This window comes from Neomegalonema sp. (genome assembly GCF_028688855.1).
In the GTDB taxonomy this organism is placed as follows: Bacteria; Pseudomonadota; Alphaproteobacteria; order Rhodobacterales; family Rhodobacteraceae; genus Neomegalonema.
On the sequence record NZ_JAQTXI010000008.1, the window covers coordinates 1 to 55972 of the forward strand.

The following is a 55972-nucleotide window of genomic DNA, read 5'->3' on the forward strand; positions in this document are numbered from 1 at the left end:
GCTCGACGGCGCCCGCAGCGGCTCGCCCGGCTCCGGCCAGGACGCGGGGGGCTTCGACGCTCCCCTGTCCGCCGCGCCGCCCGCCGCTTCAGGCCCCGCCTTCGGCGACGACGAGATTCCTTTCTAGCCCTGCCGTTTTGAAAGGAGGCCTCCATGAGCCGCCGCGCGAGTCCCTGCACGCAAACCGACATCACCCGCTTGATCAAAGGCGCTCTGGCGGCCGGCGTCAGGTTGGAGCAAATCGCTGGCGTGAAGCTCACACGAGACGGCGCGACGCTTTTTCTTGGAGAGCAGACGATTCAGGCCGAAACTCCCGGAAACGAATGGGATGAGGTTCTGAAGAAATGACCCGCAGGCGGCTCCCGAAATACGTCTCCGAATTCGCGGATCGGCACGGCAAGATCCGGGTGCGGTTCCGCCGCGCAGGGCAGGCCGCCCATTACTTCCAGACCGTGCCCTGGACGCCGGAGTTCATGCAGGAATATCGAGCCTGCCTTGATCGGAAGGCGGCGCCGCTCCTCGAGGCGGGCGCCAACCGGACGAAACCGGGATCCGTCAACGCCTTGGTGGTCTCCTATTACGGCTCGCCGGAATTCAAGGGCCTGCGGAAAAGCACCAGGACGACATACCGGAGCATCATCGAGCGGTTCCGCGCCAAACATGGCGACAAGCGGGTCGCCGCCATCGAGCGCAAGCACGTCAAGGCCATTCTGGGCGACATGCACGAGACTCCGGCCGCCGCGAACAATCTGCTTGATCGGCTCAAGGCTCTGATGAACCTCGCGCTGGACTTGGGGATGCGCAAGGACGACCCGACCATGAGGATGCGCGGGTACAAACTCGCGGGAGAAGGCTTCCACACATGGAACGAAGAGGAGATCGAAGCCTTTGAAAAACGGCATCCGATCGGGGGCAAGGCGCGGCTCGCCTTGGCCTTGATGCTCTACACCGGCCAGCGTCGGTCCGACGCCGTGGCGATGGGGTGGCAGCATGTCAGCGGCAAGCGGATCAAGGTGCGTCAGCAAAAGACCGACACGCGCCTGGAGATCCCCATGCACCCGACCCTGCAAACGGTCATGGACGCCACGCCGCGCGACAATCTGGCCTTCCTCATGACCGCCTACGGCAAGCCTTTCACCTCGGCGGGCTTCGGCAACTGGTTCCGCGACCGCTGCGACGAGGCCGGATTGCCGCAATGCTCGGCTCATGGCTTGAGGAAGGCCGCCGCCCGGAGGCTCGCGGAAGCCGGATGCAGCAATCAGCAGATCAAGGCGATCACCGGGCACAAGACGGATCAGGAAGTCGCCCGCTACACCGCCGCCGCCGATCAGAAGCGCCTCGCCGATCAGGCCATGGCGGCGACCTACGGGATGGAGAAAGAACGGAATTTGTCTAACTGACAGGAAAAGTTAGACAGATTCCCCGCCAACCTGTTGAATGAAAAGGCATGTCTTCGGGGGGTGGTGGGTCCGGAGGGATTCGAACCCCCAGCCAAGCCGTTATGAGCGGCCTGCTCTGACCGTTGAGCTACGGACCCATGGCCTGCGGATAGCCGAGAGACGCAGGCGCGTCAATCTCGGAGGTTGCGTCCGCGCGGCGCCCTCAGGCCTCTTCGGGGACCACCATCGGCGTCCCGGAGACGGGATCGGGCAGAATCCGCGCCTTCAGGCCGAAGGCCTCCGCGACATGCGCCGGAGTCAGGACCTCCTCCGGCGCCCCCTGCGCCACGAGACTCCCCGGCGCCAGCAACACCAGATGATCCGCATGACGCGCCGCCAGGTTCAGGTCGTGCAGCACCGCGACCAGACTGCGCCCCGCCTCCCGCCGCAGACGCGCCAGAAGCCGCAGGATCTCGATCTGATGCGGCAGGTCGAGCCAGGTCGTCGGCTCGTCGAGGAGGAGATGCTCCGTCTCCTGCGCCAGAGCCAGAGCGATCCAGACTCTCTGGCGCTGGCCGCCGGACAGCTCCGAGAGCGGGCGCCCGGCGAATTCCGCGACGCCCGTCGCGCGCATGGCCTCGGCGCGGGCGGCTTCGTCGGCGGGGCTCCAGCTGGATAGGAGCCCTCGCCAGGGCGCCCGGCCGCGCGCCACCAGATCCGCCACCGTGATCCCCTCCGGCGCGAGGGGCGCCTGAGGCAGCAGGCCCAGCCGCCGCGCCAGAGCCTTCGGCGCGAAGCTTTGGAGATCTTCGCCGTCGAGCGTCACGCGCCCGGATTCGGGCGGGATCAGCCGCGCCAGCCCACGCAAGAGCGTCGATTTTCCGCAGCCGTTCGGCCCGAGGATCGCCGTGAAGCGCCCCGGCGGAAGGCTCAAGCTGAGATCCGAAATCACCCGCCTTCCGCGATAACCGAGGCTCAGGCCCTCGACGGATAAACCTGTCACAGCCGCCCCTCCTTCATCTCGCGGGAGATGCGCCAGAGCAGCCAGGGCCCTCCCAGAAGCCCGGTCAGGGCGCCGACGGGAAGCTGGACTCCGCCGATCCCCAGACGCGCGACCAGATCCGCCAGAACCGCGACCATCGCCCCCGCCAGAGCCGCTCCCCCAAGCCGCGCGCCCGTCCTCGCCGCGCCGAGGAAGGCTCCGGCCAGAGGCGCCGCCATCAGCGCCACGAAAGGCAGAGGCCCGGCGGCTGCGGCTCCGGCGGCGGCGGCCAGAACGCCCGTCAGAGCCAGAGCCGCGCGCGCGGACTCCACCCGCGCCCCGAGGCTCGCAGCCAGATCCTCGCCCAGCTCCAGAAGCTCGAGGGAACGCGTCAGAAGCGCCGTCATGAACGCCAGAGCCGCCAGCGAACCCCCGATCTGCGCCGCATGGCCCCAGTCGCGCCCGGCCAGAGAACCCGCCAGCCATCTTTGCGCGTCGGCGGCTTCGGTGAGGCTCATGCGGCTGATCGCCATGGCGCACAGCGCGCTCAGAGCCGCCGCCGCGCCTATGCCGACCAGCACCATGCGCAAGGGCTCGATGCGGCCTCCGCGCCGCGCCAGAAGCCCCACGGCGAGAGCCGTCGCCAGCCCTCCGAGCGCCGCGCCGAAGCTCACGCCGAGGCTCGCCGCGCCGCCCGCGCCCAGAGTCAGGATCGCTCCGAGCGCCGCCCCCGAGGTGAAGCCCATCACGTCGGGCGAGGCCAGAGGATTGCGGAGCAGAATCTGAAAGATCGCGCCCGAAAGCCCGAGCGCCGCTCCGGCTCCTGCGGCGGTCAGCGCGCGCGGCAGGCGCAATTCAAAAAGGATCAGCGAGGCCGCCCGGCTCTCGCCCCGCAGCGCCGCCAGCCAGTCGGAAAGCCCGAGCGGAACCTCGCCGAAAGCGATCCCCGCAAGCAGGCTCAAGGCCAGAAGAAGCGCAAGGCGGCTCATGAGGAGGCCCCCAGAGAAGCCCGCCGCGCCACGAGGATGAAGGCCAGTCCGCCGATCAGCGCCGTCATGGTCCCCGCCCGCACCTCGCCCGGCGGCAGGACCACCCGCCCCGCCACATCGCAGAGGATCAGGACCAGAGCCCCGATCAGCCCTGAAGCGAGGAACATGGGCCGCGTCGTCGGCCCGGCGAGCAGCCGCGCCAGATGGGGCGCCATCAGCCCCACGAAGATCAGCGGTCCCGCGACCACCGCCGCCGCGCCCGCCAGAACCGAGATCAGCGCCAGAGCCCCCAGCCGCACCGCGCCGAGCCTCAGCCCGAGGCTGCGGGCGGCTTCGTCGCCCAGAGCCATGACGTCGAAGGCCGGAGCCATGAGCAGCGCCCCGATCAGCCCCGCCCCGATCAGCCCCGCCATGAGCAGGAGCGGCCGCGCCGAGGCGTCGGCCAGAGTGCCGATGGTCCAGAACCGGAATTCGTCGAGGGCCGACAGGCTGGTCAGCACGAGGGCCGTCACCGCCGAGAGCAGGAAGGCGTTCAGCGCCATCCCCGCCAGAGCTAGGCGCGCCGGACCAAGGCCGCCCGCCCTGCCTCCCCCGAGCAGCAGCACCGCCAGAGCCGCCGCTCCTGCGCCGGGAAAGGCCAGCAGAGCGGGCGAGGCGCTCCAGCCGAGGCTCGCGCCGAGCACCACCGCCAGACCTGCTCCGGCGTTGACGCCCATCAGCCCCGGCTCCGCGAGAGGATTGCGCGTCACGGCCTGCATCAGGGCGCCCGCCACCCCGAGCGCCGCCCCCGCCGCCAGACCCGCCGCCAGACGCGGGAGCCGCATCTCCCGGACGACCACATGGACCGGATTCCCTGGCTCGGGCGCGACGAGCGCCGCCCAGACCTCCGCCAGAGACGTCGGGCGCGCGGCGATGGTCAGAGCCGCCAGACAGGCCGCCGCCAGAGCCAGAACCAGAGCCGCCCGGAGCCTCCCCCCCTTCATGGCGCGATCCCCGCCGCGACCGCCGAAGGAACTTTCGTCGCCGGATCTCCGTCCACGGCGGCCTCGATTTCGGCGGGCAGGCGCTCCAGCACGAAGGGCAACGACAACGGCGTGGCGTGGCCCAGAGCCCCCGCCATGATCTCGTCGGCCCAGATCTCGCGGCCTTCCCGCGCGGCGCGCATCCCCGGACGCAGCTTCAGCGCCGCAAGCGCCTCGCCGCCCGGAGTCCCCCCCACCCAGAGCAGAAGATCCGCATCAAGCGGCGCCAGATCCTCGGCCGAGAGCGGCAGAAAGAAGCCCTCTCCGCGATGAGCTTCGAGGGCGGGCGGCGTCTGGAAACCCATAGAGGTCAGAAGATCCGCCCGCGCGTCTCCGGGCAGGAAGACGGCGGGCTCGCCGCCGAAGATGGAGGCCGCAACGGCGGTCATCCCGGACCATTCCGGATGCGCCGCGCGGATCTCCTGCATGCGGGCGTGGATGTCGTCGGTCAGCTCCCGCGCTCTGGCCTCGCGCCCGACGGCCCGGCCGATGGTCGCGAGCTGAACCTCCCAGGGGGTGTTAAAATCGCCGTATTCCGCCTCCGAGGCGACGACCGGCGCGATGCGCGAGAGCATGCGATGATCCTGCGCGCCGATCCCCGAGGAGACCGCGAGGATCAGATCCGGCTCCAGAAGGGCGATGCGCTCGAAGGAGAGTTCGCCGCGCAGGACCACGGGCCGGGCCTCTCCGAGCAGCGGCGCGGCCCAGGGCCAGACTCCCGAGGCGTAAGGCCCATACCAGTAGCGCAGCGCGACCGGAACCACGCCCAGCGCCAGAAGATGGTCATGCCCGACATAGCCCAGCGAGACCACCCGCTCGGGCGGAGCCTCAAGGATGGTCTCGCCGTAGAGATGGGCGAAGCGCCGAGGAAAATCCTGCGCCCCGGCAGGGCCGGGCGAAGCGCCGAAGGCCAGCAGGAGCGCCAGGAGTCTTCTCATGCGGCGTTCAGCCTCGCGTAACGTCCGCCGCTGGCCGAGAGCGTGGCGTGGTCGCCCGTCTCGACGATGCGGCCTTCCTCCATGACGACGATGCGGTCGGCGTCGCGGATGGTGGCCAGTCGATGGGCGATCACCAGAGTCGTGCGGCCCTCGGCCAGAAGCTCGAGGGCGGCCTGAATCTCGCGCTCGGTTTCGGTGTCGAGCGCGGAGGTGGCTTCGTCGAGGATCAGGATGGGCGGGTTCTTGAGGAACACCCGCGCGATGGCCACGCGCTGCTTCTGGCCGCCCGAGAGGGTCACGCCGCGCTCGCCGACGATGGTGTCCAGACCCTCGGGCAGACGCTCGATCATCGAGGTCAGTTGCGCGTGGTCGGCGGCTGCGCGGATCTCGGCCTCGGTCGCGTCGAGGCGGCCATAGGCGATGTTCTCGCGGAGAGTCCCGCCGAAGAGGAAGACGTCCTGCGAAACCACCCCGATCTGACGGCGCAGGCTCTCCAGCGTGAAGCTCCGCAGGTCCTGGCCGTCCGCGAGGATGCGTCCGGAGGTCGGATCGTAAAAGCGCGGCAGCAGCGCCAGAAGCGTCGTCTTGCCCGCCCCCGAAGGCCCCACGAAAGCCAGAGTCTCGCCGGGGCGCACCTCGAAGGAGACGCCTTTCAGCACGGGGCGTTCCGGGTCATAGCCGAAGCCGATCTCCTCGAAGCGCAACGCGCCGCTGAGGGCGGGCGCAGGGCGGGCGTCGGGGGCGTCGGCGATGTCCGGCGTGATCTCCAGAAGCTCCAGATAGCGGCGGAAGCCCGCGATGCCCTTGGGATAGGTCTCCAGCACGGCGGCGATCTTCTCCAGCGGGCGGAAGAACACGCCCGAGAGCAGCAGGAAGCCCACGAAGCCCCCCGCCGTCAGGTCGCCCTTGAGCACATAGCCCGCGCCCGCCACCATGATCAGCACCTGAACGCCGCGCATCCCGATGTAGTTCAGCGCCTGGGAGGCCGCCATGATGCGATAGGCGTCGAGCTTGGTCTGACGATAGAGCGCATTGTCCTGAGCGAAGCGGGCGCGCTCATGATCTTCATTGGCGAAGGCCTGCACGACGCGGATGCCGCCCACGTTCTCCTCAAGCCGGACGTTGAAATTCGCCACCCGGCCATAGATCGCGCGCCATGTGGCGGTCATGCGCCCGCCGTAGAAGCTGACCACGCCCACCGCCACAGGCACGATCAGCGCCGTCAGGATGGCCAGAGGCGGATGAATCCAGAGCATCAGGCCGAAGGCGCCGATGAAGGTCATGACGGCGATGAAGAGGTCTTCGGGGCCGTGATGGGCCACCTCGCCGATCTCTTCGAGGTCGCGGGTCACGCGCGAGACCAGATGTCCCGTGCGCTGGCGGTCGAAATAGCTCCAGGAGAGCTTCTGCACATGGTCGAAGGCGCGGCGGCGCATCTCGGTCTCGATGTTGATGCCGAGCATGTGCCCCCAATAGGTCACGACGGCCATCAGCCCCGTATTGACCAGATAGACCGCCATGAGCCCCGCCGCCGCCAGAAGCGTCAGCGTCCAGTCGCCGCGCGGGAGCAGCACGTCGATGAAGCCCTTCACCGCCAGAGGAAAGGCCAGCTCCAGCAATCCGGAGAACACCGCGCAGCTGAAATCCAGCCAGAACAGCGCCTTCCACGGCTGATAATAGGCGAAGAACCGTTTCAGCATCTCATCTCCCCCGAAGCCCTCGAAGGGCCCCGTCCTGCGGACGGAGCCCTGTTCCGCGCGGGCTTCGCGCTCCCGGAGGCCAAGGTCAAGAGGCCTTCTGCCTGGCGTGATCGCGTTCTCGCGAGGCGAAGCCGTTCCGGCTTCGCTGCTGACGCTCCGTTCAGAAGCTCTTGCGCAGGCTGAGGCTGGCCGTGCGCCCGGCGCCGTAATAGCACCAGTAGGCGCTCTGGCAGCTGGCGACGTAATCCTCGTCGGCGACGTTCTCCACCGCGAGATTGGCCTCCCATTCGTCGCCGAAGCGGTAGGCGACCCCGAGATCCAGCAGCGTGCGGCCCTTGACCTTCAGGGTGTTCTCGTTGTCGGCCCAGCTGTCGCCGACCCAGCGCACGGCGCCGGTCAGGGTCAGGTCGGGCATGGGCTCGGGCGTCCAGCTGATCTGGAGCGAGGCGGTCTTCTCGGGGATGGAGTAGGGCGTCTTGCCGATCAGGGCCTTGTTCACGTCGTCGCTGATCTCGACGTCCATCAGCGTGACCGCGCCGCGCAGCGCCAGGCCATGGCCGAGCTTCCCCTGCGCCTCCAGCTCGATCCCGCGCGAACGGACTTCGCCCAGCTGGTTATAGACTCCGACCGTCACCGACTGGGTGATGTCCTCGCGCTTGAGGTCGTAGGCCGAGAGGGTCACGAGGAGATCGTCGTTGGGCGCCCATTTCAGGCCGCCTTCAAACTGGCGTCCGGTTTCGGGCGGGAATTCGGTGCCCGTGGCGTCGGCCTTGACCTCGGGATTGAAATAGGTCGAGGCCGAGGCGTAGGCGGTCAGGCCGCCGGGAAGCTCCTTGGCCAGACCGAGCCGCCAGCTGAATTCGCCGTCCGTGCGGTCATAGCCCGGCGCCGGGCCGCCCCAGGCGGCGTAGTTGGTTCCGACGTCGGTCTTGACCCGGTCGTAGCGCAGATTGCCTGTGCCGATCCAGCCGTCGCCGAAGCGGATCTGATCCTGAAGATAAAGCCCGACCTGAGTCTGCGACATCTTCTGGTCGATGTAGGGCGAAGCGGCGGGCTGAGCCGCGCCATAAACCGGGTTCACGAAGGTCAGCGGCGTGCCGGAGGCGCTGGACTGCACCTGATCCATGGCGAAATACTTGGCGTCGAGGCCGACCATCAGCCGGTGGTTCGTCCCGGCGAAATCGAGTTCGCGCTCCAGCCGGGCGTCGTTGAGCAGCGTCTTCGCCTCGGTGGAATGGTCGAAGACGAGGCGCGACATGGTCCCGGCGGCGTCCTGAGGCGTGGTCGAGAAGCCCGAATAGCCATAGGCGTAGACGCTGTCCTCCTCCACCTTCGACCAGGCGGCGCGGGCGGTGTTGGTGAGCTCCCAGTCGCCGATGGGGCGCTTCCAGACCAGACGCCCCGCGATCTGGTCGCGTTCATAGCGGTCATGGCCGGGCTCGCCGGTGTTGAACTCGCGGGGGATGAAGCCGAAAGGCGCCGCCACGACGGTTCCCTCATAGGGCAGCCAGGCCGAACCCGCATGGGTCTCGTCGATCTTCATCGCGTCGAGGCCCAGCGTCAGCGAGCCGCCTTCGCCCAGATCGCGCCGGATCGAGCCCGAGGCCACGCCATGGAACCCCGGATCGAAGGCGCCGTTGCCGTCGACCCGCTCCAGCTTGCCGAGCAGGCGGTATTCGGTGGTGTCCGAGAGGCGGCCCTGATGGTCGCCCGAGATCCAGGCCCGGCCCTGTTCGTCCGCGCCGATCTCCAGTTCGGTTCCCGGCTCTCCGGTGGGGGTCTTGCTGGCGTAGTTCACGAGGCCGCCCGGATTGGAGCCGCCGTAAAGCGCCGAAGAGGGGCCCTTCAGCACCTCGATCCGCTCGACCATGAAGGGATCGACGTAGAAGCCGCCGAAGCCATAGGCGAAATTCGGCAGGCCGTCCTGATAGGAGCCCGTGGCGGTGGCCGCGAAGCCGCGGATGAAGATCCAGTTAGTGTCGCTGTCGTAGCCGTAGGGCTGGCCGAGCACGCCCGCGCTGAAGGCCAGGGCTCCGTCGAGCTTGTTGACGTTGGCCCTCTTCAGATCCTGCGCGGAGATCACGCTGACCGACTGCGGGATCTCGGTGACCAGGGCGGCGGTCTTGGAGCCGGTGAGCGTCTCGGGATCGGCGCTGCGGACGGGGCCGACGGGATCGGCGCGGCCCTCCAGCAGGATCTCGTCGAGCCGGAGCGTCGCCGCTTCCTGCGCGAAGACGGGCGCGGTCAGGAGAGCCTGACAGGTCAGCAGGGCGGTGGTCATGGAAAGGCGGTGGCGGGTCATCGGCGGGTCCTGATGCGGAGCGTCGCGGCGAACGGATTTCGGGCGGTCCGCGCCATCCTTTCGCCTGGGGCGGCGAAAATCTTGACGGATTCTGTCGTGAATTGTCGGATCCTGCGGAAAAGACTCAGGCGCGGGTTTCGTCGCGGCGCCAGGCGCCGGGAGTCCGTCCGGTCTGGGCGCGGAAGGCCCGCGTCAGATGGGCCTGATCGGCGAATCCCGTCAGGGCCGCCGCCTCCGCGAGGCTGAGGGCGGGATCGCGCAGAGCCTCCTGCGCCCGCTCGACGCGCAGACGGATCCGCCATTGCAGGGGCGTTTCGCCGGTGGCCTGCTTGAAGGCGTGGGCGAACCAGCTTTCGGAGAGTCCCGCGAGTTGCGCCAGTTCGGCGGTGGGCACGCGCCGGTGGAGGTTCTGCGCCATATGCGCCCTCAGCCGCCGCAACTGGGCCGCCGTCAGGCCGCCTTGCGTCGCGGGTTCGGCGGGCGAGGCCATCAGCGCCGCGAGAATCGCCTGGACGAGGCTTTCGGGGAAAAGGTCATGCTGGGCGGGCTGGGCGACCTCCGCCGCGAGCAGCCGCGCCAGAGCCTCGACGGGCGCGGATTCGTCCTGCATGGAGGGCCGCCGCACCGCCTCGGACGCCGCCGCCGCGCCAAGGCTCCGGGAGAGGCGTCGTTCGAGGGCGCGGGCGTCGAAATGGAGGTCCAGATGGCTGAAGCGGCAATCCTCCGCCAGACGCGACCAGAGCGGCATGCCCGCCGGAACGTAGATGATGCGCGCGTGAGGCCCCGCAGCGTCGAATCCGTCGGGGCGGTCGGCGAGGCGCATGCTCCTGCTCACGTCGTCGAAGAAGACCACGAGGCGCGGATCCGGAGAGAGATAATAGCCGCCGCCGCCCGCGCGGCCCTCGGCGTGCCAGAGATCGGCCACGATTCCGTCCAGAGCCCGCCATTTCAGCGGCAGACGGGCGCTCACGCCGTCGATGATGGCGGTCATGCGGGGGCGGAAGCTCATGCGGCCCTCCGGCGCTGGGCGGCGGTCTTGGGGCAGAGCGCGCCGCAATCGGCGACGCAATCCAGGCGATAGCGCAGACAACAGGTCTTGCGGCGGCGGGTCTCCGGAGCGGGCGCCTCGCCTGCGTAATGGATGGCGCCGGCGAGGGGGTTGCGGCCTCCGTCCGGCAGAAGGGGGCGTTCGAGGAAATCCTGCGCCTGCGCGACGGCGCCAGGAGCCGCGCGGCCTTCCGACTCCATCCAGCCCACGAGCCATTCGAGATAATGCGCGGCGTTGCCCCAGAGCACCCGCTCCGCCAGAGGCCCCGCCGCCGAGAGGGCCGCGACCGCCGGGCTCAGATGGTCTTCCAGCAGGCCGTCGAGCAGCCCCCGGCCCGGCCCGGCCCAGAGATCGGCCTCGACGCGGAAGGCGGCGGGCATGCCCTCGGGGTTGGGCGCGAAGGCGCAGCAGGCCAGAGGCGCCGAGACCGGGCGTCCCGTCAGCAGGGCGCAGGCCGCCACGGTCAGACAGAGGCTCCCGAAGTAATGTTGCGACCAGAAGGACAGCCGGGCGGCCCTCAGCTCTCCGGGCGCGAGGCAGGGGGCGAAGACGGACTCGAAGCGCGCGGGGTCCAGAAGATCCGCGCAGGGAAGAAGGATTCGCGCCCCGCCCGAGGAATCTCCGGACGCGGCGACCAGCGCGCCGATCCATGCGGGCTGGTCGGCCAGGATCCGGCGCATCTCCTCGGGGAAAGTCATCTGTCGCGCCGCCAAGGTCCGGGCTCCGCATCGAGAGGGAAATCCGCATGGGCTCTGGCTGACGGGCGCGCGGGCGCGCGCGCATGGCTGGGTCCCTCAATTCCTACAGAAAGATTCGGGATTTCGCAACTCCGCTCCGGCGGGTTGACCCGGGCCGCGAAGACGGGCTCTCTCGGCGCGCGGAGAAACAGGAGAAAAGATCATGCGCGAAGAAACCCTGGGCGTGATTCTCGCGGGAGGGCTGGCGCGCCGGATGGGCGGCGGCGACAAGGGACGCCTCGATCTCGGCGGACGGACGCTGATCGCCGAGATCGTCGCGCGGATGGATCCGCAATGCGCCGCGCTGATCCTCAACGCCAACGGCGCTCCCGAGCGCTTCGAGGATCTCGGGCTGAAGGTGGCGCCGGACGGGATTCCGGGTTTCCTCGGGCCTCTGGCGGGGATTCTCGCCGGAATGGACCAGGCCGCCGAACTGGGCCTTCCGTTGATCCTGACGGCGGCCTCCGACACGCCCTTTCTCCCGCGCGATCTGGGCGCGAGGCTCGCCGAGGCCGCCGCCCGCGAGGGCCTGCCCGTCGCTCTGGCCGCCACGCGCGTCGAGGGGCGGCTTGCGCCCCATCCGACCTTCGGGCTCTGGCCGGTCGCGCTGCGCGAGGATCTGCGGGCGGCTCTGGGGGCGGGCGTGACGCGGGTGCGTTCATGGGCGGAGGGCCATGGCGCGGCTCTGGCCGAATTTCCGACGGAGCCTTTAGATCCCTTCTTCAACCTCAACCATCCGGCCGATCTGGCGCAGGCGCGCCGCCTCTGGCAGAAGCTCCGTTCGGAGTGAAGGGAGGGCCGCATGCGGGTCCATGGCGTGACGGGGCGCAAGAATTCGGGCAAGACCGGGCTCATGGAGCGCCTTGTGGCCGAGATCGTCGGGCGGGGGTTCCGGGTCTCGACGGTGAAGCACGCCCATCACGTCACGGATGTCGATCAGCCGGGGCGCGACAGCCATCGGCATCGCATGGCGGGCGCCACGGAGGTTCTGCTCGCGACGCCGCTGCGCTGGGCCCTGATGCATGAGTTGCGCGGCGCTCCGGAGCCTGCTCCGGCGGAGGTCTTCGCCAGGTTCTCGCCGGTGGATCTGCTGCTCGTCGAGGGCTTCAAGCATGGCGATCATCCCAAGATCGAATGTCTGCGCCGCGAGACCGGAACCGAGCCTCTGGCGCGGGAGATCGCGGGCGTGCGGGCCTTCGCCTCGGATTACGGCGATCCGGGCCTGGGCCTTCCCGTCTTTCATCTCGACGACACGCAGGCCATCGCGGATTTCATCCTGAGGGAGGTCGGGCTCCTCCCCCGCCCGAGCCCCGGCGCCGGGAAGCCCTTCGAGCCGGACGCCTCCGTGGCCGAGGCTCTGGCGCGGATGCGGGCGGCGATCCGGCCCATCGCGGGCGAGGTCGAGATCCCGCTCGCGGAGGCTTCGGGACGGGTTCTCGCGCGCGCCATGGCGGCGCGGCGGAGCCATCCGCCCACCGACAACTCCGCCGTGGACGGCTACGGCTTCGCCTTCGACGCCGTGGACATGGCTAGGCCCATTCCTCTGGAGCCGGGACGCTCCGCCGCCGGAGCGCCCTTCGCGGGCGTCCTGCCGCCCGGAAGGGCCCTGCGCATCCTGACCGGAGCCCTTCCGCCCGAGGGGATGGACGCCGTGGTGCCGGAGGAATCGACGCGGATCGAGGAGGGGCGGCTGATCCTGGAGCGGCCTCCGGGGCGGCGCGGCGCGAACATCCGTCCGGCGGGCGAGGACATGAAGGAGGGGGCCGAGGCTCTGGCGGCGGGCGCGGTCCTGCGTCCGGGAGATCTGGCTCTTGCGGCGGCGGTGGGGCTGGGGCGTCTGCCGGTCAGGCCGAAGCTGCGCGTGGCGATCTTCTCCACCGGCGACGAACTGGCCGATCCGGGCGAGCTCGCCGAAGGCCGGACCTATGACGCCAATCGTCCGATGCTCCGCGCCTTGCTGGAGCGTCAGGGCTATGAGGTTCTCGACCTCGGCGTGATCCCCGACGCGCGCCCGACGATCCGCGCGGCTCTGGAGGAGGCTTCCGCCCGCGCCGATGCGGTTCTCACCACGGGCGGCGCCTCTCGGGGCGACGAGGACCATGTGTCGGCTCTGCTCCGCGAGGAGGGAGAGCTTCAGGTCTGGCGCGTGGCGATCAAGCCGGGGCGGCCTCTGGCTCTGGCGCATTGGCGGAGCGTTCCGGTCTTCGGTCTGCCGGGGAACCCCGTGGCGGCGATGATCTGCGCTTTGATCTTCGCGCTTCCGGGATTGGCTCTGCGAGCGGGCGCGGCCTGGCGCGAGCCCGAGGCTTATCAGGTCGTCGCGGATTTCGCCCGCCGCAAGCAATTCGGGCGGCGGGAATATCTGCGGGCGCGGATCAATGCTCAAGGCCGCGCCGAGGCCTTCCCTTCGGAAGGCTCGGGGCGGGTCTCGGGGCTGTCATGGGCCGGGGGGCTCGTGGAGCTGCCCGAAGACCTCCGCGAGATCCGCCCCGGCGACCTCGTGCGCTATCTGCCCTTTTCGGGCTTCGGGCTTTAGTCCTTCAGGATCGAAGGCAGGTTGAGCCCATGCTCGCGGGCGCAATCGAGGGCGATGTCGTAACCCGCGTCGGCGTGGCGCATGACGCCCGTGGCGGGGTCGTTCCAGAGCACCCGTCCGATGCGCTTCGCCGCCGCCTCCGAGCCGTCGCAGCAGATGACCACGCCGGAATGCTGCGAAAAGCCCATCCCCACGCCGCCGCCATGATGCAGGCTGACCCAGGTCGCGCCCGAAGCCGTGTTCAGCAGGGCGTTGAGCAGGGGCCAGTCGGAAACCGCGTCGGATCCGTCCTTCATGGCCTCCGTCTCGCGATTGGGCGAGGCCACCGAGCCTGAATCCAGATGGTCGCGGCCGATGACGATGGGCGCCTTGAGTTCGCCTCTGGCCACCATCTCGTTGAAGGCCAGCCCGAGCCGATGGCGCTGTCCCAGACCCACCCAGCAGATCCGCGCGGGCAGGCCCTGGAAGGCGATGCGCTCGCGGGCCATGTCGAGCCAATTATGCAAGTGCGGGTCGTCGGGGATCAATTCCTTGACCTTCTCGTCGGTCTTGCGGATGTCCTCGGGATCTCCCGAGAGGGCGCACCAGCGGAAGGGCCCGATCCCCCGGCAAAACAGCGGGCGGATATAGGCGGGCACGAAGCCGGGGAAGGCGAAGGCCTCTTCAAGGCCCTCCTCTTTAGCCACCTGCCGGATGTTGTTGCCGTAATCGAAAGTCGGCACGCCGAGCTTGTGAAAGGCGACCATGGCCTCGACCTGCTTGCGCATGGAGGGGCGCGAAGCGGCCTCCACGGCCTTGGGGTCGCTGGATTGTTTGGCGCGCCATTCGGCGACCGTCCAGCCGATGGGGAGATAGCCGTGGATCGGATCATGGGCGCTGGTCTGGTCGGTGACCATATCCGGCTTCACGCCCCGGCGGACAAGCTCAGGGTAGATCTCGGCGGCGTTGCCGATCAGCGCCACGGATTTCGCTTCGCCCGCCGCCGTCCAGCGCGCGATGATCTCCAGAGCTTCGTCGAGGCTATGGGTCTTCTCATCGACATAGCGGGTGCGGATGCGGAAATCGGCGCGGGTTTCGTCGCATTCCACCGCGAGGCAGCAGGCTCCGGCCATCACCGCCGCCAGAGGCTGAGCGCCGCCCATGCCGCCGAGGCCTCCGGTGAGAATCCAGCGGCCCTTGAGGTTCCCGCCGTAATGGCGGCGCCCGGCCTCCACGAAGGTCTCGTAGGTGCCCTGCACGATGCCCTGAGAGCCGATGTAGATCCAGGACCCGGCGGTCATCTGGCCGTACATCGCGAGGCCCTTGCGGTCGAGTTCGTTGAAATGATCCCAAGTCGCCCAATGGGGCACGAGGTTGGAGTTGGCGATCAGCACGCGCGGCGCGTCGGCGTGGGTGCGGAAGACGCCCACCGGCTTGCCCGATTGCACGAGCAGGGTCTCGTCCTCTTCGAGCTTCTGAAGCGTGGCGACGATGCGGTCGAAATCCTCCCAAGTGCGGGCGGCGCGGCCTATGCCGCCGTAAACGACCAGTTCATGCGGATTCTCGGCCACGTCGGGATGCAGGTTGTTCATCAGCATCCGCAGGGGGGCTTCGGTCATCCAGCTTTTCGCGGTGATTTCGGTCCCGGTGGGCGGGAAGACGTCGCGGCGGTTGAGGCGGGGATTGGGGGCGGTCATGGCGGTCCTCCCGGATTTATCTTTGAGCCAGTTGCGGAGCGAGATCGGCGAGGCGCGCGAGGATCTCGGCGAGGATAGGGCGTAGGCGCGCGGCTTTGGCGGCGTCCAGCGCGAAGGGCGGGGCTTCCGTCGCCAGATGGGTGGATTGCGCCAGCTCCATCTGAATGGCGTGGACGCCCTCTTGCGGGCGGCCGTAATGACGGGTGGTCCAGCCGCCCTTGAAACGCCCGTTATGGATGGTCGAATATCCGGGGGCGCCGGAGCAGACCTCCAGAACGGCGGCGGAGATCTCCGGCGCGCAGGTGGTTCCTTCGGCGTCGCCGATGTTGAAATCCGGGAGGGTTCCCTCGAAGAGGAAGGGAATCTTCGACCGGATGGAATGGCAGTCGTAGAGGATCGCCACGCCATGGATCGCCTTCACCCGCGCGATCTCGGCGGCGAGCGCCTTGTGATAAGGCGCATGATGGCGCGGAATCCGGCGGGCGACTTCGGCGGCGTCTGGACGCACCATCCAGATGTCGGCGCCATCGAAATCGGTCATCGGAACGAGGCCCGTGGTGTTCTGGCCGGGATAGAGGCTTTCGTCGTCCGGCGGGCGGTTGACGTCCAGAGCATAGCGATGGGTCGTCGCCTGAACCATGGTCGCGCCGGGCAGAAGCCCCGCGTAAAGCTCATGCACATGCCAATCCGTATCGGAGAGGATGCGCCCGCGGGCGTTCAGCGCGTTCCAGACCTCCGGTGGAAGCTCCGTCCCGACATGGGGGAGGCCGAGGATCACCGGGCCTTCGCCCCGTTCGACGATCAGGCCCATGGCGTCCATCCCTTCAGCCCGGCGGCCTGGAGCAAGGCGCCTTGCTTCACCAGAGCCGAGGCCTTGGCGAGATCTCCGGCCATGAAGCGGTCCTCCTCCAGATGCGGGATTTCGGCGCGCAGGGCGTCGATCACCGCCTGAAGCTTCGGGCTGGTGGCGAGGGGCGCGCGGAACTCCACGCCCTGAGCGGCGCAAAGGGCCTCGATTCCGAGGATGGCTTGCAGATTCTCCGCCATGCGCCCGAGCCGCCGCGCGCCATGGGCGGCCATGCTGACATGGTCTTCTTGGTTCGCGGAAGTCGGCGTGCTGTCGGTGGAGCAGGGATTCGCGAGATGCTTGTTTTCGCTCATCAAAGCGGCGCTGGTGACTTCGGCGATCATGAAGCCCGAATTCAGCCCCGGATGGGCGGTCAGGAAGGGCGGCAGATCGAAGCTCAGGGTGGGGTCCACCATCAGCGCGATGCGGCGTTGCGAGATCGCGCCGATCTCGGCCATGGCGAGGGCTATCTGATCGGCGGCGAAGGCCACGGGCTCGGCGTGGAAATTGCCGCCCGAGACGATGCTGTCGCCCAGCACCAGCGGATTATCCGTCACGGCGTTGGCTTCGATCTCCAGAGTCCGCCCGGCGAAGGCCAGCAGATCCAGAGCCGCTCCCACCACCTGAGGCTGACAGCGGATGCAATAGGGATCCTGCACGCGCTTGTCGTCTTCGCGGTGGCTCTCGCGGATGACCGAGCCCTCCATGAGGCCGCGCAGGATCTCCGCCGCCGCGATCTGGCCCTTATGGCCGCGCAGGCTGTGGATCTCGGGATGCAAGGGCGCCGTCGAGCCCATCACCGCATCCGTCGAGAGCGCGCAGGTGGTCAGGGAATTCGCCGCCGCCCGCGCGGCCTCGAAGAGCCCGACCAGCGCGAGGGCGGTCGAGAATTGCGTCCCGTTGATCAGCGCGAGGCCCTCTTTGGGCCCGAGGACCACAGGCTTCAGCCCGGCGCGGCCCAGAGCCTCGGCGGAGGGCAGGCGCTCGCCCTGGAATTCGGCCTCGCCTTCGCCCATGAGCGTCGCGGCCATATGGGCCAGCGGTGCGAGGTCGCCCGAGGCGCCCACCGAGCCTTGCGCCGGAACCACGGGCGTCACGCCCTTGTCGAGCAGCCCTTCGATCAGCGCGACCACCTCCCAGCGCACGCCCGAGGCGCCGCGTCCCAGCGACAGCAGCTTGAGCGCCATCATCAGCCGCGTCGTTTCGCGCTCCAGAGGCGCGCCCACGCCGCAGCAATGCGAGAGGATGAGGTTGCGCTGAAGCTGCGCGGCGTCTTTGGCGGCGATCTTCACCGAGGCCAGCTTGCCGAAGCCGGTGTTGACGCCATAGACGGCGGCTTCGCCTTCGGCGGCGGCCTTGATGCGTTTTGCGGCGGCCTCGACGGCGGGACGCGCTGCGGGATCGAGCCGCGCGGCGAGGCCCTCGCGCCAGATGCGTTCAAGCTGCGCCAGAGTCGCGGCGCCGGGAGTGAGAACTTCAGCCATTCCAGGCTCCTCCGAAGATCCGCGCATGGAGCGGATTGAAACCCATGCGATAGGCGAGCTCCGCCGGGCGCTCGACGTTCCAGACCGCGAGATCCGCCCGCAGTCCCGGCGTCAGCGCCCCGCGATCCTTCAGCCCGAGCGCTCGCGCCGCATTGATCGTCACGCCGCGCAAGGCCTCTTCCGGCGTCAGGTCGAACAAGACGCAGCCGAAATTCAGCGTCAGCAGCAGCGAGGTCAGCGGCGAGGTGCCCGGATTGCAGTCGGTCGAGAGCGCCATGGGGACGCCATGTTTGCGGAAGGCGGCCACAGGCGGCGCCTGCTCCTCGCGGAGCATGTGGAAGGCGCCGGGCAGCAGCACGGCGATCGTCCCGGATGCGGCGAGGGCGGCGGCGTCTTCGTCGGTGGCGTATTCGACATGATCCGCCGAAAGCGCGCCGAACTCCGCCGCGAGCTTCGTTCCGCCGAGATGCGAAAGCTGCTCCGCATGGAGCTTCACCGGCAGCCCGAGCCGCCTGGCTTCTTGAAACACCCGCGCGATCTGCTCCGGCGTGAAGGCGACGCCTTCGCAAAAGCCGTCCACGGCGTCGGCGAGGCCCTCTTGGGCGGCGGCGCGCAGAGTGGGGAGGCAGATCTCTTCAAGATAGGCCTCGGGGCGGCCCTTATATTCCGCCGGAACCGCATGGGCGCCGAGGAAGCTCGTCTTCACCGTCACGGCCCGCTCGCGGCCCAGACGCCGCGCCGCGCGCAGCATCCGCAATTCCGTCTCGTGGTCGAGGCCGTAGCCGGACTTCACTTCGACCGTGGCCACGCCTTCGGCCAGCAAGGCGTCGAGCCGGGGGAGCGCCATGGCGACCAGTTCATCCTCCGAGGCGCCGCGCGTGGCCGTCACCGTCGAGACGATGCCGCCGCCCGCCGCCGCGATCTCGGCGTAGCTCGCGCCTTCGAGCCGCATTTCGAATTCCCGCGCCCGGTCGCCGCCGAAGATCAGATGCGTATGGCAGTCGATGAGCGCGGGCGTGACGAGACGGCCCTCAAGATCGCGCCGGGGCCATGGGCGGAATTCGGTGGGCAGATCCTCGGCGGGGCCGATCCAGCGGATCACGCCGTCTTCATGCGCCAGAGCCCCGGCCTCGATCAGGCCATGGGGCGCCTCGCCCAGCAGGCTGGCGAAGCGCGCTCCGGTCAGGACGTCTCCCTGGGCCATGTCTCCCCTCGCGATGCTTGATTATATCTGATTTGAAATTAATATGTCCGCACATATTCACCGCGTCAAGGGAGATTCGCCGATGGTCGCGCTTTGGGCTTCGCAGGCTTTGACTCCGGAGGGCTGGCGTTCGGGCGTCCGGCTGATCATCGGCGCGGAGGGGCGCATCGCCTCGGTAGAGGCGGGCGTCGAGCCTCAGCCGGGAGATCATCGCCTCGGCGTTCTGCTGCCTGCGCCGCTCAACGCCCATTCCCACGCCTTTCAGCGCGCCATGGCCGGTTTGACCGAACGTCGCGGCCCTGATCCGCGCGACAGCTTCTGGACCTGGCGCCGCCTGATGTTCCGTTTCCTCGACCAGCTCACGCCGGAGGACGTCGAGGATGTGGCGGCCTTCGTGCAGATGGAGATGCTGGAGGCGGGATACGCCGCTCAGGCCGAGTTCCATTATCTGCATCATGCGCCGGGCGGGGCGTCCTACGCCGATCTCGCGGAGATGTCGGGGCGGATCGCGTCGGCGGCGGCGCGGACGGGAATCGGCCTCACCTTGCTTCCCGTGCTTTATCAATATGGCGGCTGCGACAAGCGGCCCCTCGCGCCGGGCCAGAACCGCTTCGGGAATGACCTCGACCGCTTCGCGCGGCTGCATGAGGGCGCGGGGCGGGCGCTGGAGGCTCTGGGCCGGGCGGATTCGCGGTTGGGCGTCGCGCCCCACAGCCTGCGGGCCGTTGACCCTCAAAGTCTCGCCGCCGTCGAAAAACTCGCGCCGCAAGGCCCGATCCACATGCATCTCGCCGAGCAGGTCGCGGAGGTCGAGGAGGTGGAGGCGGCCTGGGGCGCGCGTCCCGTCACATGGCTGCTGGCGAACGCGGAAGTCGATCCCCGCTGGACCCTGATCCACTGCACCCAGACCACGCCGGAGGAGACTCTGGCTCTGGCGGCCTCCGGCGCGACGGCGGGTCTGTGCCCGCTCACGGAATCCAGCCTCGGGGACGGGATCTTCGACGGCGTGCGTTATCTGGGCGCGGGCGGGCGCTTCGCCATAGGCTCGGATTCGAACATCCGCATCGCGCTTTCGGAGGAGCTGCGCACGCTGGATTATTCCCAGCGTCTGCGCGACCGCAGCCGCGCGGCTCTGGCGACGCCGGAGCTGTCGACGGGCCGCGTTCTCCATGAGGGCGCGCTGAAGGGCGGCGCGGCGGCGGGTGCGCGGGAGAGCGGGGCGCTGAAGCCGGGGCTCTGGGCGGATCTCCTCGCGCTGGACGCCGAAGCCGTGGACCTCATCGGGCGTTCCGGCGACGCCGTGCTGGACACATGGATCTTCGCCGCCGATGATCGGCTCGTGCGGGATGTCTGGTCGGCGGGAAGGCATGTGGTGAGCGAAGGACGGCACAAGGATCACGCGGCGATCACGGCGCGTTACGGAGCGCTCATGCGCCGTCTCAAGAGCGATTTCTGATGGCTGAGGGGCGCTTTTCCTGGCGCGAGGCCCGGGCCGAGATCCTGCGGCGCATCCGCACCGGGATCTGGCCGCCGGGCTCGCAGATTCCCTATGAGGAGGCCCTCGCGGAGGAGTTCGGCTGCGGACGCGGCCTTGTGAATCGCGCGCTTCAGGAACTGGCGGCGGAAGGCGTCGTCGAGCGCAGGCGCAAGGGCGGCACCCGGGTGACGGATCATCCCGTGCGGCGGCCCAAGCTGGAGATCCCCATTCTGCGTCAGGAGGTGGAGGCCCGGGGCGGAGTCTACGGGCATCTGCTTCTGGCCCGCGTCCTGGAGCCTGCGCCTCTGGAGATCCGGGGGCGTCTGAAGCTCTCCGCAGCGGCGGAGCTTCTGCATCTGCGGACGCTCCATCTCGCCGACGGCGCGCCCTACGCCCATGAACGGCGCTGGATCTCGCCTGCGGGGGCGCCGGGCGTTCTGGAGGCGGATTTCACGAAGATCAGCGCCAATGAATGGCTCCTGCGCCATGCGCCTTACGACTTCGGCGAGATGTCCATCGGCGCGGAGACCGCCGATCCGGAGGCCGCCGCGATCCTCGGGGCTTCTCCCGGCGCGCCGCTCCTGAGCGTCGAGCGGACGACCTGGAGAAAGGGCGAAGGCGAGGAGCCTGCGCCCATCACCTTCGCCCGTCAGCTGCATCCGCCCGGCCACCGGCTCAAAGCGGAGCTTTGATCTCCGAGGCTTCAGGGTCCGGGCGGGACGTCGCCGCCGCCCGCCATCCGGCGTAGGCCACGCCCAGAGCCGCCAGCAGCAGAACCGCCGCCGCCGTGAGCATCACGGCGGAAAAGGCGCCGTGGAAGGCCTCGCGGGCCAGGCCGACCAGCCGCGCGGCGGCCTCGGGCGGCAGGGTCTCGGCGGCGCGCAGAGCTTCGTCCACGCCGTCGCGGACCTCCGGAGGAAAGCCCGGCGCCGCCCCGATCCGCGCCGTATAGACGCCGAGCATGATGCTCCCCAGCAGCGCCACGCCGAGAGTCCCGCCGAGTTCATAGGACACCTCCTCCATGGAGGCGGCCATGCCCGCGCGCTCCGCCGGAGCGTTCATGAGGATGGTGGCCGAGGCGGCGGTCATGGTGGCGCCGACGCCGAAGCCCAGCACCGCCTGAGAGGCCAGAGCCGCGAGGCTCGCGCCCTCCCAGGCCCAGAGATAGCCGAGGACTCCCGCCGCGCAGAGGACCAGCCCCCAGCCCATGACCTTCGGCCCGCCGAGCCTCGGCAGGAGCGAGCCCGCCAGAGGCCCCGCCACGAAGGAGGCCAGAGAGCCCGGCATCAGCGCGAGTCCGGCCTGAAGCGGGGTGAACTCCTGCACGAGCTGGAGCCTCTGGCTGATGACGAGCTGAGCCCCGATCAGCGCTCCCGCCGAGACCACCGCCGCCAGGACGCCCGCCGTGAAGACCGGATTTCTGAACAGGGCGAAATCGATCATCGGCAGAGGCGCGCGGTTCTGCCTGCGCACGAAGAGCAGGATGAACCCCGCCCCGAGCGCGCCCGCCAGAGCCGCCGCTCCGAGATCGGGCGCAGGCTTGCCGAACTCCTTGACGCCATAGACCAGCCCGATCAGGCCGAGCGTCACGAAGACCGAGGCGACGGGATCCCAAGGCAGCCTGGGGTCTCCGGGGCGGTCGGGGATGATCTTCAGCGTCAGGACCACCGCGATCAGCAGGATCGGGATGTTGATGAGGAAGACCGAGCCCCACCAGAAGAATTCGAGCAGCGCGCCGCCCATCAGCGGGCCGAAGGCCGCCCCCCCCGAGGCCACCGCCGCCCAGACTCCGATGGCGAAGGCGCGTTCGGCTTCGTCCTCGAAGAGCAGCCGGATGAGCGAGAGCGTGGCGGGCATCATCATGGCCGCGCCGAGCGCGAGCGCCACCCGCGCCGCGATCAGCACCTGAGGATTCGGCGCGAAGGCCGCCATGAGCGACGCGAGGCCGAAGACGAAGAGCCCGCCGAGGAACATCTTGCGATGGCCGATGCGGTCGCCGAGGACTCCGGCGCCGGGCAGCAGTCCGGCCACCACCAGCGCATAGGCGTTGACGATCCAGAGCTTCTCCGAGGCGCTCGCCCCGAGGTCGTGCGTGAGGCGCGGAAGAGCCGTGTAGAGCACGGTCATGTCCACGACGATGAGGAACAAGGCGCTGGAGAGGACGCCCAGCGCGACCCAGCGTTTCGGGTCTTTGTGATGGGCCGACATGCGAATTCACCCTTGCCCGGGTCTCGCCGGGCGCGTATCAATACGGTCGTATCGAAATAGAAGAACGCCCTTGGAATGTCCAGACCGAAAACCATCGACCGGGAGAAGATCCTCGACGCCGCTGAAAGATTGATGACGACCAGAGGCCCTTTCAGCCTCTCCATCGGCGCGGTGGCGAAAGAGGCGGGGATCACCAAGGGCGGCGTGCAATACAGCTTCCCGACGAAAGCCGCCCTCGTGGACGCGCTCTTCGGGCGCTGGGGCGCGGGCTATGAGGCGATCTTTCAGGCGGCGGCGGGAGAGTCTCCGGATCCGGCCGCCCGCGTCTGGGCGCATGTGCAGGCCACGGGCGAATCGGACGAGGTCTCCAACGCCCGCACAGCCAGCCTCGGCGCGGCCCTGCTCCAGACTCCGGACCAGCTCGAGTCGACCCGCGCCTGGTACGCCTCGCGGCTCCAGGGGCTGGACCCGGCCACCGAGGCGGGACGCAAGGCGCGTCTCGCCTTTTTCGCGACCGAAGGCGTCTACATGCTGCGTTTCTTCGGCCTCATGGCCGTGAGCCAGCAGGAATGGGAGGAGGTCTTCCGGGATCTTCAGGAGCTTCTGGGCGGCTCCTGAGCCTCTCCCGCGCCGAGGGCGCCCCCTGCGCAGGCGGCGGCTATGGCGAAGATCCCCGACCATTGCGCGCCGCTGAGCCTCTCGCCCAGCACGGCCCATCCCGCAAGGGCGCTGACCGCAGGCGAGGCGCTCATCAGCACGCCGAAGATCCGCGGAGGCAGGCGCTTCATGGCGTAGATGTCGAGCAGGAAGGGCAGGGCGCTCGACATCAGCGCCACCGCCGCCCCGATCATCAGGGCTTCGGGCTCCAGCAGGGCCCATCCGGCGCCTTGGATCCCGAGCGGCAGGATGAACAGCGTCGCGAGGAGCATCCCCGCCGCGACGGCGCGTCCGCCCTCCGCCGCCACCGCCGAGCCGAAGGCGACGTAAAGCCCCCAGCAGAGCGCCGCGCTCAGGGCGAAGGCCACGCCGCGCCAGTCGAGTCCGGTCTCTCCGGCGCCGAAGGGCAGCAGCGCCACGCCGAGCAGCGCCAGGGCGATCCACAGGACATCCCTGCGCCGCCTTGAGCCCAGCAAGGCCACCCCGAGCGGCCCCAGAACCTCGATGGAGATCGCGATTCCGACCGGGATATAGGCGAAGGCCCGGTAGATCAGCAGGGTCATCAGCCCGAGCGTCACGCCGTAGCCGAGCAGCGCCAGGCCGCGCCTGCGGTCGAGCCGGAGCCTCCAGGGCCGCAGGATCAGCGTCAGCCCGAGCGCCGAGATCCCGATCCGCAGAGCCGCCACGCCCTCCGGCCCGACCAGCGGAAAGAGCCCCTTGGCGAAGGCGGCCCCCACCTGCACCGAGATCAGGGCCGCCAGAGCGGCCAGCAGGGGCGCGGCCTTCGCCTGGGTCTGGCCGGAAGCGGAAGAAGGCGTCAATCGGGGCTCCTGCGCGGATGGGAGGACTCTCCCTGAGCGCCCTTGTAGAGCCTTTTCCGCTCCGGGGGGATCGCTTTGGGGAGGCGGCCCGGGGTCCTGCGGCGCGATCCGCCGGAGGGGCCGCTCCGGATCGGCGAGGAGGGCCGCGCAATCTCCCGAAAGGCGAAGACCCCCCAACCCTCTGCGACGAAAAGCAGAGACCCCGAAGGCTAGAAAACTCTTGCCAAGCGGGAGCGCGCGGCGTTTATGACCCAACGCCCCCTAGCGGGCCTCTGCGGGCCCGCCCAGGCCGGAAATCGCGGGCCTCTGCGGGCCCGCCAAGCCGATCATCCGCAGACCTCGGAATGGAGCCGCGATGACGTCCCTGCGTTCGACCCTTCTGGCCGCCGCCCTGGCGGGCCTGACCGCCTCTCCCGCCCTCGCCGACGAATGTTCGAAGGTCACGCTCGCGGATGTGGGCTGGACCGACGTGACGGTCACCACCGCCGTCGCCGCGACGCTGCTGGAGGCGCTCGGCTATGAGCCCGAAGTGAAGCTTCTGGCCCTGCCGGTGACGCTCGCCGGGCTCTCCGCCGGAGACGTGGACGTCTTCCTCGGCGTCTGGCTGCCGAGCATGGAGGCCGACATCCGGCCCTATCTCGACGACGGCCGCATCGCCGATCTGCGCCGGAACCTTGCGGGCGCGAAATACACCCTCGCCACCAACGCCCCGGGCGCGGCGCTCGGAATCGCGAGCTTCGCCGACATCGCCGCCCGGTCCAAAGCGCTCGGCGGCAAGATCTACGCCATCGAGCCCGGCAACGACGGCAACCGCCTGATCCTCGACATGGTCAAGGCCGACGCCTTCGGCCTCAAGGATTTTCAGGTCGCCGAAAGCTCCGAACAGGGCATGCTCGCCCAGGTGGACCGCGCCACCCGCCGCAAGGAGCCGGTGATCTTCCTCGGCTGGGCGCCCCATCCGATGAACGCCAAATACGACATGACCTATCTCGAAGGCGGAGACGACTGGTTCGGTCCGGACCTCGGCGGCGCCGAAGTGCGCACCGTCACGCGCAAGGGCTATGCGGAAGCATGCCCCAACCTCGGGAAGCTCTTCGGAAACCTTGAATTCTCGCTGGAGATGGAGAACGCTCTGATGGGCGCCGTCCTCGACGACAAGGCCGAGCCGCGCGACGCCGCGAAAGCCTGGATCGCCGGGAACCGCGCGACCGCCGACGCCTGGCTGGAAGGCGTCGTCGCCAGAGACGGCGGCGACGCGCTCGCGGCCTTGAACGCGGCGCTCGACTGAACGGATTCCGCAAGCGGCTTCGCCTCCGCCCGAGGCGGAGCCGCGCGGCGCGTCAGGACCGGGCCGGGGCGGGGCCGAGAAGGAGACGGACATGGATTCCGTGACGGACTGGCTCTCGGCGCACAAGATCCCGGTGGGCCGCGCCGCTCAGGATTTCTTCGACTGGCTTCAGGCCCACGCCTCCGGCGCCATGGACGCCCTCGGCGGCGCGCTGGAGAGCCTGGTGGGCGGCGCGCTCTGGCTGCTCCAGACGCCGCATCCGGCGGTGCTGATCCTGATCTTCACCGCGCTGGCGGGGCTGCTCCAGAGATCCTGGAAGGTCTGCGCGCTGGTGGCTCTGGGCTTCGCCTTCATCCTGAACCAGGGCTACTGGAAGCCCGCCATGGAGAGCCTCGCGCTGGTGCTCTGTTCGGGGGCCATCTGCATGGCTCTGGGGGTGCCTCTGGGGGTGGCGGCGGCGCATCGGCCGAAGCTCTACGCCTTCCTGCGGCCCATGCTCGACCTCATGCAGACCCTGCCGAGCTTCGTCTATCTCATTCCGGCCATCGTGTTCTTCGGGATCGGCACGGCGCCGGGGCTTCTGGCGACGGCGATCTTCGTCGCGCCGGCCCCCATCCGCATGACGCATCTTGGAGTCTCCTCCACGCCTCCCCATCTGCTGGAGGCGGCTTCGGCTTTCGGCGCCACGCCGCGTCAGAAATTCTGGAAGGTCGAATTGCCGCACGCCATGCCGCAGATCCTCGCGGGGCTCAGCCAGACGGTGATGCTCTCGCTCTCGATGGTGGTGATCGCCGCCCTCGTGGGGGCGGATGGTCTGGGCGTGCCGGTGGTACGGGCCTTGAACACGGTGAACGCGGCTCTGGGCTTCGAGGCGGGATTCGTCATCGTGGTTCTGGCCATCCTTCTTGACCGCATGCTGCGCGCGAGGCCCGCCCGATGAGCGTCGCTTACATCCCCAACTACTTCCCCGCCCCGGTCGACGAAGAGACCGCCGTCCAGATCGACCGCCTGACGGTGGTCTTCGGGCCGCGTCCGCGCAGGGCCCTGCCGCTGCTGGACGCGGGCGCGAGCCGCATCCAGCTGCGCGAGGCGACGGGCCTGACGCTCGGGGTGCATGATTGCTCGCTGACCATCCGGCGGGGCGAGATCCTCGTGCTGATGGGGCTTTCGGGCTCGGGCAAATCCACGCTGCTGCGGAGCATCAACGGCCTTGCGCCCGCCCTGCGCGGCGAGGTGCGCATCCGCGACGGTGAAGGCATGACTCCGGTCAGCGCGACCGATCCGGCGGCCTTGCGGCGTCTGCGGCTCAAGCGCGTGACCATGGTGTTCCAGCATTTCGGGCTTCTGCCCTGGCGCAGCGTGGCCGAGAACGTCGGGCTCGGGCTGGAGCTGGCGGGGCTCAAGCCCGCCGAGCGCCGCGAGCGCGTCGCGACGCAACTGGATCTCGTGGGGCTGTCGCCTCTGGCGGAGCGCCGGGTGGGCGAGCTGTCGGGCGGCCAGCAGCAGCGCGTCGGGCTGGCGCGGGCCATCGCCACCGAGGCTCCGATCCTGCTCATGGACGAACCCTTCTCGGCGCTGGATCCGCTGATCCGCTCGCGGCTTCAGGACGAGCTGCTCGAACTTCAGGCGCGGCTGAAACGGACCATCGTCTTCGTCAGCCATGATCTGGACGAGGCCTTCAAGATCGGCGACCGCATCGCCTTGCTGGAGGAGGGCCGCCTCGTGCAATGCGGCTCGGCGCGGGAGATCCTGTCCGCCCCCGCCACGCCCCATGTGGCGCAATTCGTGGCCCACGCCAATCCTCTGGAGGCGCTCACCGCCCGCGACGCCATGCGTCCGGGCGAAACGGCCTCCGACGGCTCTCTGGGCTCCGGGCGCTTCGCCGATCCCGACGCCACGCTGGGCCGGGTGATCCCGCTCTTCGGCGGCGGCGTGGACCATGTCGAGGTGCGCGAGCATGGCCGCTCCATCGGGGTGATCCGGGCCGAGGACGTGCTGGCGGTGCTCGCCGGGCGCGGGAGCTGAGGCCTCCCTCGCGCCACGAGGCGCTTGCGTCCCGGCGGGGCGCCGCTTAAGCTCCGGGCCCAACAGGAAAGCGCCGGGAAACGGCGCCCGGCTCGCGGAGGACGGGCCATGCGGCTTCCAGATCTCTTTCCCCCACGCGGAGGCTCTTTCAGCTCGAGTCCGCGCAGGCCGGAAGTCCACGGCGTCGCCCCCTCCGGAGATTTCTCTGGAAGGCGGAAGTCTGATGACGGAAAGCATTCGGAAGGAGGACTGGGAGCGATTTCGAGCCATCGGCCGCGTGCCGCCCAGCATTCGTGAAATCGTCCTGCAATCCTGGCGGCGCTCCGAGAGTCTCGGCGGCGTCTCCGGCCTGAAGCGCGCGCCCTGCGTGGGCGAGGAGGCGCTTGCGCGTCGGCGGCGGGAGAACCGCAATCTGCGCCGCGCGGCGCGTCCGGCGCTCGATCATTCCGGTTATCTGCTCAAGGACGCGGGCGCGATGCTGCTGCTCTGCGACCGCGAGGGCGTGGTCATGGACATGGCGGGCGATCCCGGCGTGCTGGAGCGCGGCCGCGAGAACCATCTCGCCGAGGGCGGGCGCTGGGATGAAGCGGCCATCGGCACCAACGCCATCGGCGCGGCGCTCCATGCGCGGCGGGCGGTCGAGATCTCCGGGGTGGAGCATTTCGCCGAGGAGATCCAGCGCTGGACCTGCGCGGCGGCGCCCATCCTGCACCCGGCCACCGGCGACGTCCTCGGCGTGATCGACGTCTCGGGGCCCGTCGAGAGCGGCCAGCCGCACGGACTGGCCTTCTCCAGCACTCTGGCGCTCCAGATGGAGGAGGCGCTCCGCCACGAGATGGAGAGCGAGCGCCGCCGTCTGCTGGAAGGGCTCCTGCGCCGCCGGAGCCTCTGGCGCGAGGACGACCTGATCCTCTTCGACCGCTTCGGCGCCGAGATCTACGCCACGGAGCGATTCGCCCGCACGGCCTCGGAGATCGGCGATTTCGAGGGCTGGCGGGCGGCCGCCGCCGGCTGGAGCGAGGGAGTTCTGAACGAGAGCTTCCGCGAAGACCTCGCGGCGGCTCTGCCGGGGGCTCAGGTGGAGGTGATCCAGGAGCGCGAAGAGGAGCCGCTCGGCCTGCTCATCGCCCTGAGGCGGACCCGGACGCGCGGCCCGGGCGCCGAGGCTCGGGCGGCGGCGGCGGGCGAGCCCGATCTCGCCTGGATCGCGGGAGGCGGCCCGGAGATGGCGGGGCTCTGCGCCGACGCGCGGCGTCTGGTCCGGAATTCGCGGGCCATCCTGATCGAGGGCGAAACGGGCGTCGGCAAGGAGACTCTCGCGCGCGCCCTGCATCGCGAGGCGGCGGGAGAAGCCGCCGGATCCTTCGAGGTGCTCGCCTGCGGGCTGCTCTCGGTGGAGCGGCTGCGCGAGGAGGCGGGGCCGCGCGGCCTCGCGGAGCGTCTGGCGCGTCAGGGCGGGGCGCTCTGCCTCGACGAGCCCGCCGAGACTCCGCCCGAGGCGCAATCGGCGCTGATGGAGCTGCTGCGCGCGGTGCGCCGGACGCCCGAGGCGCCGGTCTGGATCTACACGCTCTCGACGCGGGATCTGGCGGCGGAGGCCGAGGGAGGGCGCATCCGGCGCGAACTCTATTATCGTCTGGCGGGGGCGCGGCTGACCGCGCCGCCTCTGCGCGCGCGTCGGGAGGAGATTCCGCGCCTCGCGCTGCGCTTCGCCGAAGAGGCGGCGGCCCGCTCGGGAGACAGACCCCTGCGCTTCACGCCTGGGGCTCTGGCGCGGCTCAAGGCGCATGACTGGTTCGGGAACGTCCGCGAATTGCGCAATCTCGTGGAGAGCCTGTCGAGCGTCTCGCTGAATCGTCTGGCGGATCTGCGCGACCTGCCGCCGGAGATCGCGCCGCCGCGTCGCGAGGCCTCGGAGGAGACGCTCCGCGACCGCGAGAAGGCCGAGATCCTCGCCATGGTGGCGGCGGTGGACGGCAATCTGACCGAGGCGGCCAAACGTCTGGGGGTGGCGCGCTCGACGCTCTATCTCAAGCTGGATTCCTACGGCTTCCGGCGGGCGGGCGCGCGGCGCTGAGGGGCGCGCAGAGGTTCAGGGCGGCCTCGACCGACTCCGCCAGCCCGAGAGCGGCGGAGTCCAGCCGCAATTCCGGGGCCTCGGGAGGCTCGTAGGGGGCGTCGTATCCCGTGAGTCCGTGGATTTCGCCGCGGGCGGCCTGGGCGTAGAGGCCTTTCGGATCGCGGGCGCGGCGGATCTCCAGCGGGGCGTCGAGGTGGATCTCGAAGAAGGGGCGTCCCGCGAGGCGCGCGCGGGCGAGGCGGCGGCCCTCCGCCAGAGGCGAGACCAGCGCCAGAATCGCGATCACGCCGCAATCGCTCAGGGTCAGGGCGGCTTCGGCGGCGCGACGCATGTTCTCCAGCCGGTCGGCCTCGGAGAATCCGAGATCGCGGCAAGGCCCCCGGCGCAGGTCGTCGCCGTCGAGGATGGCGACCGCCAGCCCGAGGCCTCCCAGACGCGCCGCCAGAGCCCGCGCCAGGGTGGTCTTGCCCGAGGCGGGCGGCCCGGTCAGCCAGAAGACCGCCGCTGGAGAGCCTTTCATGGTCGCGTTTTCGCGACGCGAAGCCTTTTCGGCTTCGCTGGAAAACGCTTCAGACATAAGCCGCCCTCGCGCCCGGCGCAGGCGCCAGACGCCCGAGCGCCCAGCCGTCGGAGAACATCGGATCGATCTCCAGATCCTTCATGTGGACATAGCCGATATGGCAGGAGCAGGAGGCTCGCGAGCAGAGCCTCGGCGCAAGAATCTCCTCGATGGGCTGCGCGTAGAGATTGCCCATGGTCTCGCCGATGAAATGACAGGGCCGCACATCGCCTGCGCCGTTCACCGAAATCGCCCTGGAGCCCGCCGCGCAGGCCCGTCCGAGGCTTGGATAAGCCCGGCGGTTGAGGTCGAAGAGCGGATCGATCTCGCGCCAGCCCGCGAGGCTTTCGGCGTCGTCGTGATCGGGGCCGCCGTCCTTGTAGGCGTTGACCCAGAGATAGACGCCTTCCGGCAGATCCTCCCGCAGGCGCCGGGCCTCGGGCAGATGCGCCTTGATCCCCACGATCCCGACGCAGAAGCTCACGCCCATCTCCGCCATCGCATGGCAGGAGCGCAAGAAGCTCTCGCGCGGAGTCTCGCCGGGGTGGAAGCTGCACCAGAAGCTGGCCGTCGCACGGTTCAGATCGCCCATCCAGGCCACCGAACAGGACAGATTCGTCTGGATCGCCACCCGTTGAACCTGAGGCTCATGGCTCAGGCGGATCATGGCCTCGCGATAGGGGCGCCGGATCAGAGCCTCGCCCCAGGGGGTGAAGAGAATCCGCAGGCGGTCTTCGGCGGGCCGCGCCAGGACCCAGTCCGCGAAGCGATTCAAGGCGGCGGCGTCCCGCGCGAGGGCGGCGCGGTCGTCCCTGGTCTTGGCGAAGGGGCAATAGACGCAGCCGTAATTGCAGCTTTCCAGCGGCCCGCGCCACAGAACGTCAAGATCTAGCGCCATGCGTAGGCCTCCATGCGGGCGCGGGTCGGGGCCGAGACCAGCCAGGGCCCCACGGCGTCGGAGCGCTCCAGCCCCGCTTCGGTGAGGATCAGCCGCCCGGCCTGCTCCTCCGCAAGGCCCGTCGCCTCCAGATCCGCCAGCTCCGGCAGAGCCTCCCGCGCTTCGATCCCGAAGAGCGCCGCGCAACGCGCCAGATCCAGCCCCTCCAGATTCAGCAGCGACTTGATGACGAAACGACGAATCCGCTCCTCCTCGCCGAGGATCACGCCATGGCGCGCCCGTGAGAAATCCTGCGTCTCTTCGTAGCTCCGCAGCAGATCGAGGATCGCCGCCCGGCCCACCGCCCAGGGCTGGGCGTAATGGAGGTTGCGCGTATAGGAGCGCGCGCCGGGGCCTATGCCGACCATGCCGTCCTCCTGACAGGCGTAATCGTCGCGAGGCGCGGCGCTGGCTTCGTCGGCCCGCTCGAAGCGCCGCATGGAGGCCTGGACATAGCCCGCCGCCTTCAGCCGATCCCGGCCCAGACGATAGAGCGCGAGCCTCTGCGCATCCCAGGCGGGATCAGGCGGCGCCTCCGTCTGAGCCACGAGGCCCCGCCTTTTCCCGAGCCCCGTCAGAGGCCGCACATAAAGCGGATAGAGATAGATCTCCTCCGGCGACCATTCCAGGGCTCGCTCCAGATCGGCGAGGAATCCGGCTTCGGTCTGACCCTCGGCGCCGTAAATGAGATCGAGATTCAGCCGCGTCTCTCCCGCTTCCCGGATGAGGTCGAGGGCGCGGGGGGCTTCTTCGGCGCGGGCGGGGCGGCCCATGGCGTGGAGGGTCTTCTGATCAAAGCTCTCGATTCCGATGCTGATCCGCGTGACGCCATGGGCCTTCATGACCTCCAGCCGATCCGCCGTGGTCCGGCCCGGCGAGGTCTCGACGCCGAGGTCCTCCATCCCCGGCGCGAGCCGCTCCATCAGCGCGAAGAGGCGCTCCAACTGCGGCGCGGTCAGATGGGTCGGGGTGCCGCCGCCCACCGCCCCGAGCGCGAAACGCCGCTCGCCGAGGGCTTCGTCCAGAGCCTCCGCCTCGCGCGCCAGAGCCTTGAGCCAGCGCTCCACTGCGGAATCCTCGGCGTTGGAGACCGTGAAGAGATTGCAGAATCCGCAGCGCATCTCGCAGAAAGGCACATGGACGTAGAGGAAGAGATTGCGCCGGTCCTCCGCGCCCCAGAGATCCGCCAGCGCCGGAGGCTGCGCGAAGGGGCGATAGGCGGTCTTGTGCGGATAGGCGTAGAGATAGCTGCGATAGGGCGATCCCTGGATCAGATCGGCGAGCCTGTCCTGCATGATCCTGCCTTGATTTTGAAACATAAGATGAACAATATGCCATGAGCGGCTGGCGAAGGCCAGAGACCCTTTCAGATCAGGAGCGAAACGCCCATGACGATCAACGCGCACTTCACGGAGTTCTTCGGCAGGCCGGTCCGCGAATTCAAACCCGGCGAGAGCTTCGACCTGCGAACCTTCGTCCCGCGCCTCTCGGTGGATTACGACGGCGTGAAATGGGCGCGACGTCTGGAGGAGTTTCTGCAGCTGCCCCACGCAGGCGAAACCACGCATCTGGTCGCGGGGACTTATGAGGGCTTCGAGGGCGACATGAACGCCGCCATGGCCATCGGGCCTCTGATCGAACATCGCGCCGCCTTGCCGAAGCTGGAGGCGCTTTTCCTCGGCGACATGACCTTCGAGGAATGCGAGATCTCGTGGATCGAGCCGCAGGACGCCGAGCCGATCCTCAAGGCTTTCCCGAAGCTGCGCGTTTTCGGTCTGCGCGGGCGCGTCTCGAATTTCGGCGTCCAGAGCCTGCCGGATCTGGAGGGCCTGATTCTTCAGAACACCGGCCTGACCAAAGCCAATCTCGCCGAAATCCTCGCCTTCGAGGCGCCCGCTCTGCAAGAGATGGAGCTCTGGACCGGATCCGAAGATTACGGCGCCGAGACCTCGGTCGAAGATCTGGCCCCGCTGTTCTCGGGCGAGATCTTCCCGAGGCTCACCCGCCTGCGGCTCAAGGACAGCGAATACGCCGACGAGATCGCGAAAGCCGTGACGCAGTCGCGGCTCTTCGGCCGTCTGGAGGTTCTCGACCTGTCAATGGGAACTCTGGGCGACGAAGGCGCGGCGGCTCTGCTGGAGGCTCTGCCGCGCTCGGGTCTGAAGCTGCTGGACCTCAGCCATCACTACATGAGCGACGCCATGATGGAGAAATTCGCCGTGTTCGGTCCTCGGGTCGTCATGGCGGACCAGCAGAAGGAAGAGGATCGCGGGCGCTACGTCGCGGTCGCCGAGTGAGGGAGCCGCCGCTTCTGGCGCTTCTGGCCGAGCCGGGGCCGCGTCTGGACTCATGGCGCGCGGCCTGCCGGAGGATGGGCGCGCCCGAGCCCATCCTCGTGAGCTACGCCGAGGCGCTCCGCCATCCGGAGCGTCTGACGGAGGCCGCCGCCCGCGCCGGAGGCCTCCGCGCGGAGAGTCCCGGCGGCGGGGCGCAGATCCAGCGGCTGTTCGCCGAGATCTCTGGCCATGATCCCGGCCCGCTTCCAGAGGCCGAGGATTATGGCCGCATCGCGCCGCCCGGCCCCTTTCTGGCGGGGCTGCGGCTCGCCATGGCGCGTCTGGCTGAAGCCATGGTGGAGACGGGCCGCCCCAGCCTGACCGATCCCGAGGCGGTTCCGCTCCTTTTTGAAAAGCTGGAGAGCCAGAGCCGCTTCCAAGCGGCGGGTCTGCCGGTTCCGCCTCTGCTCGGCGCGGTCGCGGGCTGGGAGGATCTGGAGGCGAAGATGCGCGCCGCAAACCTGCGGCGGGCCTTCGTGAAGCTGCGCGGCGGCTCGGCGGCTTCGGGGGTGGCGGCGGTCGAGCTGCACGGCCCGCATGTGAGGCTCTGGACCACCGCCACGCTGGACGCCTCCGGCGCGCTCTTCAACACCCGCCAGCCGCAACGCCCTCTGGACGACGAGGCCCGCCGCTGGGTCGATGCTCTGGGGCGGCTCGGCGCCCATGCCGAGGCCTGGATTCCCAAGCTCAAGCTCGACGGGTTGAACGCCGACCTGCGGCTCGTGACTCTCGGCGGCGCGCCCGCGCATGGCCTGGTGAGGCGGGCGCGGGTTCCGCAGACCAATCTGCATCTCGGCGGCGAGCGTCTGCCTCCGGAGGCTCTGCGGGCGCGGATCGGCGCGGAGACATGGGCGCGGATTCTGGAGGTGGCGCGGCGGGCGGCGGAGCTTTTCCCGCGCCATCATGCGCTTGGGTTGGATCTGGCGGTTCATGAAGACGGCGAGCGGGTTTTTCTGCTGGAGGCCAACGCCTTCGGCGACCATCTCAAGGGCGCGCTCCATGAGGGGCTTGATCCGCATGAGGCGCAGGTGAAGCGGATGCGGGCCTGGCTGGAGGCGGAGCGCGGCCCGAAAAGTGGTTTCCGGTTTTCGGATAAGCCGCGCGACCCATAAAGGGATATGACATGATCGACGCGAAAGGGGCGCTCGGGCGCTGCGACGTGCTGTTCCTCACCTTCGACAGCCTGCGGCTCGACGTGGCTCAGGAGGCCTTCCGGCGCGGCGAGATTCCGAATTTCGCCCGTCTTCTGCCGCCCGGAGGCTGGGAGGAGCGCCATTCTCCCGGCAGCTTCACCTATGCGGCGCATCAGGCCTTCTTCGCGGGCTTCCTGCCGACTCCCGCGACGCCAGGCCGTCACGAACGGCTGTTCGCCCTGAGCTTTCCGGGGAGCCTCACCTCCGGCCCGCGGACCTGCCTCTTCGACGCGCCGGACATCGTCGGCGGCTTCGCGGCGGCGGGCTACCGGACGATCTGCATCGGCGGCGTGGGGTTCTTCAACCAGCAGACTCCCGTCGCGCGGGTCTTGCCGGGCCTGTTTCAGGAAAGCTTCTGGACTCCCGCGCTTGGCGTGGCGGATCCGCAATCGGCGCGGAATCAATTCGCCCTCGCGGCGGAACTGCTGGCGCGATCGCCGCCGGATCGGCGGGTTTTCCTCTTCATGAATCTCTCCGCGACTCATGAGCCGACTCGGATCCACCTCCCGGGCGCGACGGAGGATTCCCCCGAGACCCAGCGCGCCGCCCTGCGCGATCTCGACGCCGCCTTCGGAGATTTCTGGGCCTGCGCCCGTCTGCGTCCCTGGCTGCACATCCTCTGCGCCGATCACGGCGAGGCCTTCGGCGAAGACGGCTGGAGCGGCCATCGCATCGGGCGCCCCGAGGTCTGGACGGTCCCTTACGCCGAGGGGATCCACGAGGCCGGGATTTCCTGATCCTGACCGATATCGCCTGAAATCTTGCGGTTTGTTCCGCAGCGCCGTGCGGATATGGCGTTTTCTCTCGCGTCCGCAGCATGTCCGACGCCTTGTCCGAAAATCGGACGACCACGAGGAGCCTCCCGCCGCGATCCTCCCTCTGCGCGCCGCACCAAACGGCGCGAGGTTTGGGAGGAAAACATATGGATACGGCCAGACAAGGTCGTCGCGTGCAGGTGCTCGGCATCGACGCGGGCGGCACCATGACCGACACCTTCTTCGTGGACAGCGACGGCGATTTCGTCGTCGGCAAGGCGCAGTCCACGCCCCAGAACGAAGCCCTCGGTCTGATCGCCTCCAGCAAGGACGGCCTCGGCGCCTGGGGTATGAAGATCGAGGACGCGCTCTCCGAGATCCAGACCGGCGTCTATTCCGGCACCGCCATGCTCAACCGCGTGGTGCAGCGCAAGGGCCTGAGCGTCGGCCTGATCGTCAATGCGGGCATGGAGGACTTCCACCGCATGGGCCGGGCGATCCAGGCCTATCTCGGCTTCGCCTACGAGGACCGCATCCACCTCAACACGCATTATTACGACGAGCCTCTGGTGCCCCGGCGCCTGACGCGCGGCGTGGTCGAGCGGGTGGACATGTTCGGCGCGGTGGTGATCCCCCTCCGCGAGGAGAGCGCCCGGAAATCCGCCCGCGAGCTGATCGCCCTCGACGTCGAAGGCATCGTGATCTCGCTGCTCCACAGCTACAAGAACTCCGACCACGAGCGCCGCGTCCGCGACATCGTGCTGGAGGAGGTCAAGGCCTCGGGCAAGGAGATCCCGGTCTTCGCCTCGGTGGATTACTATCCGGTGCGCAAGGAGACCCACCGCACCAACACCACCATCCTCGAAGCCTACGCCGCCGAGCCCTCCCGCCAGACGCTGAAGAAGATCTCCAGCGCCTTCAAGGAGAACGGCTCGAAATTCGACTTCCGCGTGATGGCCACCCATGGCGGCACCATCAGCTGGAAGGCGAAGGAGCTGGCGCGCACCATCGTCTCGGGGCCCATCGGCGGCGTGATCGGCGCGAAATATCTGGGCGAGGTGCTGGGCTACTCCAACATCGCCTGTTCCGACATCGGCGGCACCTCCTTCGACGTGGCCCTGATCACCCAGAACGAACTGACCATCAAGAACGATCCGGACATGGCGCGCCTCGTGCTGTCCCTGCCGCTCGTGGCGATGGACTCGGTGGGCGCGGGCGCGGGCAGCTACATCCGCCTCGATCCCTACACCAAGGCGATCAAGCTGGGCCCCGACTCGGCGGGCTATCGGGTGGGCGTCTGCTGGGCGGATTCCGGCGTCGAGACGGTGACGATCTCCGATTGCCACGTGATCCTCGGCTATCTGAACCCGGACAACTTCCTCGGCGGACAGGTCAAGCTCGACCGTGAGCGCGCCTGGAAGGCCATGAAGGAGCAGGTCGCCGATCCGCTCGGGCTTTCGGTCGAAGAGGCCGCCGCGGGCGTCATCCAGCTTCTGGACAGCGATCTGCGCGATTACCTGCGCTCGATGATCTCGGGCAAGGGCTACAGCCCCGGCAGCTTCGTCTGCTTCTCCTACGGCGGCGCAGGCCCGGTCCACACCTACGGCTACACCGAGGGCCTCGGCTTTCAGGACGTCATCGTTCCGGCCTGGGCGGCGGGCTTCTCGGCCTTCGGCTGCGCGGCGGCGGATTTCGAATATCGCTACGACAAGTCTCTGGACATCAACATCGCCGTGGACGGCCCGGACGACCAGAAGGCCGCCTCCTCGAAGACCCTCCAGGAGGCCTGGGCCGAGCTTCAGGAGCGCGTGCTCGAAGAATTCGCGATCAACGGCTACAAGCCCGAGCAGGTCAGGCTTCAGCCCGGCTTCCGCATGCAGTATCGCGGCCAGCTGAACGATCTGGAGATCGAGAGCCCCATTCCCTCCGCCGCCACGGCCGAAGACTGGGACAAGCTCGTCGAGGCCTTCAACGACACCTATGGCCGCGTCTACGCCGCTTCGGCCCGCTCGCCGGAGCTGGGCTATTCGGTCACCGGCGCGATCATGCGCGGCATGGTGCCCATCCCCAAGCCGAAGATCCCCAAGGAGGAGCTCGGTTCCGAGACGCCCGCCGACAAGGCCAGGCTCGGCACGCGGAAATTCTACCGCAAGGGCGAGTGGGTCGACGCCCAGCTCTATCACATGGAGTCGCTGACTCCCGGCAACCGCATCACCGGCCCGGCGATCATCGAATCCGACGCCACGACCTTCGTCGTGCCGGGCGGCTTCGAGACCTGGCTCGACGGCCATCGCCTCTTCCACCTCAAGGAAGTCTGACGGGTCAGGGAGGAAAGAGAACATGAACATTCAATCGAAGACCACGACGCGCGGCCTCGTCCGCGGCGGCGAGACGCTCAAGCAGCACCGCGACCGCCTCATGGAGGCCACCAGGAAGACCAGGCATTACGCGGGTCTGACCAGGATGGAGCTGCGCGACAGCGACCCCATCCAGTACAACAAGCTCTTCTCGCGTCTGCGCGCCGGCGTGGTGGACGCCCGCGAGACCTCCAAGAAGATCGCGGCCTCGCCCATCGTGGAGCAGGAGGGCGAGCTCTGCTTCACCCTCTACAATGCGGCGGGCGACGCCATCCTGACCTCGACGGGCATCATCATCCACGTCGGGACCATGGGCGCGGCGATCAAGTACATGATCGAGAACGATTGGGAATCCAATCCGACGATCCGCGACAAGGACATCTTCTGCAACAACGACTCGCTGATCGGCAACGTCCACCCCTGCGACATCCACACCATCGTGCCCATCTTCCACGAGGGCGAACTGATCGGCTGGGTCGGCGGCGTGACCCACGTCATCGACACGGGTTCGGTGGGTCCGGGCTCGATGTCCACGGGCCAGATCCAGCGCTTCGGCGACGGCTATTCGATCACCTGCCGCAAGATCGGCGAAAACGACACGCTCTATCGCGACTGGCTGCACGAGAGCCAGCGCATGGTGCGCACGACCCGCTACTGGATGCTCGACGAGCGCACCCGCGTCGCGGGCTGCCACATGATCCGCAAGCTGGTGGAAGAGGTCATCGCCGAGGAAGGGATCGAGAATTACTGGAAATTCGCCTATGAAGCGGTGGAGCATGGCCGTCTGGGCCTTCAGAACCGCATCAAGGCGATGACCATCCCCGGCAAATATCGCCAGGTCGGCTTCGTCGACGTCCCTTACGATCATGAAGACGTGCGCGTGCCTTCGGATTTCGCGAAGGTCGACACGATCATGCATGCGCCCTCCGAGATCACCATCCGTCCGGACGGCACATGGCGCCTCGACTTCGAAGGGTCGAGCCGCTGGGGCTGGCACACCTACAACGCCCATCAGGTGAGCTTCACCTCGGGCATCTGGGTGATGATGACGCAATCGCTCATCCCCTCGGAGATGATCAACGACGGCGCCGCCTACGGCACGGAGTTCCGGCTCCCCAAGGGCACCTGGATGAACCCCGACGACCGGCGCGTCGCCTTCAGCTACTCCTGGCACTTCCTGGTCTCGGCCTGGACGGCGCTCTGGCGCGGGCTTTCGCGGTCCTATTTCGGCCGCGGCTATCTGGAGGAGGTCAACGCGGGCAACGCCAACACCTCCAACTGGCTCCAGGGCGGCGGCTTCAACCAGTATGACGAGATCCACGCCGTCAACTCCTTCGAATGCGCCGCCAACGGCGTGGGCGCCAGCGCCGTGGCCGACGGCATCAGCCATGCGGCGGCGGTCTGGAACCCCGAAGGCGACATGGGCGACATGGAGATCTGGGAGCTCGCCGAGCCCCTCGTCTATCTCGGACGCCAGATCAAGGCCTCTTCGGGCGGCGCGGGCAAATATCGCGGCGGCTGCGGCTTCGAGAGCCTGCGTCTGGTCTGGAACGCCAAGGACTGGACCATGTTCTTCATGGGCAACGGCCATATCTCCTCGGACTGGGGGATCATGGGCGGCTATCCGGCGGCCTCCGGCTACCGCTTCGAAGCCCATGACACCAACCTCAAGGAGATCATCGCCAGGGGCGGAGAGATCCCGCTCGGCGGCGACGCCGACCCCGAGAACCCGACCTGGGAGGCGCTCCTTCCGGACGCCAGGATCAAGCGCGACAAGCAGGCGATCACCACCGAGGCCATGTTCAAGGATTACGACCTCTATCTGAACACCATGAGCGGCGGCCCCGGCTTCGGCGATCCGCTCGACCGCGAGCCCCAGGCCGTGGCCGACGACGTCAACGGCGGCTATCTGCTGCATCGCTTCGCGGAAAGCGTCTATGGCGTGGCGCTGAAGAAGGCCGCCGACGGCCTGCTGGGCGTGGACGAGGCGGGCACGAAGTCCCTGCGCGCGAAGATCCGCAAGGAGCGCCTCGCCGAATCCGTCCCGACCCGGGAATGGATGGCCAGAGAGCGCGAGCGCATCCTCGCCAAGGACGCGGGCCTTCATGTGCAGCAGATGTTCGCCGCGAGCTTCAAGCTCGGGCCGCGCTTCGAGCAGGAGTTCCGCAAGTTCTGGGATCTGCCCGAGGACTGGAAGCTGATGGAGGCGGATCTCCCGATCCCGTCCTACGGCCGCGAATACACCATGGACCTCTCCGAACTGCCGGACGTCAAGACCGTGCAATTCGTCGAGGAGTGATCTCCCGGGCGTTTTCCAGCGAAGCCGATCAGGCTTCGCGGCGTGGAAATGCGACCACAAAGGAAGTCGGAGCGTGTGGACGCTCCAACCCGGCGCCGCCTCGTGAGGCGAGGCGGCGCCTCCGCGGAAAACCGACGAAATTCAGGGAGGTTCCCCATGGCCTACACCAAGGCGAAGATCAAGGATCTGGTCGACGGCAAGATCGACCGCGACACGCTCCACACCATGCTCTCGACCCCCAAGGACAAGGAGCGCTTCGAGATCTACCTGAGCATCCTCCAGGAGCAGGCGCCCTGGGACGACAGGATCATCCTGCCGCTCGGACCGAAGCTCTTCATCGTGCAGCGCAAGGCCGACAGGAAGTGGGTCGTCCGCAGCCTCGCCGGATACGACTTCTGCGACTGGCGCGAAAACTGGAAGCTCCACGCCCGCGTGCGCGTGCGCGAGACCCCCGCCCAGATGGAGAAGCTCTATCCGCGCCTCATGGCTCCCTCTCCGGAGTGGCAGGTGATCCGCGAATATTTCTGCCCGCTCTCCGGCGATCTGCTGGAGGTCGAGGCGCCGACCCCCTGGTATCCCGTGATCCACGATTTCGAGCCCGACGTGGACGCCTTCTACACCCAGTGGCTCGGTCTGGAGGTTCCCGAACGCGCCGCCTGACCCCGGCGCCGATCCGTTTCCTGATGCAGGGCCGTCCGTCCGGGCGGCCGTCTCCCCTCACTGGACGGGCCCCCGCACGGGGCCCGCTTTTTCGTCCGCGCCCCATGCGAAGGCGCCCATGCGAAACGGCGGAGGCTCTCGCCCCCGCCGTCCGGATGTTCAGGACCCCGCCGCCCTCAGGCGAAGCGGATCATGCGCCTTCACTCGGCGGGCTCGGCCTCCGCGGTCTCCAGCGCCTTGTAGGTGTAGCCGCCGTTCGCGTCCTTCTCCCAGGAATAGACGATGTAGGTCGGCTGGGTCACGTCGCCCTTGGCGTCGAAGCTGATCGGGCCGATGGCCGTTTCATATTCGCCGTTCTTGAGCGTCTCGGCGAGGGTCTCGGGATCGGTGGAGCCCGCCTTCTCGGCCGCCTGGGCCACCAGCTGGAGGATCGCGTAGGAATAGAGCGTGTAGGCTTCCGGCTCGAAGCCCGAGGCGCGGAACTCCTCGACGATCTTCTGCGCGCCGGGGTTCAGGCGCGGATCGGGCGCGAAGGTCATGAGCGTGCCCTGGATGGCGTCGCCCGCGATGGCGGCCAGCTCGTTGGACACGATGCCGTCGCCGGACATCAGACGCACCTTCAGGCCCTGATCGGCCAGCTGACGGATGATCAGGCCGGCTTCGGTGTGCAGGCCGCCGAAATAGATGAAGTCGACGCCCGCCTCCTTGATCTTGGCGATCAGGGCGGAGAAGTCCTTGTCGCCCGCGTTGACGCCTTCGTAGAGCAGCGGAGTCTTGCCGCCCTCGATCAGGGTGGCGCGGGTCACGTCGGCGAGGCCCTGGCCATAGGGGGTCTTGTCATGGACCACCGCGACCCTGGCGTCGGGCAGGCTGTCGAGGATGTAGCCTCCGGCGACGGCGCCCTGCTGGTCGTCGCGACCGCAGACGCGGAAGGTGTTCCAGAGCCCGCGATCCGTCAGGGTCGGGTTGGTCGCGGCCGGCGAGATGGCGAGGACGCCGTTCTCGGCGTAGACCGCCGTCGAGGGAATCGCCACGCCCGAGTTGTAATGCGCGACCACGATGCCCACGCCGTCGGCCACGAAGTTGTTGGCCACCGAGACGCCCTGACGGGGGTCGGAGACGTCGTCGCCGATGCGCAGACGGATCTGCTCGCCGTTGATTCCGCCCGCCGCGTTGAGATCGGCGACGGCCTTCTCGGCGCCGCGCTGGATCTGCGCGCCGAAGGCCGCGTTCGGGCCGGTGATCGGCGCCGCGACGCCGATCAGCAGCTCGGCCGAGGCCGGGCCCGCGAAGGCCGTCGCGGCCGAGAGAGCCAGAACGGAGAGAAGCGACTTTCTCATGAGAAGAGGACTCCTGACGTTGATTCCGGATGTCCGGATTTTCCCGGATCGTGAATTCTTGCGCATGCGGACATGCCGACGCACATCATGCGCCTATTTCTCCGCCCATGAAAAGGGGGAGGTTTTCCTGTAGAGCCAATAATAGGCGGTGGTCATCTGCCTGGTCCGCGTGAAGCGGTAGGCCGCGAAGCTGAAGGCCAGCAGGATCGCCGCATCCACCAGATAGTAATGCGCCGACAGGAAGGTCCCCCCGAAGAGCGCGAAATGGAGGAACCGCACGCCCACCGCCAGAAGCAGCGTGTAGAGCGCCAGCACATGCGGTTTGCGCCAGGTCTCGGCGCAGGCCTTTCCGGTGCGCCAGGCCGTCCAGCCGCCGATGATCAGCGTGATGAAGACGAACTGCATCGCCGAAGGTTCTTCGTAGAGGATTCCCTGCATGGATCAGGCTCCTTGTCCTTGCGCCGCGCGTCCGGGGCTCAATGATGCCCGCCTTCGAGATAGGCGGCCCGCACTTCCGGATTGGCGAGCAGCTCCTTGCTCGGCCCCTCCATGGAGACCTTGCCGTTGACCATCACATAGCCCCGGGTCGACAGCTTCAGCGCCGCGAAGGCGTTCTGCTCCACGATGAAGACCGTGAGGCCCTCCCGCTGGTTCAGCAGCTTGATGGCCTCGAAGATCTGCTTGACGATCAGCGGCGCCAGCCCGAGCGAAGGCTCGTCGAGCAGCAGCAGCTTGGGCCGCGCCATGAGCGCGCGTCCGATGGAGAGCATCTGCTGTTCGCCGCCCGAGAGCGTGCCGCCGCGCTGCGCCTGACGCTCCTTGAGGCGGGGGAAAAGCGTGAAGATCTTCTCCACGTCCTCCTTGAAGTAGGCCTGGTTGTCGAGGCTCGCGCCCATCTGGAGGTTTTCGTAGACCGTCATGCGCGGGAAGATGCGCCGCCCCTCCGGAGACTGGGCGATGCGCTTGCGCGCGATCAGATGGGTGGGGACGCGGGTGATGTCCTCGCCGTCGAAGAGGATCCGGCCCTGACGCGCCTGGGGCTGTCCGCAGATGGTCATCATCAGCGTGGACTTGCCCGCGCCGTTGGCGCCGATCAGACAGACGATCTCGCCCCGATGGACCTCCACGTCCACGCCCGCGAGGGCGCGGATCGCGCCGTAATAGGTCTCGACGTTCTCCACCTTGAGCAGAGGAGTTTGCGCGTTCATCTGGCGTCTCCCGTCGGCTGTCCGCCCTGGTGCCCGTGAGTCGCTTCCTCGGCGACCTCCTCGATCTCTTCGAGAACCTCCTCGACCTCGTCGTCCTCGACGCCGAGATAGGCTGCGATGACCTTGGGGTCGTTCTGGACATGCCGGGGCGTGCCGTCGGAGATCTTGGCGCCATATTCCAGCACCACGACGTGATCCGAGATCTGCATGACCACCGACATGTCATGTTCGATGAGCAGCAGCGAGACGTCGTGCTTCTCGCGGATGGCGCGCAGCAGCGTGTTCAGTTCGAGCGACTCGCGGGGGTTCAGACCCGCCGCGGGCTCGTCGAGACAGAGGAGCTCGGGCCCGGTGCACATGGCGCGGGCGATCTCAAGGCGCCTTTGCTCGCCATAGGGCAGGTCTCCGGCCGGATCGTCGGCGCGATGGACGAGGTTGATCATCTCCAGCCAGTAGCGGGCCTTCTCGACGGCCTCCTTCGCGGCGTCCTTGTAGGGCCGCCAGCCGAGCAGCCCCAGCACCGTGAAGCCCGAGGACTTCATCAGGGCGTTGTGCTGCGCGACCAGAAGGTTCTCCAGAACCGTCAGGCCCGTGAAGAGCCGGATGTTCTGGAAGGTGCGCGAGACTCTGGCGTCGCGGTTGATCTCGAAATCGCTCATGCGTTCGAGGTTGAACTCCGCGCCGCCGGAGCGGCGCATGAGGATGCGCCCCATGGTCGGCTTGTAGAAGCCCGTGACGCAGTTGAAGACCGTGGTCTTGCCGGCGCCGTTGGGGCCGATCAGGGCGGTGATCTCGCCGCGTCTGGCCGAGAAGCTCAGATCGTTGATGGCGATCAGCCCGCCGAAGCGCATGGTCATGTGCTCGACGCGCAGGACCTCGTCGCCGGAGAGGCGACCTTCTTCGGTTGCCTGGGTCATCAGCCGTGTCCCTCCTTGGTGAAGGCGCTGGAGACCGCCTTGCGTTCATGCAGGAAGGCCGTGGGGTTGCGCACGCTCACGAGCCCGCGCGGCTTGAGGACCATCACGATCACCATGGCGAGGCCGAAGATCAGCATGCGGTAGAGCTCGGGCGTGAACTCCGGCCCGAAGAGGGTCTTGAGGAAATGCAGCTCGCGCAGCGCCTCGGTGCCGCCGATCATCACGACGGCCGCCACCGCGATGCCGAAGAGCGAGCCCATCCCCCCCAGGACCACCACCGCGAGGATGATCGCCGATTCATGGAAGGTGAAGCTCTCCGGCGAGATGAAGCCCTGACGCGCCGCGAAGAAGGCCCCCGCGAAGCCGCCGAACATCGCGCCGATGGAGAAGGCGGTGAGCTTGGTGGTCACGGTGTTGATGCCGAGCGAGCGACAGGCGATCTCGTCCTCGCGCAGGGCCTCCCAGGCGCGGCCGATGGGCATGTTGCGCAGCCGGATGGTGACCATGGCCGTGATCGCGCACATGGCGAGGATCACGTAGAAGAGGAAGATCTTGTAGGCCGAATTCAGCGTGGGCCGCCTCAGTTCGGGGTCGAAGAGCTTGCCGAAGCTGTTCGCGGCGTTGAAGTCGAAGGACCAGATCCCGAAGATCGAGGCCTTGGGCACGCCCGTGACGCCGAAGGTGCCGCGGGTCACGTCGGTCCAGTTGATCAGCACGAGGCGGATGATCTCGCCGAAGGCGAGGGTCACCACCGCGAGATAGTCGCCGCGCAGCCTCAGCACCGGAAAGCCGAGGATGATCCCCCAGAAGGCCGCGAGAATCCCCGCCAGAGGCAGCAGCGTCCAGAAGGAGAGGCCGAAATAGAGCGACAGCAGCGCATAGCTGTAGGCGCCCACCGCGTAGAAGGCGACATAGCCGAGGTCCAGAAGCCCCGCCAGCCCGACCACGATGTTCAGGCCCCAGGCGAGCATCACGTAGATCAGGATCTGGACGCCGTAGTTGTCCACCCATTTCAGCGATTTCTGCGGACCCACCAGCCAGAGCATCGCCATGGGGAAGATCATCAGCGCCAGGAGCGCGATCCAGCCGACGTTGCGCCGCAGGAAGTTCTGCGGGGGAGCTTCGGCTCCGACGGCCCTTGCGGCCTTCGCGGCCTTGCGCGCGGCGAACCAGGGGCCGAGGAGATAGACGATCAGGAAGCGCCCGACGACGGCCAGGGCGACCAGAATCGCCAGCAGCCCCCAGCGCTGGTTCAGCACGAGCTGATTGCGGATGTCCTGCGTCGTCTGGAGCCCGACGTAGAGCACGAACATCCCGAGAGAGATCAGGCCCGCGAGGAGAGCCTCGCGGAGCGCCCGCTTCAGGCGGTCGTCCGAGGGCCGGCGGGGCGGTTGGGAGATGACGGTCATGGCGTCAGACCTTCTCGATCTCGGGCCGACCCAGCAGGCCCGAAGGTTTGAAGATCAGCACGATGGCGAGGATGGAGAAGGTCGCCACGTCCTTGTAGGCGATGGAGAAATAGGCCGACCAGAGCGACTCGATCAGCCCGATCAGCAGCCCCCCCAGCAAGGCCCCCGGCAGGGAGCCGATGCCCCCCAGAACCGCCGCCGTGAAGGCCTTGACGCCCGGAATGAAGCCGTCGCTGAAGGTCGCGACGCCGTAGTACATGAGGTACATCGTGCCCGCCACGCCCGCCAGGGAGGCGCCCATCACGAAGGTGATGGAGATGGTGCGGTCCACGTCGATTCCGAGCAGGGCGGCCATCTTGCGGTCCTGCTCGGTGGCGCGCTGGGCGCGTCCGAGCGAGGTCTTGGTCACGATGTACCAGAAGGCGGTCATCATCACGACCGTGATCAGCACGATCAGGATCTGCTTGAGCGAGATCGTCACGCCGGCGATGGCGTAGACCTCGGTGACCATGGGCGGGATCGGCTTGTTGCGCGGACCCTGCGTCACCTGGATGAAGTTCGACAGCACGATCGACATGCCGATGGCCGTGATCAGCGGCGCCAGACGGAAGGAGCCGCGCAAGGGACGATAGGCGATGCGCTCGATCACCCAGCTCCAGAGGCTGGACATCACGATGGCGGTGGCCATCATCACCAGCAGCATCGCCGCCACGCCCATCCCCGCCACCAGAGAGGTGAGGATCAGGAACATGATCAGCGCCGCGAAGGTGCCGAGCATGAACACGTCGCCATGCGAGAAGTTGATCATGCCGATGATGCCGTAGACCATCGTGTAGCCGATGGCGATCATGCCGTAGACCGATCCCAGCGTCACGCCGTTGATGGTCTGCTGGATGAAATACTCCATAGTCCCCCTCTCGCCTTTCGTTCGCGGCGACGGCCTCTCCGGGTGGGAGGGCCGCGACGGCGCCGCGTGGTTTTTATCGGGTCGAGCCGGACGGCCTTTCCTGACGCGCCGGAAATCTGGTCTGATCGTTTTCGTCTTGTCGAAATTCTGTTATCCCAAATCTGGAATAGCAACAGGCATTCTGCGCAGGAATGGATTTTCCCGCCCGCCGCAAGCTCCGGAGGGCGGCGCGCGGGCCTCTCGCGGAGGCCCCAAGGCGTTTTGAGGCCTCCGCTCCGCCGGAGATCAGCAGCCGGGCAGATTCACCGCCAGGCCGCCGAGGCTGGTCTCCTTGAATTTCACGCTCGTCTCCTCGCCGGTCTCGCGCATCGCCCGGATGCAGTAGTCGAGGGGCATGAAATGCGAGCCGTCGCCGCGCAGCGCCAGAGCCGCCGCCGTCACGGCCTTCACCGCGCCCACGCCGTTGCGCTCGATGCAGGGCGCCTGGACCAGTCCGCCGACCGGATCGCAGGTCATGCCGAGGTGATGCTCCAGCGCGATCTCGGCGGCGTTCTCGACCTGCTCGGGCGCCCCGCCGAGCGCCTCGCAGAGCCCCGCCGCCGCCATGGCCGCCGCCGAACCCACCTCGCCCTGACAGCCCGCCTCGGCGCCCGAGATCGAGGCGTTGTGCTTGATCAGCCCGCCGATGGCGGCGGCGGTCAGCAGGAAGTCGCCGACCTTCGCCGGATCCGCTCCCACGCAATGGTCGAGGTAATAGCGGATCACGGCGGGCACGACTCCCGCCGCGCCGTTGGTCGGGGCGGTGACCACCTGGCCGCCCGCCGCGTTCTCCTCGTTGACCGCCATGGCGTAGACCGCCAGCCACTCCGCCGCCAGATGGGGCTGGCCGCGGTTGGAATGCTTCTCGCGCTCCAGCTGGACGCGGATCTTCGCCGCGCGGCGCTTGATGCCCAGGCCTCCGGGGAGGACGCCCTCCTGCGCGAGGCCGCGCTCCATGCAGGCCTCCATGACGGACCAGATGCGCCGGAGTCCGGCGGCGATCTCCTCGGGCGAGCGTTCGGCGGTTTCGTTGGCCCGCTTCATCCCCGCGATGGAGAGGCCGCTCGTCTTCGCCATGCGCAGCATCTCGGCGGCGCTGGCGAAGGGGTAGGGGCGCGCGGCGGCCATCTCGCTCAAGGGCGGCGCAGGGGCGGCCTTCTCGGCGGCGGTCACCACGAAGCCGCCCCCGATGGAGTAATAGGTCTCCGCCAGCAGGCGCCGGCCGCGCCGGTCCAGAGCCTCCAGCACGAGGCCGTTGGCGTGGCCGGGCAGGGGAGGGCCGTAGTCGAAGACCACGTCCGCCTCCGGGTCGAAGGCCAGAGGCGGAAGCCCAGCAGGACGGAGCAGCTTCTCCCGAGCCAGCCGCGCCATCTGGCGTTCGGCCGCCGCCGGGTCGAGCCCTTCGGGCGTCCAGCCGAGCAGCCCGAGCGCCACGGCGCGATCCGTGGCGTGGCCCTTGCCGGTGAAGGCGAGCGAGCCGTGCAGCCGCGCGCGGAGTCTGGCGGCGCTTCGCCCCTCCGGCGAGCGGCGGAGCAGATCAAGGAAACGGACGGCGGCGGTCATCGGGCCCATGGTGTGCGACGAGGAAGGGCCGACGCCGATCTTGAAGACCTCGAACACGCTGAGGAACATGATCTTTCTCCCTGACGCCGCCTGGAGGCGGCTGGACGGGCGCTTCGGGGCGCCTCTGGATCCCATCTCACGCCAGATGAGGAATTTTGTCCAGCGCGCGGCCGGATCGGGGATTTTCCGATTCGCCTCGCCAGAGCCGCCGCGAGCGGTCGCGAGTCGGGGCGGCGGGCGGCGAAGGCGGCCCGCGCGGCGATTCCTTCCGGGCTCCGGGGCTCGGGGAATCGGCGCCCGGGCGAAATTATGGACTTGACCCCATGTTTTCCGGCGACGCCTTCCGCCGGGCCGGACGCGGCGCCGCGCGACGGGTCGGACGGCTTACGGCTTGATCCTTCTGACCGATCCCGACGGGCTCGGGATTCGCGGCGCCGGATGTTTCGCGGCGCGGCCTCGGGAGGGGCTATCCAAAGGCGCGCTTTCCCGGAGTTCCCACTTTGTATCTATGGACAAATTGCGACAGCCAGCTACCATATCTAGCGTTCGAGGGGGCGATGAACCGCAAGGGATAGGGGATGAGCGCGAAAAGACGCGTGAAGATTCCCTGAAGCCCGCCGCCGGAATCCTCTCCGTCCGCCGCAAGGCGCGGCTGGCGGAATAGACCTTTCGAACGCGAATGTCCATGGGCTGGCGAGCCCGGCGCGCGGGGAGATCCCCCGCAGACCAAGCCCGCCCCAAGATCACAAGCGAGACCGAGCAATGACCTCCACCGTCACCGTCTATTCCAAACCCGCCTGCGTCCAGTGCGACGCCACCACCCGGGCTCTCGATCGTCGCGGGGTGGCCTATCGGCTGGTGGATCTGACGGAAGACGCCGAGGCCATGGCCCGCGTGACCGAACTCGGCTATCGCCAGGCTCCGGTCGTGGTGGCGGGCGAGGAGCATTGGGCCGGATTCCGTCCCGACAAGATCGGCCTTCTGGCCTGAATCCGGCTATGGAGGGGCTGGTCTATTTCTCCTCCGCCACCGGCAACACCCGCCGCTTCGTCGAACGACTCGGGGAGCGGCGCGCAAGGCCCGCCCTGAGGATCCTCGGCGGGCCTCTCTCTGCGACGGCGCCTTTCGTCCTCATCTGCCCGAGCTACGGCGACGGCGAGGGACGGGGCTCCGTGCCGAAGCCGGTGATCCGGTTCCTCAACGATCCTGCGAACCGCGCCTTGCTGCGCGGCGTGATCGGGGCGGGGAACCGCAATTTCGGACATCTCTTCGCCCATGCGGGCGGAGTCGTCGCGGAAAAATGCGGCGTTCCGTTGCTTTACCGGTTCGAGCTTGCTGGAACCGGAACGGATATCGACCGCGTCGACAAGGGGCTCGAAGAATTTTGGACACGCCTGCGCGAGAGGGCCTGAAGTCGCCTTCGCCGGAATACGCCGGACTGGATCACCATGCGCTCAACGCGCTGCTGAACCTCTATGACGCCCAGGGGCGCATCCGCTTCGACGCCGACCGTCTGGCGGCGCGGCGCTATTTCCTCGAACATGTGAACAAGAACACCGTGTTCTTCCACTCGCTCGACGAGAAGCTCGATTACCTCGTCGAGGAAGGCTATTACGAAGGCGAAGTTCTGGCGGCCTACGCCAAGCCCTTCGTGAAGAGCCTCTTCGACGCCGCCTATGCGAAGAAATTCCGCTTTCCGACCTTCCTCGGGGCCTTCAAGTATTACACCAGCTACACGCTGAAGACCTTCGACGGTCAGCGTTATCTCGAACGCTATGAAGACCGCGTGGTCATGGTGGCCCTGACCCTCGCGCGCGGCGACGAAGCCCTGGCGCGGGCGCTGGTCGAGGAGATGATCTCCGGACGCTTCCAGCCCGCCACCCCGACCTTCCTGAACGCGGGCAAGAAGCAGCGCGGAGAACTCATCTCCTGCTTCCTGCTGCGGGTCGAGGACAACATGGAGTCCATCGGCAGAGCCATCAACTCCTCGCTGCAGCTCTCGAAGCGCGGCGGCGGCGTGGCGCTCATGCTGACCAACCTGCGCGAGATGGGCGCCCCCATCAAGGGCATCGAGAACCAGTCTTCGGGCGTGCTGCCGGTGATGAAGCTGCTCGAAGACAGCTTCAGCTACGCCAATCAGCTCGGCGCGCGTCAGGGCGCGGGGGCGGTCTATCTCAACGTCCACCACCCCGACATCCTGCGCTTCCTCGACACCAAGCGCGAGAACGCCGACGAGAAGGTCCGCATCAAGACGCTCTCGCTCGGCGTGGTGATCCCGGACGTGACCTTCGAGCTCGCGCGCGACAACGCCGACATGTATCTCTTCTCGCCCCATGACGTGCAGAAGGTCTATGGCGTTCCCTTCTCCGAAATCTCGGTCACCGAGAAATATCAGGAGATGGTCGACAATCCCCGGATCAAGAAGACCAAGATCAAGGCCCGCGAACTCTTCCAGATCCTCGCCGAGATCCAGTTCGAATCCGGCTATCCCTACATGATGTTCGAAGACAACGTGAACCGCGCCAACCCGGTCGCGGGGCGGATCACCATGTCGAACCTCTGCTCGGAGATCCTCCAGGTCAACGAGGCGAGCACCTATCACGACGATCTCGGCTATGATCATCTCGGCGCGGACATCTCCTGCAATCTCGGCTCGCTGAACATCGCCGCCAGCATGGACGGCGGAAACCTCGGCGCCACGGTCGAGACCGCCATCCGCGCGCTCTCCGCCGTCTCGGAGATGAGCAGGATCGACTCGGTGCCTTCGATCCGGCGCGGCAACGACGAAAGCCACGCCATCGGCCTCGGCCAGATGAACCTCCACGGCTTCCTCGCCCGCGAGCACATCTATTACGGCTCGCCGGAGGGGATCGACTTCACCAACATCTATTTCTGCGCGGTGCTGCATCACTGCCTCAAGGCCTCGAACCGCCTCGCCCGCGAGCGCGGCGAGAGCTTCAAGGGCTTCGAGCAGTCGCAATACGCCAGCGGCGAATTCTTCGCGAAATACACCGACCGCGACTGGCTGCCCGAGACCGAGAAGGTCCGGGCGCTCTTCGAGACATTCGGCGTGGAGATTCCGACCCGCGAGGACTGGGCCGCGCTGAAACAGGCCGTCATGGAGGGCGGGCTCTACAACCGCAATCTTCAGGCGGTGCCGCCGACGGGCTCCATCAGCTACATCAACAACTCCACCAGCTCGATTCATCCCATCGTGGCGAAGGTCGAGATCCGCAAGGAAGGCAAGATCGGGCGCGTCTATTACCCGGCTCCCTTCATGGACAACGAGAATCTCCAGTATTATCAGGACGCCTACGAGATCGGCCCCGAGAAGATCATCGACACCTACGCCGCCGCGACCCAGCATGTCGATCAGGGCCTCTCGCTGACGCTCTTCTTCCGCGACACCGCCACCACCCGCGATCTCAACCGCGCCCAGATCTACGCCTGGCGCAAGGGGATCAAGACCATCTATTACATCCGCCTGCGCCAGATGGCCCTCGAAGGGACCGAAGTGCAGGGCTGCGTCTCGTGCAGCCTGTGAGGAAGCCCCCGATGAACATCGCCCATCCGTCGCAGCGCGCCGCGCTCAAGGCCGTCAACTGGAACCGGATTCAGGACGACAAGGATCTGGAGGTCTGGAACCGTCTGACCAGCAATTTCTGGCTGCCCGAGAAGGTTCCCCTCTCCAACGACATCGCAAGCTGGGCGACGCTCCGCCCCGCCGAGCGGCAACTGACCATCCGCGTCTTCACCGGCCTGACCCTGCTCGACACCATCCAGAGCGCGGTCGGCGCCCCCGCGCTGATGCCCGACGCCGAGACGCCTCATGAAGAAGCCGTGCTGGCCAACATCGCCTTCATGGAGGCGGTGCATGCGCGCTCCTATTCCTCGATCTTCTCGACGCTCTGCCTGACCGCCGAAGTCGACGAGGCCTTCCGCTGGTCGGAGGAGAATCCGCATCTCCAGCAGAAGGCCCGCCTCATCCTCGACGAATATCAGGCGACGAGCGATCCGCTCCGGCGGAAAGTGGCGAGCGTCTTCCTTGAAAGCTTCCTGTTCTATTCGGGCTTCTATCTGCCCATGTGGTGGTCGAGCCGCGCCAGGCTGACCAACACCGCCGACCTCATCCGGCTGATCATCCGCGACGAGGCCGTGCATGGCTATTACATCGGCTACAAATACCAGAAGGCCGTCGAGCGCCTGCCGGAGGAGAAGCGCAAGGAGCTGAAGGATTTCGCCTTCGCGCTGCTCTTCGACCTCTACGAGATCGAAGCCCTCTACGCCGCCGAGCTCTACGACGAGGTCGGCCTGACTGAAGACGTCAAGGCCTTCCTCCATTACAACGCCAACAAGGCCCTGATGAATCTCGGCTACGAGGCGCTCTTCCCGGCGACGGCCACCAATGTGAATCCGGCGATTCTGGCTTCGCTCTCGCCCGGCGCCGACGAGAACCACGACTTCTTCTCGGGCTCGGGCTCCTCCTACGTCATCGGCAAGGCGGTCGCCACCGAAGACGAGGACTGGGAGTTCTGAGGCTCCCGAAGCCCCTGAAATGAAAAGGGCGGGCGAGATGATCTCGCCCGCCCTGTTCGTCAGACCTTCAGGAAACGCACCCGGGTTCCCCAGGGGTCGAGGGTCTCGAAGCCCTCGCCGGAGGCCAGCTTCTCCACCTGCGCCCCCGCCGCCAGAGCCGCCGCCTCGCGGGCGGCGAGGATCGCGGCGTCCTGAGTCTCGAAGCTCGTCCAGGACAGCCCGAGCGCCGCAGGATCGCGCGGGCCCGCGCCCTGACTGCGCCAGCTGTTCAGCCCCAGATGGTGATGATAGCGCCCCGAGGAGAGGAAGGCCGCTCCCCGGAAGACCATCATCTGCGTGGGATCGAGTCCGGCGGTCTTCTGATAGAACTCGGCGGCCCTGGCGACCTCGCCCACCTTCAGATGCATGTGGCCGATGCGCAGATCCCGAGGCGCCTGCGTGTAGATCGGCACGGCATCGTTCAGCAGCCCGATCAGGCCTTCGAAATCGACCGGATCGGTGCCCATGCGCACCTGACCATTGGTCCAGACCCAGCCCGCCGGATCGCGGTCGGCGTAGACCTCGATTCCATTGCCCTCCGGATCGTCGAGATAGACCGCCTCGCTGACGTTGTGGTCGCCGAAGCCGGTCAGCTGGATCTCCTCCGTCACGACATGGGCCAGCCAGCGCGCCAGATCGAGGCGGCTCGGCAGCAGGAAGGCCGTATGGAAGAGCCCCGCCGCATCCGGCGCGGCGAAGGCGGCCTGAGGCGCGGCCTCCAGCACGAGGATCGGCGCCCCGCCCGGAGCCCCCAGAACGGCGCGTTCCGGCGTGCGCTCCTGCTCGGCGAGCCCGAGCATATGCTGATAAAAGGCCGACATCTTCTGAAGATCGCGCACCTTGAGCGCGGCCTGTCCGATGCGGATCGGCGTCCGGTGGGCGAAGAGGATCGGCGAAGCGGCCTGAGCGCGCATCGCCTCGGCGTTCGGGAAGCCCTCGGCGCGCGCGGCGCGGTCGGCGGCGACGGCGAGGCTGCTCGCTCCGACGAGCTCAAGCAGGCGGCGACGGGTCATGGTCATGGATCTCCCCGATACGGTCATGGACGTGAACATCACGCGAGAGATCTGGCCTCCGCCGCGCCCTGAAACAAGCCGCCCCTCCGGAGACTCGTCGTCTCCGGAGGGCGGACAATCCTCAGGTTTCGTCTTGAGAGCATCGTCCGACCAGGTTGGATCGTTCAGACGCTCCGGGTTTTCATTTCTTCGCGCTTTCGCGACTCGAAACCTCGTCGGTTTCGCTGGAAAGCGCTTTCGGCTCGTGCTTCAGCGCCGCCGCGTTGATGCAGTAGCGCAGACCCTCCGGGCCCGGGCCGTCCGGGAAGACATGCCCCAGATGCGCGTCGCATTGCGAACAGAGCACCTCCACGCGGGTCATGCCGTGGCTGTGGTCGACGCGCTCCTCGACGGCGGCTTCTCCGGCGGGCGCGGTGAAGCTCGGCCAGCCGCAGCCCGATTCGTATTTGGCCTCCGATTCGAAGAGCTCCGCCCCGCAGCAGACGCACTGGAACACCGCCTCGCCCTTCGGAAAGGGCGCCTGGGAGAAGGGGCGCTCCGTCCCGGCCCGCCGCGTGACGCGATAGGCTTCGGGCGTGAGCTGGGCGCGCCATTCTTCATCGGTTTTTTTGATCTTCACCATAGACTCCTCGCTGATTTGATCCCGCCTTGAGCTATATAATGAAAGCCGGGCGGCGTTTCAGCGAGACGTCGCGGTTTTGTGCGAGCGTAGGGCGCGCGGAGCGCAGGGTCTCCGGCGAGCGTATGAGGGTCCGGTCATGATGGGCTTGGGCGGATGGAGCGAATTCAGACGCGGACGATATCAGGTGCGGCTCAGCCGGGCGCCTGAGGACGTCCTGCGGGCGCAGGCCTTGCGCCATGCGGTGTTCCGGGCGGCGCGCGGGCGCTCCGGGGATCCCGCCGGGCTCGACGCCGATCCTTATGACGCGCTCTGCGACCACATGCTGGTCGAGGAGACGGCGACGGGCGATCTGGTCTGCTGCGTGCGGCTCATGTCCTTCGAATCGGGCGACGAGGTGGACCGCGCCTATTCCGCCCAGTGGTACGACCTCTCCGCGCTGAGGGGCTTTCAGGAGCCCATGGTCGAGATGGGGCGCTTCTGCGTGCGCCCCGACCATCGGGGCAGCGGCGAGGCCCTGCGCATCGCCTGGGCCGCCATGACGCGCTATGTCGACGAGCGCGGCATCCAGATGATGTTCGGCTGCTCCAGCTTCGACGGCTCCGACGCCGAGCCCTACGCCGACGTCTTCGCGCTGCTCAAGGAGAAGCATCTCGCGCCCAAGCGCTGGCTGCCGCGGATCAAGTCGCCGAGAGTCTTCCAGTTCGCCAAGAAGCTGCGCTTCCGGCGGCCCGATCTCGTCAAGGCCGCCAAGGCCATGCCCCCCTTGCTGAGGGGCTATCTCTCGATGGGGGGATGGGTCAGCGATCATGCGGTGATCGACCAGGATCTGAACACCCTGCACGTCTTCACCGGCGTCGAGGTGAAGCATGTGCCGCCGCGCATGGCGGCGCTGCTCCGCAAGGCCTGAAGGGCGGCGCGGCGCGCCTGGCTGGGGCGAGGGGAAAGGGGAGGGCGCTCAGCCCTCCAGCAGCCGCTTGAGCACTTCCACTTCCTCGTCGAGCTCGTCGTCCACCTCGCGCAGCTCCTCGATGCGCTTGACGGCGTGCATGACCGTGGTGTGGTCGCGGCCGCCGAACTTGCGGCCGATCTCCGGCAGGGATTTCGCCGTGAGGATCTTGCTCAGATACATCGCCACCTGACGCGGACGCGCCACCGACTGCGCCCGCCTCGGCGACAGCATGTCCGCGAGCCGCACATTGTAGGATTCCGCGACCTTGCGCTGGATCTCCTCGATGGTCGTGCGGCGGTCGTAGGAGCGGAGCAGATCCTGAAGGATCTGGCGGGCCATCTCCAGCGTGATCGGACGCCCGACCAGCGTGGCCTGCGCGAGAAGCCGGTTGAAGGCGCCTTCCAGCTCGCGGGTGTTGGCGGAGACCCGGCTCGCCACGAACTCCAGCACCTTGGGATCGATCTCGACTTCCGGATGCTGCTCGGCCACGGCCTCGGCGCGCATCTGGAGCACTCCGAGCCGCAATTCGTAATCGGTGGGATGGATGTCGGCCACCAGGCCCCAGCCCAGACGCGACTTGATGCGCTCCTCTATGCCGTCGAGATCGGTCGGGGAGCGGTCGGCGGAGATCACGATCTGACGGTTCTGGTCGATCAGCGCGTTGAAGGTGTGGAAGAACTCCTCCTGGGTCGAGTCCTTGCCCGCGATGAACTGCACGTCGTCGATCAGCAGCACGTCCACCGAGCGGAACTGCTGCTTGAAATGGATCGTCTCCTTGTAGCGCAGCGCGCTGACGAACTGATACATGAACTTCTCGGCCGAGAGATAGGCCACCCGCCGCTCCGGACGGGCCCGCTTCACCTCCCAGGCGATGGCGTGCATCAGATGGGTCTTGCCCAGACCCACCCCTCCATAGAGGAACAGCGGATTGAAC

At 68.0% G+C, this 55972-nt stretch carries 49 protein-coding genes and 1 tRNA gene (1 of these 50 cut by a window edge); 22 read left to right on the forward strand and 28 right to left on the reverse strand.

Annotated features, from left to right (window positions below; genetic code table 11):
• The first annotated feature begins 153 nt into the window (after window positions 1–153).
• Together PHN62_RS07680 and PHN62_RS07685 are read left to right on the forward strand one after the other, a co-directional pair.
• A complete protein-coding gene (locus tag PHN62_RS07680; RefSeq protein ID WP_300148605.1) occupies window positions 154–348 on the forward strand; it encodes a hypothetical protein in 195 nt (64 codons plus the stop codon).
• Window positions 345–1400, forward strand: coding sequence for a tyrosine-type recombinase/integrase (locus PHN62_RS07685; protein ID WP_300148609.1), 1056 nt, complete (start codon window positions 345–347; stop codon window positions 1398–1400). The genes PHN62_RS07680 and PHN62_RS07685 overlap by 4 nt, the downstream gene beginning before the upstream one ends.
• Before the next feature lie 61 nt (window positions 1401–1461).
• On the opposite strand, the gene PHN62_RS07690 is transcribed toward PHN62_RS07685, so the two are convergent.
• The 9 genes from PHN62_RS07690 to fhuF all read right to left on the reverse strand — a co-directional run bounded on the left by PHN62_RS07690 (window position 1462) and on the right by fhuF (window position 11058).
• Window positions 1462–1537, reverse strand: a tRNA-Ile gene (locus PHN62_RS07690).
• A gap of 65 nt (window positions 1538–1602) precedes the next feature.
• The gene (locus PHN62_RS07695) at window positions 1603–2382 is read right to left on the reverse strand and encodes an ABC transporter ATP-binding protein (protein ID WP_300148613.1); all 780 of its coding nucleotides are present in this window, start codon (window positions 2380–2382) and stop codon (window positions 1603–1605) included.
• Window positions 2379–3350, reverse strand: coding sequence for an iron chelate uptake ABC transporter family permease subunit (locus PHN62_RS07700; protein ID WP_300148615.1), 972 nt, complete (start codon window positions 3348–3350; stop codon window positions 2379–2381). The genes PHN62_RS07695 and PHN62_RS07700 overlap by 4 nt, the downstream gene beginning before the upstream one ends.
• Window positions 3347–4333 carry an iron ABC transporter permease gene (locus PHN62_RS07705; RefSeq protein ID WP_300148618.1) on the reverse strand — a complete coding sequence of 329 codons (987 nt, stop codon included), beginning with the start codon at window positions 4331–4333 and terminating at the stop codon, window positions 3347–3349. The genes PHN62_RS07700 and PHN62_RS07705 overlap by 4 nt, the downstream gene beginning before the upstream one ends.
• Window positions 4330–5310 (reverse strand): ABC transporter substrate-binding protein, encoded by a 981-nt coding sequence (locus PHN62_RS07710; protein ID WP_300148621.1) that lies wholly within the window; start codon window positions 5308–5310, stop codon window positions 4330–4332. Before PHN62_RS07710 ends, PHN62_RS07705 begins: the two co-directional genes overlap by 4 nt.
• The gene (locus PHN62_RS07715) at window positions 5307–7010 is read right to left on the reverse strand and encodes an ABC transporter ATP-binding protein (RefSeq protein ID WP_300148624.1); all 1704 of its coding nucleotides are present in this window, start codon (window positions 7008–7010) and stop codon (window positions 5307–5309) included. Before PHN62_RS07715 ends, PHN62_RS07710 begins: the two co-directional genes overlap by 4 nt.
• 160 nt (window positions 7011–7170) lie before the next feature.
• Entirely contained in the window at window positions 7171–9312 is a 2142-nt protein-coding gene (locus tag PHN62_RS07720; protein ID WP_300148627.1) for a TonB-dependent siderophore receptor, read from the reverse strand.
• Window positions 9313–9436: 124 nt separating this feature from the next.
• Window positions 9437–10321, reverse strand: coding sequence for an AraC family transcriptional regulator (locus PHN62_RS07725; protein WP_300148629.1), 885 nt, complete (start codon window positions 10319–10321; stop codon window positions 9437–9439).
• Window positions 10318–11058 (reverse strand): siderophore-iron reductase FhuF, encoded by a 741-nt coding sequence (fhuF, locus tag PHN62_RS07730; RefSeq protein ID WP_300148632.1) that lies wholly within the window; start codon window positions 11056–11058, stop codon window positions 10318–10320. Before fhuF ends, PHN62_RS07725 begins: the two co-directional genes overlap by 4 nt.
• 202 nt (window positions 11059–11260) lie before the next feature.
• Between fhuF and mobA the strand changes: the two genes are divergently transcribed.
• Window positions 11261–11887, forward strand: coding sequence for a molybdenum cofactor guanylyltransferase MobA (gene mobA / locus PHN62_RS07735; protein WP_300148635.1), 627 nt, complete (start codon window positions 11261–11263; stop codon window positions 11885–11887).
• Window positions 11888–11899: 12 nt separating this feature from the next.
• On the forward strand, window positions 11900–13633 hold the full coding sequence (gene glp / locus PHN62_RS07740; protein ID WP_300148637.1) for a gephyrin-like molybdotransferase Glp: 1734 nt from the start codon (window positions 11900–11902) through the stop codon (window positions 13631–13633).
• Here glp and hutU read toward each other — a convergent pair.
• The 4 genes from hutU to hutI are packed head-to-tail and all read right to left on the reverse strand — an operon-like array spanning window position 13630 to window position 18844.
• Window positions 13630–15309 (reverse strand): urocanate hydratase, encoded by a 1680-nt coding sequence (hutU, locus tag PHN62_RS07745; RefSeq protein ID WP_300148640.1) that lies wholly within the window; start codon window positions 15307–15309, stop codon window positions 13630–13632. The two genes, glp and hutU, sit on opposite strands and share 4 nt — an antisense overlap.
• Before the next feature lie 16 nt (window positions 15310–15325).
• A complete protein-coding gene (hutG, locus tag PHN62_RS07750; protein ID WP_300148643.1) occupies window positions 15326–16120 on the reverse strand; it encodes an N-formylglutamate deformylase in 795 nt (264 codons plus the stop codon).
• Window positions 16111–17640, reverse strand: coding sequence for a histidine ammonia-lyase (gene hutH / locus PHN62_RS07755; RefSeq protein ID WP_300148646.1), 1530 nt, complete (start codon window positions 17638–17640; stop codon window positions 16111–16113). Before hutH ends, hutG begins: the two co-directional genes overlap by 10 nt.
• Complete coding sequence (gene hutI / locus PHN62_RS07760; protein ID WP_300148648.1) at window positions 17633–18844, reverse strand: imidazolonepropionase; 1212 nt, start codon at window positions 18842–18844, stop codon at window positions 17633–17635. Before hutI ends, hutH begins: the two co-directional genes overlap by 8 nt.
• A gap of 82 nt (window positions 18845–18926) precedes the next feature.
• Between hutI and PHN62_RS07765 the strand changes: the two genes are divergently transcribed.
• Both PHN62_RS07765 and PHN62_RS07770 read left to right on the forward strand, forming a co-directional pair.
• Window positions 18927–20300 carry a formimidoylglutamate deiminase gene (locus tag PHN62_RS07765; protein WP_300148651.1) on the forward strand — a complete coding sequence of 458 codons (1374 nt, stop codon included), beginning with the start codon at window positions 18927–18929 and terminating at the stop codon, window positions 20298–20300.
• Complete coding sequence (locus tag PHN62_RS07770) at window positions 20300–21013, forward strand: UTRA domain-containing protein (RefSeq protein ID WP_300148654.1); 714 nt, start codon at window positions 20300–20302, stop codon at window positions 21011–21013. Before PHN62_RS07765 ends, PHN62_RS07770 begins: the two co-directional genes overlap by 1 nt.
• Here the strand turns inward: PHN62_RS07770 and PHN62_RS07775 are convergent.
• Complete coding sequence (locus PHN62_RS07775) at window positions 20997–22529, reverse strand: MFS transporter (RefSeq protein ID WP_300148657.1); 1533 nt, start codon at window positions 22527–22529, stop codon at window positions 20997–20999. The genes PHN62_RS07770 and PHN62_RS07775 overlap by 17 nt on opposite strands.
• Window positions 22530–22604: 75 nt before the next feature.
• Here PHN62_RS07775 and PHN62_RS07780 point away from each other — a divergent pair, with 75 nt between their 5' ends.
• A complete protein-coding gene (locus PHN62_RS07780) occupies window positions 22605–23147 on the forward strand; it encodes a TetR/AcrR family transcriptional regulator (protein ID WP_300148660.1) in 543 nt (180 codons plus the stop codon).
• On the opposite strand, the gene PHN62_RS07785 is transcribed toward PHN62_RS07780, so the two are convergent.
• Window positions 23123–24007, reverse strand: coding sequence for an EamA family transporter (locus tag PHN62_RS07785; RefSeq protein WP_300148663.1), 885 nt, complete (start codon window positions 24005–24007; stop codon window positions 23123–23125). The genes PHN62_RS07780 and PHN62_RS07785 overlap by 25 nt on opposite strands.
• 355 nt (window positions 24008–24362) lie before the next feature.
• Between PHN62_RS07785 and choX the strand changes: the two genes are divergently transcribed.
• From choX to PHN62_RS07805, 4 genes are all read left to right on the forward strand, one after another.
• Complete coding sequence (choX, locus tag PHN62_RS07790) at window positions 24363–25295, forward strand: choline ABC transporter substrate-binding protein (protein ID WP_300148665.1); 933 nt, start codon at window positions 24363–24365, stop codon at window positions 25293–25295.
• Between the two features lie 91 nt (window positions 25296–25386).
• Window positions 25387–26235 (forward strand): choline ABC transporter permease subunit, encoded by an 849-nt coding sequence (gene choW / locus PHN62_RS07795; protein ID WP_300148668.1) that lies wholly within the window; start codon window positions 25387–25389, stop codon window positions 26233–26235.
• A complete protein-coding gene (locus PHN62_RS07800; protein WP_300148671.1) occupies window positions 26232–27320 on the forward strand; it encodes a glycine betaine/L-proline ABC transporter ATP-binding protein in 1089 nt (362 codons plus the stop codon). The genes choW and PHN62_RS07800 overlap by 4 nt, the downstream gene beginning before the upstream one ends.
• A 223-nt stretch (window positions 27321–27543) precedes the next feature.
• The gene (locus tag PHN62_RS07805; RefSeq protein WP_300148674.1) at window positions 27544–29397 is read left to right on the forward strand and encodes a sigma 54-interacting transcriptional regulator; all 1854 of its coding nucleotides are present in this window, start codon (window positions 27544–27546) and stop codon (window positions 29395–29397) included.
• Here the strand turns inward: PHN62_RS07805 and cysC are convergent.
• The 3 genes from cysC to PHN62_RS07820 are packed head-to-tail and all read right to left on the reverse strand — an operon-like array spanning window position 29351 to window position 32191.
• Complete coding sequence (cysC, locus tag PHN62_RS07810) at window positions 29351–29977, reverse strand: adenylyl-sulfate kinase (protein WP_300148677.1); 627 nt, start codon at window positions 29975–29977, stop codon at window positions 29351–29353. The two genes, PHN62_RS07805 and cysC, sit on opposite strands and share 47 nt — an antisense overlap.
• On the reverse strand, window positions 29970–30857 hold the full coding sequence (locus PHN62_RS07815; RefSeq protein ID WP_300148680.1) for an STM4011 family radical SAM protein: 888 nt from the start codon (window positions 30855–30857) through the stop codon (window positions 29970–29972). Before PHN62_RS07815 ends, cysC begins: the two co-directional genes overlap by 8 nt.
• Window positions 30848–32191, reverse strand: coding sequence for an STM4012 family radical SAM protein (locus PHN62_RS07820; RefSeq protein ID WP_300148683.1), 1344 nt, complete (start codon window positions 32189–32191; stop codon window positions 30848–30850). Before PHN62_RS07820 ends, PHN62_RS07815 begins: the two co-directional genes overlap by 10 nt.
• Before the next feature lie 93 nt (window positions 32192–32284).
• Between PHN62_RS07820 and PHN62_RS07825 the strand changes: the two genes are divergently transcribed.
• The 6 genes from PHN62_RS07825 to PHN62_RS07850 all read left to right on the forward strand — a co-directional run bounded on the left by PHN62_RS07825 (window position 32285) and on the right by PHN62_RS07850 (window position 40496).
• Window positions 32285–33193: a hypothetical protein gene (locus tag PHN62_RS07825; RefSeq protein ID WP_300148686.1), complete on the forward strand. Its 909-nt coding sequence runs from the start codon at window positions 32285–32287 to the stop codon at window positions 33191–33193.
• Window positions 33190–34344 carry an STM4014 family protein gene (locus PHN62_RS07830; protein ID WP_300148689.1) on the forward strand — a complete coding sequence of 385 codons (1155 nt, stop codon included), beginning with the start codon at window positions 33190–33192 and terminating at the stop codon, window positions 34342–34344. The genes PHN62_RS07825 and PHN62_RS07830 overlap by 4 nt, the downstream gene beginning before the upstream one ends.
• A gap of 11 nt (window positions 34345–34355) precedes the next feature.
• On the forward strand, window positions 34356–35162 hold the full coding sequence (locus tag PHN62_RS07835) for an STM4013/SEN3800 family hydrolase (RefSeq protein WP_300148692.1): 807 nt from the start codon (window positions 34356–34358) through the stop codon (window positions 35160–35162).
• A gap of 185 nt (window positions 35163–35347) precedes the next feature.
• A complete protein-coding gene (locus PHN62_RS07840; RefSeq protein WP_300148695.1) occupies window positions 35348–37498 on the forward strand; it encodes a hydantoinase/oxoprolinase family protein in 2151 nt (716 codons plus the stop codon).
• A 22-nt stretch (window positions 37499–37520) separates the two neighbouring features.
• The gene (locus PHN62_RS07845; protein ID WP_300148698.1) at window positions 37521–39836 is read left to right on the forward strand and encodes a hydantoinase B/oxoprolinase family protein; all 2316 of its coding nucleotides are present in this window, start codon (window positions 37521–37523) and stop codon (window positions 39834–39836) included.
• 156 nt (window positions 39837–39992) lie between these two features.
• The gene (locus PHN62_RS07850) at window positions 39993–40496 is read left to right on the forward strand and encodes an acetone carboxylase subunit gamma (protein WP_300148701.1); all 504 of its coding nucleotides are present in this window, start codon (window positions 39993–39995) and stop codon (window positions 40494–40496) included.
• Window positions 40497–40696: 200 nt separating this feature from the next.
• Here PHN62_RS07850 and PHN62_RS07855 read toward each other — a convergent pair whose 3' ends face one another.
• The 7 genes from PHN62_RS07855 to PHN62_RS07885 form a co-directional block, all read right to left on the reverse strand.
• The gene (locus PHN62_RS07855) at window positions 40697–41836 is read right to left on the reverse strand and encodes a branched-chain amino acid ABC transporter substrate-binding protein (protein WP_300148704.1); all 1140 of its coding nucleotides are present in this window, start codon (window positions 41834–41836) and stop codon (window positions 40697–40699) included.
• Window positions 41837–41929: 93 nt separating this feature from the next.
• Window positions 41930–42274 (reverse strand): DUF6867 family protein, encoded by a 345-nt coding sequence (locus PHN62_RS07860; RefSeq protein ID WP_300148707.1) that lies wholly within the window; start codon window positions 42272–42274, stop codon window positions 41930–41932.
• Window positions 42275–42312: 38 nt separating this feature from the next.
• Window positions 42313–43026 carry an ABC transporter ATP-binding protein gene (locus tag PHN62_RS07865; RefSeq protein ID WP_367187014.1) on the reverse strand — a complete coding sequence of 238 codons (714 nt, stop codon included), beginning with the start codon at window positions 43024–43026 and terminating at the stop codon, window positions 42313–42315.
• Between the two features lie 14 nt (window positions 43027–43040).
• Window positions 43041–43961 carry an ABC transporter ATP-binding protein gene (locus tag PHN62_RS07870; protein ID WP_300148712.1) on the reverse strand — a complete coding sequence of 307 codons (921 nt, stop codon included), beginning with the start codon at window positions 43959–43961 and terminating at the stop codon, window positions 43041–43043.
• Complete coding sequence (livM, locus tag PHN62_RS07875; protein ID WP_300148715.1) at window positions 43961–45370, reverse strand: high-affinity branched-chain amino acid ABC transporter permease LivM; 1410 nt, start codon at window positions 45368–45370, stop codon at window positions 43961–43963. The genes PHN62_RS07870 and livM overlap by 1 nt, the downstream gene beginning before the upstream one ends.
• A gap of 4 nt (window positions 45371–45374) precedes the next feature.
• Window positions 45375–46277, reverse strand: a complete 903-nt coding sequence (locus PHN62_RS07880; RefSeq protein ID WP_300148718.1) for a branched-chain amino acid ABC transporter permease — start codon at window positions 46275–46277, stop codon at window positions 45375–45377.
• Between the two features lie 285 nt (window positions 46278–46562).
• On the reverse strand, window positions 46563–47948 hold the full coding sequence (locus PHN62_RS07885) for an L-serine ammonia-lyase (protein ID WP_300148721.1): 1386 nt from the start codon (window positions 47946–47948) through the stop codon (window positions 46563–46565).
• Window positions 47949–48641: 693 nt separating this feature from the next.
• Between PHN62_RS07885 and nrdH the strand changes: the two genes are divergently transcribed.
• Genes nrdH through nrdF form a run of 4 tightly spaced genes read left to right on the forward strand, consistent with a single transcriptional unit; the run spans window position 48642 to window position 52415 of the window.
• Window positions 48642–48869 carry a glutaredoxin-like protein NrdH gene (nrdH, locus tag PHN62_RS07890; RefSeq protein ID WP_300148724.1) on the forward strand — a complete coding sequence of 76 codons (228 nt, stop codon included), beginning with the start codon at window positions 48642–48644 and terminating at the stop codon, window positions 48867–48869.
• An 8-nt stretch (window positions 48870–48877) separates the two neighbouring features.
• Window positions 48878–49291, forward strand: coding sequence for a class Ib ribonucleoside-diphosphate reductase assembly flavoprotein NrdI (nrdI, locus tag PHN62_RS07895; protein ID WP_300148727.1), 414 nt, complete (start codon window positions 48878–48880; stop codon window positions 49289–49291).
• On the forward strand, window positions 49264–51423 hold the full coding sequence (nrdE, locus tag PHN62_RS07900) for a class 1b ribonucleoside-diphosphate reductase subunit alpha (RefSeq protein ID WP_300148730.1): 2160 nt from the start codon (window positions 49264–49266) through the stop codon (window positions 51421–51423). Before nrdI ends, nrdE begins: the two co-directional genes overlap by 28 nt.
• 11 nt (window positions 51424–51434) lie before the next feature.
• Entirely contained in the window at window positions 51435–52415 is a 981-nt protein-coding gene (gene nrdF, locus PHN62_RS07905; RefSeq protein WP_300148732.1) for a class 1b ribonucleoside-diphosphate reductase subunit beta, read from the forward strand.
• Window positions 52416–52474: 59 nt separating this feature from the next.
• Here the strand turns inward: nrdF and PHN62_RS07910 are convergent, their stop codons facing one another.
• Window positions 52475–53467, reverse strand: coding sequence for a VOC family protein (locus PHN62_RS07910; RefSeq protein ID WP_300148735.1), 993 nt, complete (start codon window positions 53465–53467; stop codon window positions 52475–52477).
• A gap of 181 nt (window positions 53468–53648) precedes the next feature.
• Window positions 53649–54089, reverse strand: a complete 441-nt coding sequence (gene msrB / locus PHN62_RS07915) for a peptide-methionine (R)-S-oxide reductase MsrB (RefSeq protein WP_300148738.1) — start codon at window positions 54087–54089, stop codon at window positions 53649–53651.
• Window positions 54090–54225: 136 nt separating this feature from the next.
• On the opposite strand from msrB, the gene PHN62_RS07920 reads away from it, so the two are divergent.
• Window positions 54226–54996, forward strand: a complete 771-nt coding sequence (locus tag PHN62_RS07920) for a GNAT family N-acetyltransferase (protein WP_300148741.1) — start codon at window positions 54226–54228, stop codon at window positions 54994–54996.
• Window positions 54997–55044: 48 nt separating this feature from the next.
• Here PHN62_RS07920 and dnaA read toward each other — a convergent pair whose 3' ends face one another.
• On the reverse strand, window positions 55045–55972 hold the 3' portion of the coding sequence (gene dnaA / locus PHN62_RS07925) for a chromosomal replication initiator protein DnaA (protein ID WP_300148744.1). The gene runs 617 nt beyond the window's last position; the window shows 928 of its 1545 coding nt (coding positions 618–1545); its start codon lies beyond the right edge, outside the window; its stop codon occupies window positions 55045–55047.

What these genes read in the sequence shown, in the direction of transcription:
- PHN62_RS07680 (WP_300148605.1), top strand. Translation starts at nt 154, where the DNA reads ATGAGCCGCCGCGCGAGTCCCTGCACGCAAACCGACATCACCCGCTTG.
- PHN62_RS07685 (WP_300148609.1), top strand. Translation starts at nt 345, where the DNA reads ATGACCCGCAGGCGGCTCCCGAAATACGTCTCCGAATTCGCGGATCGG.
- PHN62_RS07700 (WP_300148615.1), bottom strand. Translation starts at nt 3,350, where the DNA reads ATGAGCCGCCTTGCGCTTCTTCTGGCCTTGAGCCTGCTTGCGGGGATC.
- PHN62_RS07705 (WP_300148618.1), bottom strand. Translation starts at nt 4,333, where the DNA reads ATGAAGGGGGGGAGGCTCCGGGCGGCTCTGGTTCTGGCTCTGGCGGCG.
- PHN62_RS07710 (WP_300148621.1), bottom strand. Translation starts at nt 5,310, where the DNA reads ATGAGAAGACTCCTGGCGCTCCTGCTGGCCTTCGGCGCTTCGCCCGGC.
- PHN62_RS07715 (WP_300148624.1), bottom strand. Translation starts at nt 7,010, where the DNA reads ATGCTGAAACGGTTCTTCGCCTATTATCAGCCGTGGAAGGCGCTGTTC.
- PHN62_RS07720 (WP_300148627.1), bottom strand. Translation starts at nt 9,312, where the DNA reads ATGACCCGCCACCGCCTTTCCATGACCACCGCCCTGCTGACCTGTCAG.
- PHN62_RS07725 (WP_300148629.1), bottom strand. Translation starts at nt 10,321, where the DNA reads ATGAGCTTCCGCCCCCGCATGACCGCCATCATCGACGGCGTGAGCGCC.
- fhuF (WP_300148632.1), bottom strand. Translation starts at nt 11,058, where the DNA reads ATGACTTTCCCCGAGGAGATGCGCCGGATCCTGGCCGACCAGCCCGCA.
- mobA (WP_300148635.1), top strand. Translation starts at nt 11,261, where the DNA reads ATGCGCGAAGAAACCCTGGGCGTGATTCTCGCGGGAGGGCTGGCGCGC.
- glp (WP_300148637.1), top strand. Translation starts at nt 11,900, where the DNA reads ATGCGGGTCCATGGCGTGACGGGGCGCAAGAATTCGGGCAAGACCGGG.
- hutU (WP_300148640.1), bottom strand. Translation starts at nt 15,309, where the DNA reads ATGACCGCCCCCAATCCCCGCCTCAACCGCCGCGACGTCTTCCCGCCC.
- hutG (WP_300148643.1), bottom strand. Translation starts at nt 16,120, where the DNA reads ATGGGCCTGATCGTCGAACGGGGCGAAGGCCCGGTGATCCTCGGCCTC.
- hutH (WP_300148646.1), bottom strand. Translation starts at nt 17,640, where the DNA reads ATGGCTGAAGTTCTCACTCCCGGCGCCGCGACTCTGGCGCAGCTTGAA.
- hutI (WP_300148648.1), bottom strand. Translation starts at nt 18,844, where the DNA reads ATGGCCCAGGGAGACGTCCTGACCGGAGCGCGCTTCGCCAGCCTGCTG.
- PHN62_RS07765 (WP_300148651.1), top strand. Translation starts at nt 18,927, where the DNA reads ATGGTCGCGCTTTGGGCTTCGCAGGCTTTGACTCCGGAGGGCTGGCGT.
- PHN62_RS07770 (WP_300148654.1), top strand. Translation starts at nt 20,300, where the DNA reads ATGGCTGAGGGGCGCTTTTCCTGGCGCGAGGCCCGGGCCGAGATCCTG.
- PHN62_RS07775 (WP_300148657.1), bottom strand. Translation starts at nt 22,529, where the DNA reads ATGTCGGCCCATCACAAAGACCCGAAACGCTGGGTCGCGCTGGGCGTC.
- PHN62_RS07780 (WP_300148660.1), top strand. Translation starts at nt 22,605, where the DNA reads ATGTCCAGACCGAAAACCATCGACCGGGAGAAGATCCTCGACGCCGCT.
- choX (WP_300148665.1), top strand. Translation starts at nt 24,363, where the DNA reads ATGACGTCCCTGCGTTCGACCCTTCTGGCCGCCGCCCTGGCGGGCCTG.
- choW (WP_300148668.1), top strand. Translation starts at nt 25,387, where the DNA reads ATGGATTCCGTGACGGACTGGCTCTCGGCGCACAAGATCCCGGTGGGC.
- PHN62_RS07800 (WP_300148671.1), top strand. Translation starts at nt 26,232, where the DNA reads ATGAGCGTCGCTTACATCCCCAACTACTTCCCCGCCCCGGTCGACGAA.
- PHN62_RS07805 (WP_300148674.1), top strand. Translation starts at nt 27,544, where the DNA reads ATGACGGAAAGCATTCGGAAGGAGGACTGGGAGCGATTTCGAGCCATC.
- cysC (WP_300148677.1), bottom strand. Translation starts at nt 29,977, where the DNA reads ATGTCTGAAGCGTTTTCCAGCGAAGCCGAAAAGGCTTCGCGTCGCGAA.
- PHN62_RS07815 (WP_300148680.1), bottom strand. Translation starts at nt 30,857, where the DNA reads ATGGCGCTAGATCTTGACGTTCTGTGGCGCGGGCCGCTGGAAAGCTGC.
- PHN62_RS07820 (WP_300148683.1), bottom strand. Translation starts at nt 32,191, where the DNA reads ATGCAGGACAGGCTCGCCGATCTGATCCAGGGATCGCCCTATCGCAGC.
- PHN62_RS07825 (WP_300148686.1), top strand. Translation starts at nt 32,285, where the DNA reads ATGACGATCAACGCGCACTTCACGGAGTTCTTCGGCAGGCCGGTCCGC.
- PHN62_RS07835 (WP_300148692.1), top strand. Translation starts at nt 34,356, where the DNA reads ATGATCGACGCGAAAGGGGCGCTCGGGCGCTGCGACGTGCTGTTCCTC.
- PHN62_RS07840 (WP_300148695.1), top strand. Translation starts at nt 35,348, where the DNA reads ATGGATACGGCCAGACAAGGTCGTCGCGTGCAGGTGCTCGGCATCGAC.
- PHN62_RS07845 (WP_300148698.1), top strand. Translation starts at nt 37,521, where the DNA reads ATGAACATTCAATCGAAGACCACGACGCGCGGCCTCGTCCGCGGCGGC.
- PHN62_RS07850 (WP_300148701.1), top strand. Translation starts at nt 39,993, where the DNA reads ATGGCCTACACCAAGGCGAAGATCAAGGATCTGGTCGACGGCAAGATC.
- PHN62_RS07855 (WP_300148704.1), bottom strand. Translation starts at nt 41,836, where the DNA reads ATGAGAAAGTCGCTTCTCTCCGTTCTGGCTCTCTCGGCCGCGACGGCC.
- PHN62_RS07860 (WP_300148707.1), bottom strand. Translation starts at nt 42,274, where the DNA reads ATGCAGGGAATCCTCTACGAAGAACCTTCGGCGATGCAGTTCGTCTTC.
- PHN62_RS07870 (WP_300148712.1), bottom strand. Translation starts at nt 43,961, where the DNA reads ATGACCCAGGCAACCGAAGAAGGTCGCCTCTCCGGCGACGAGGTCCTG.
- livM (WP_300148715.1), bottom strand. Translation starts at nt 45,370, where the DNA reads ATGACCGTCATCTCCCAACCGCCCCGCCGGCCCTCGGACGACCGCCTG.
- PHN62_RS07880 (WP_300148718.1), bottom strand. Translation starts at nt 46,277, where the DNA reads ATGGAGTATTTCATCCAGCAGACCATCAACGGCGTGACGCTGGGATCG.
- PHN62_RS07885 (WP_300148721.1), bottom strand. Translation starts at nt 47,948, where the DNA reads ATGTTCCTCAGCGTGTTCGAGGTCTTCAAGATCGGCGTCGGCCCTTCC.
- nrdH (WP_300148724.1), top strand. Translation starts at nt 48,642, where the DNA reads ATGACCTCCACCGTCACCGTCTATTCCAAACCCGCCTGCGTCCAGTGC.
- nrdI (WP_300148727.1), top strand. Translation starts at nt 48,878, where the DNA reads ATGGAGGGGCTGGTCTATTTCTCCTCCGCCACCGGCAACACCCGCCGC.
- nrdF (WP_300148732.1), top strand. Translation starts at nt 51,435, where the DNA reads ATGAACATCGCCCATCCGTCGCAGCGCGCCGCGCTCAAGGCCGTCAAC.
- PHN62_RS07910 (WP_300148735.1), bottom strand. Translation starts at nt 53,467, where the DNA reads ATGACCCGTCGCCGCCTGCTTGAGCTCGTCGGAGCGAGCAGCCTCGCC.
- msrB (WP_300148738.1), bottom strand. Translation starts at nt 54,089, where the DNA reads ATGGTGAAGATCAAAAAAACCGATGAAGAATGGCGCGCCCAGCTCACG.
- PHN62_RS07920 (WP_300148741.1), top strand. Translation starts at nt 54,226, where the DNA reads ATGATGGGCTTGGGCGGATGGAGCGAATTCAGACGCGGACGATATCAG.